40 protein-coding genes, 3 tRNA genes and 1 pseudogene are annotated in these 42,654 nt (G+C 65.0%); 24 read left to right on the plus strand and 20 right to left on the minus strand.

From position 1 onward, the window contains the following. Positions 1 to 655: 655 nt before the first annotated feature. The 6 genes from ACQRCJ_RS06245 to ACQRCJ_RS06270 all read left to right on the plus strand — a co-directional run bounded on the left by ACQRCJ_RS06245 (position 656) and on the right by ACQRCJ_RS06270 (position 5,342). Positions 656 to 1,864 carry a cobalt-precorrin 5A hydrolase gene (locus ACQRCJ_RS06245; RefSeq protein ID WP_427799493.1) on the plus strand — a complete coding sequence of 403 codons (1,209 nt, stop codon included), beginning with the start codon at positions 656 to 658 and terminating at the stop codon, positions 1,862 to 1,864. Next, positions 1,857 to 2,510: a hypothetical protein gene (locus ACQRCJ_RS06250; RefSeq protein ID WP_300646419.1), complete on the plus strand. Its 654-nt coding sequence runs from the start codon at positions 1,857 to 1,859 to the stop codon at positions 2,508 to 2,510. Before ACQRCJ_RS06245 ends, ACQRCJ_RS06250 begins: the two co-directional genes overlap by 8 nt. Before the next feature lie 217 nt (positions 2,511 to 2,727). After that, positions 2,728 to 3,135, plus strand: a complete 408-nt coding sequence (locus ACQRCJ_RS06255) for a cytochrome c3 family protein (protein ID WP_168935871.1) — start codon at positions 2,728 to 2,730, stop codon at positions 3,133 to 3,135. A gap of 140 nt (positions 3,136 to 3,275) precedes the next feature. Then, positions 3,276 to 4,208, plus strand: coding sequence for a hypothetical protein (locus ACQRCJ_RS06260; RefSeq protein WP_427799494.1), 933 nt, complete (start codon positions 3,276 to 3,278; stop codon positions 4,206 to 4,208). Between the two features lie 254 nt (positions 4,209 to 4,462). Then, positions 4,463 to 4,636 carry a hypothetical protein gene (locus ACQRCJ_RS06265; protein ID WP_006008942.1) on the plus strand — a complete coding sequence of 58 codons (174 nt, stop codon included), beginning with the start codon at positions 4,463 to 4,465 and terminating at the stop codon, positions 4,634 to 4,636. Then, positions 4,629 to 5,342 carry a ubiquinone/menaquinone biosynthesis methyltransferase gene (locus ACQRCJ_RS06270; RefSeq protein ID WP_289616745.1) on the plus strand — a complete coding sequence of 238 codons (714 nt, stop codon included), beginning with the start codon at positions 4,629 to 4,631 and terminating at the stop codon, positions 5,340 to 5,342. Before ACQRCJ_RS06265 ends, ACQRCJ_RS06270 begins: the two co-directional genes overlap by 8 nt. A 125-nt stretch (positions 5,343 to 5,467) precedes the next feature. On the opposite strand, the gene ACQRCJ_RS06275 is transcribed toward ACQRCJ_RS06270, so the two are convergent. Then, entirely contained in the window at positions 5,468 to 5,641 is a 174-nt protein-coding gene (locus ACQRCJ_RS06275) for a DUF2065 domain-containing protein (protein ID WP_289616746.1), read from the minus strand. Between the two features lie 72 nt (positions 5,642 to 5,713). On the opposite strand from ACQRCJ_RS06275, the gene ACQRCJ_RS06280 reads away from it, so the two are divergent. From ACQRCJ_RS06280 to ACQRCJ_RS06305, 6 genes are all read left to right on the plus strand, one after another. Beyond that, positions 5,714 to 7,027 carry a nucleotide sugar dehydrogenase gene (locus ACQRCJ_RS06280; protein ID WP_204675026.1) on the plus strand — a complete coding sequence of 438 codons (1,314 nt, stop codon included), beginning with the start codon at positions 5,714 to 5,716 and terminating at the stop codon, positions 7,025 to 7,027. Between the two features lie 5 nt (positions 7,028 to 7,032). After that, positions 7,033 to 7,770, plus strand: coding sequence for a futalosine hydrolase (gene mqnB / locus ACQRCJ_RS06285; protein WP_297159879.1), 738 nt, complete (start codon positions 7,033 to 7,035; stop codon positions 7,768 to 7,770). Between the two features lie 14 nt (positions 7,771 to 7,784). Further along, the gene (locus tag ACQRCJ_RS06290; RefSeq protein WP_427799495.1) at positions 7,785 to 8,750 is read left to right on the plus strand and encodes a polyprenyl synthetase family protein; all 966 of its coding nucleotides are present in this window, start codon (positions 7,785 to 7,787) and stop codon (positions 8,748 to 8,750) included. Positions 8,751 to 8,802: 52 nt separating this feature from the next. Then, complete coding sequence (locus ACQRCJ_RS06295) at positions 8,803 to 11,802, plus strand: phosphoribosylformylglycinamidine synthase subunit PurS (protein ID WP_427799496.1); 3,000 nt, start codon at positions 8,803 to 8,805, stop codon at positions 11,800 to 11,802. A gap of 642 nt (positions 11,803 to 12,444) precedes the next feature. Next, positions 12,445 to 13,047, plus strand: coding sequence for a septal ring lytic transglycosylase RlpA family protein (locus ACQRCJ_RS06300; protein ID WP_297137809.1), 603 nt, complete (start codon positions 12,445 to 12,447; stop codon positions 13,045 to 13,047). A gap of 154 nt (positions 13,048 to 13,201) precedes the next feature. Beyond that, positions 13,202 to 14,098 carry a DMT family transporter gene (locus ACQRCJ_RS06305; protein WP_289616748.1) on the plus strand — a complete coding sequence of 299 codons (897 nt, stop codon included), beginning with the start codon at positions 13,202 to 13,204 and terminating at the stop codon, positions 14,096 to 14,098. 476 nt (positions 14,099 to 14,574) lie between these two features. Here ACQRCJ_RS06305 and leuB read toward each other — a convergent pair whose 3' ends face one another. From leuB to ACQRCJ_RS06345, 8 genes are all read right to left on the minus strand, one after another. Next, positions 14,575 to 15,648 carry a 3-isopropylmalate dehydrogenase gene (leuB, locus tag ACQRCJ_RS06310; RefSeq protein ID WP_006008921.1) on the minus strand — a complete coding sequence of 358 codons (1,074 nt, stop codon included), beginning with the start codon at positions 15,646 to 15,648 and terminating at the stop codon, positions 14,575 to 14,577. Between the two features lie 289 nt (positions 15,649 to 15,937). Beyond that, positions 15,938 to 16,438: a 3-isopropylmalate dehydratase small subunit gene (locus ACQRCJ_RS06315; protein ID WP_006008919.1), complete on the minus strand. Its 501-nt coding sequence runs from the start codon at positions 16,436 to 16,438 to the stop codon at positions 15,938 to 15,940. A gap of 26 nt (positions 16,439 to 16,464) precedes the next feature. Continuing rightward, complete coding sequence (locus ACQRCJ_RS06320; protein WP_168935863.1) at positions 16,465 to 17,727, minus strand: 3-isopropylmalate dehydratase large subunit; 1,263 nt, start codon at positions 17,725 to 17,727, stop codon at positions 16,465 to 16,467. A gap of 408 nt (positions 17,728 to 18,135) precedes the next feature. Beyond that, positions 18,136 to 19,683, minus strand: a complete 1,548-nt coding sequence (locus ACQRCJ_RS06325; RefSeq protein ID WP_006008917.1) for a 2-isopropylmalate synthase — start codon at positions 19,681 to 19,683, stop codon at positions 18,136 to 18,138. A gap of 122 nt (positions 19,684 to 19,805) precedes the next feature. Next, positions 19,806 to 20,597, minus strand: a complete 792-nt coding sequence (gene pssA / locus ACQRCJ_RS06330) for a CDP-diacylglycerol--serine O-phosphatidyltransferase (RefSeq protein WP_168935862.1) — start codon at positions 20,595 to 20,597, stop codon at positions 19,806 to 19,808. Positions 20,598 to 20,615: 18 nt separating this feature from the next. Then, on the minus strand, positions 20,616 to 21,257 hold the full coding sequence (locus tag ACQRCJ_RS06335; protein WP_168935861.1) for a phosphatidylserine decarboxylase family protein: 642 nt from the start codon (positions 21,255 to 21,257) through the stop codon (positions 20,616 to 20,618). A gap of 31 nt (positions 21,258 to 21,288) precedes the next feature. Further along, positions 21,289 to 22,890, minus strand: coding sequence for a diguanylate cyclase (locus ACQRCJ_RS06340; protein WP_427799497.1), 1,602 nt, complete (start codon positions 22,888 to 22,890; stop codon positions 21,289 to 21,291). Between the two features lie 70 nt (positions 22,891 to 22,960). Next, positions 22,961 to 23,701: a substrate-binding periplasmic protein gene (locus ACQRCJ_RS06345; protein WP_168935859.1), complete on the minus strand. Its 741-nt coding sequence runs from the start codon at positions 23,699 to 23,701 to the stop codon at positions 22,961 to 22,963. A gap of 113 nt (positions 23,702 to 23,814) precedes the next feature. On the opposite strand from ACQRCJ_RS06345, the gene ACQRCJ_RS06350 reads away from it, so the two are divergent. Next, a complete protein-coding gene (locus ACQRCJ_RS06350; protein ID WP_168935858.1) occupies positions 23,815 to 24,138 on the plus strand; it encodes a chemotaxis protein in 324 nt (107 codons plus the stop codon). A 9-nt stretch (positions 24,139 to 24,147) separates the two neighbouring features. Then, positions 24,148 to 25,392, plus strand: a complete 1,245-nt coding sequence (locus ACQRCJ_RS06355; RefSeq protein WP_303956115.1) for a metal-dependent hydrolase — start codon at positions 24,148 to 24,150, stop codon at positions 25,390 to 25,392. A 340-nt stretch (positions 25,393 to 25,732) separates the two neighbouring features. Here ACQRCJ_RS06355 and ACQRCJ_RS06360 read toward each other — a convergent pair. Then, positions 25,733 to 25,819, minus strand: a tRNA-Leu gene (locus ACQRCJ_RS06360). 615 nt (positions 25,820 to 26,434) lie between these two features. On the opposite strand from ACQRCJ_RS06360, the gene cbiB reads away from it, so the two are divergent. From cbiB to ACQRCJ_RS06375, 3 genes are read left to right on the plus strand one after another with little or no spacing between them, the layout of a single operon-like run. Beyond that, the gene (gene cbiB, locus ACQRCJ_RS06365; RefSeq protein WP_168935856.1) at positions 26,435 to 27,430 is read left to right on the plus strand and encodes an adenosylcobinamide-phosphate synthase CbiB; all 996 of its coding nucleotides are present in this window, start codon (positions 26,435 to 26,437) and stop codon (positions 27,428 to 27,430) included. 43 nt (positions 27,431 to 27,473) lie between these two features. Continuing rightward, positions 27,474 to 28,214 carry an adenosylcobinamide-GDP ribazoletransferase gene (cobS, locus tag ACQRCJ_RS06370; protein WP_303865906.1) on the plus strand — a complete coding sequence of 247 codons (741 nt, stop codon included), beginning with the start codon at positions 27,474 to 27,476 and terminating at the stop codon, positions 28,212 to 28,214. 35 nt (positions 28,215 to 28,249) lie between these two features. Further along, a complete protein-coding gene (locus tag ACQRCJ_RS06375; protein WP_427799498.1) occupies positions 28,250 to 28,834 on the plus strand; it encodes a bifunctional adenosylcobinamide kinase/adenosylcobinamide-phosphate guanylyltransferase in 585 nt (194 codons plus the stop codon). 287 nt (positions 28,835 to 29,121) lie between these two features. On the opposite strand, the gene ACQRCJ_RS06380 is transcribed toward ACQRCJ_RS06375, so the two are convergent. Continuing rightward, positions 29,122 to 29,208 (minus strand) — tRNA-Leu (locus tag ACQRCJ_RS06380). A 170-nt stretch (positions 29,209 to 29,378) separates the two neighbouring features. On the opposite strand from ACQRCJ_RS06380, the gene moaC reads away from it, so the two are divergent. Genes moaC through infA form a run of 3 tightly spaced genes read left to right on the plus strand, consistent with a single transcriptional unit; the run spans position 29,379 to position 30,981 of the window. Further along, positions 29,379 to 29,867: a cyclic pyranopterin monophosphate synthase MoaC gene (moaC, locus tag ACQRCJ_RS06385; RefSeq protein ID WP_168935853.1), complete on the plus strand. Its 489-nt coding sequence runs from the start codon at positions 29,379 to 29,381 to the stop codon at positions 29,865 to 29,867. Between the two features lie 5 nt (positions 29,868 to 29,872). Next, positions 29,873 to 30,703: a prolipoprotein diacylglyceryl transferase gene (lgt, locus tag ACQRCJ_RS06390; RefSeq protein ID WP_168935852.1), complete on the plus strand. Its 831-nt coding sequence runs from the start codon at positions 29,873 to 29,875 to the stop codon at positions 30,701 to 30,703. A 59-nt stretch (positions 30,704 to 30,762) separates the two neighbouring features. After that, complete coding sequence (gene infA, locus ACQRCJ_RS06395) at positions 30,763 to 30,981, plus strand: translation initiation factor IF-1 (RefSeq protein WP_006008898.1); 219 nt, start codon at positions 30,763 to 30,765, stop codon at positions 30,979 to 30,981. A gap of 433 nt (positions 30,982 to 31,414) precedes the next feature. Here the strand turns inward: infA and ACQRCJ_RS06400 are convergent, their stop codons facing one another. After that, positions 31,415 to 31,891 carry a phosphatidylglycerophosphatase A family protein gene (locus tag ACQRCJ_RS06400; RefSeq protein ID WP_168935851.1) on the minus strand — a complete coding sequence of 159 codons (477 nt, stop codon included), beginning with the start codon at positions 31,889 to 31,891 and terminating at the stop codon, positions 31,415 to 31,417. 512 nt (positions 31,892 to 32,403) lie between these two features. On the opposite strand from ACQRCJ_RS06400, the gene ACQRCJ_RS06405 reads away from it, so the two are divergent. Further along, positions 32,404 to 32,489 (plus strand) — tRNA-Leu (locus ACQRCJ_RS06405). Positions 32,490 to 32,644: 155 nt separating this feature from the next. On the opposite strand, the gene ACQRCJ_RS06410 is transcribed toward ACQRCJ_RS06405, so the two are convergent. Then, the gene (locus tag ACQRCJ_RS06410) at positions 32,645 to 32,908 is read right to left on the minus strand and encodes a hypothetical protein (protein ID WP_427799499.1); all 264 of its coding nucleotides are present in this window, start codon (positions 32,906 to 32,908) and stop codon (positions 32,645 to 32,647) included. A 609-nt stretch (positions 32,909 to 33,517) separates the two neighbouring features. Here ACQRCJ_RS06410 and ACQRCJ_RS06415 point away from each other — a divergent pair. Next, entirely contained in the window at positions 33,518 to 34,075 is a 558-nt protein-coding gene (locus ACQRCJ_RS06415) for a nitroreductase family protein (RefSeq protein WP_168936147.1), read from the plus strand. Positions 34,076 to 34,323: 248 nt separating this feature from the next. Here the strand turns inward: ACQRCJ_RS06415 and ACQRCJ_RS06420 are convergent, their stop codons facing one another. Genes ACQRCJ_RS06420 through ACQRCJ_RS06435 form a run of 4 tightly spaced genes read right to left on the minus strand, consistent with a single transcriptional unit; the run spans position 34,324 to position 38,145 of the window. Further along, entirely contained in the window at positions 34,324 to 36,033 is a 1,710-nt protein-coding gene (locus tag ACQRCJ_RS06420) for a carbon starvation CstA family protein (protein WP_168936146.1), read from the minus strand. Then, positions 36,030 to 37,091 carry a DUF4911 domain-containing protein gene (locus tag ACQRCJ_RS06425; RefSeq protein ID WP_427799500.1) on the minus strand — a complete coding sequence of 354 codons (1,062 nt, stop codon included), beginning with the start codon at positions 37,089 to 37,091 and terminating at the stop codon, positions 36,030 to 36,032. Before ACQRCJ_RS06425 ends, ACQRCJ_RS06420 begins: the two co-directional genes overlap by 4 nt. Next, positions 37,091 to 37,432, minus strand: a complete 342-nt coding sequence (locus tag ACQRCJ_RS06430) for an AzlD domain-containing protein (protein ID WP_168936145.1) — start codon at positions 37,430 to 37,432, stop codon at positions 37,091 to 37,093. The genes ACQRCJ_RS06425 and ACQRCJ_RS06430 overlap by 1 nt, the downstream gene beginning before the upstream one ends. After that, a complete protein-coding gene (locus ACQRCJ_RS06435) occupies positions 37,429 to 38,145 on the minus strand; it encodes an AzlC family ABC transporter permease (RefSeq protein ID WP_427799501.1) in 717 nt (238 codons plus the stop codon). Before ACQRCJ_RS06435 ends, ACQRCJ_RS06430 begins: the two co-directional genes overlap by 4 nt. Before the next feature lie 803 nt (positions 38,146 to 38,948). Between ACQRCJ_RS06435 and ACQRCJ_RS06440 the strand changes: the two genes are divergently transcribed. Then, complete coding sequence (locus ACQRCJ_RS06440; RefSeq protein WP_204626015.1) at positions 38,949 to 39,521, plus strand: flavin reductase family protein; 573 nt, start codon at positions 38,949 to 38,951, stop codon at positions 39,519 to 39,521. Positions 39,522 to 39,587: 66 nt separating this feature from the next. After that, positions 39,588 to 40,700, plus strand: coding sequence for a DUF362 domain-containing protein (locus ACQRCJ_RS06445; RefSeq protein WP_427799502.1), 1,113 nt, complete (start codon positions 39,588 to 39,590; stop codon positions 40,698 to 40,700). Positions 40,701 to 40,819: 119 nt separating this feature from the next. Here ACQRCJ_RS06445 and ACQRCJ_RS06450 read toward each other — a convergent pair whose 3' ends face one another. The 3 genes and pseudogenes from ACQRCJ_RS06450 to ACQRCJ_RS06460 all read right to left on the minus strand — a co-directional run. Then, on the minus strand, positions 40,820 to 41,632 hold the full coding sequence (locus tag ACQRCJ_RS06450) for a MinD/ParA family protein (RefSeq protein ID WP_427799503.1): 813 nt from the start codon (positions 41,630 to 41,632) through the stop codon (positions 40,820 to 40,822). A 339-nt stretch (positions 41,633 to 41,971) separates the two neighbouring features. Further along, a complete protein-coding gene (locus tag ACQRCJ_RS06455; RefSeq protein ID WP_427799504.1) occupies positions 41,972 to 42,370 on the minus strand; it encodes a hypothetical protein in 399 nt (132 codons plus the stop codon). A gap of 30 nt (positions 42,371 to 42,400) precedes the next feature. Then, a pseudogene (locus ACQRCJ_RS06460) lies at positions 42,401 to 42,568 on the minus strand (helix-turn-helix domain-containing protein); the annotation flags it as partial. Positions 42,569 to 42,654: the final 86 nt, after the last annotated feature.

Here is a 42,654-nt window from a genome sequence, read left to right on the forward strand (position 1 = left end):
ACTCAGCGGCAGCTATCACATCAAAATCATTGATAAAACAGCAGTAGGCAGCGTCTGTCTCGTTGCCCCCTCCTATCCTTGGCCATAGCTGCCGTGTCGTAACGGGCACGGCCTGCGGCCGCCTTCGGTCGGTCCCCCTCTCCTTTCCAAAACCTTTTCATCAGGTCCCTGACGGCCTGCCCGACACGCGGGCCTGCTCCCTGATGCCGGTCTCCCGGCTTTTTGGCGGGCTGTTTTTTTACGATGAAGAGGACAGCAGCCGGTACGCAGCGTCTGTCGGGTTGCCGCCTCCGGTCTGTTTCCCCAACGGCTACTTTTGTGTGTCGCTGCATGGCAGACAAAAGCCCTCTTCTGCCAGTCTTCCTTCCATTTTTCTCTTTTGAAGATTCCCCTGAAGCCCCCGCGGTCATCCGTACCCTGTTGCCTGTCGGGCATCTGCCGCACCGGCGGCGCTCTTTCTCCGCCTGCCTCACCCGCTCCTTTCCCAGTCTGGGGAGATGACAGGCCTTGCGTCCGGCGACGGGGACGTGCCATACCGACCTGAGTAAAAGTTTTCGGCGGGGATGGGGGAGCGCGAAGGGGAAGGGGGGCCCTTTTCCAAAAGGGCCCCCCTTCCCCCTCGCCCCTCTTCCACCACCAACCCCACCGAAATCCCATGCATTGTACCTGTCATGTCCTGAGCAGCGCGGCCTTGCCGCTGGCCCGACGCCTGCGGGAAGCCATGGCCGCAGCGCCGTGGCGCGGGCCGTCGGGCGAGACGCTGGCGGAATGCCGCCTGTCCGCGCCGCAACGTTTTGCCCCGGAAGACTGCCTGCCGTTTGCCGGCATCATGGATGCAGCCCGGCAGGCCGCAGAAGTTCCCCAGATCTTTATAGGCGCAACAGGCATCGCCGTGCGGGCTGTGGCGCCCCTGCTGGAACACAAGAGCACGGACGCGCCTGTCCTGGTCATCTCGCCGGACGGCCGTTTCGTCATCAGCCTGCTGGCCGGACACTGGGGCGGCGGCAACAGCCTGTGCCGCCATGTGGCCGCCCTGCTGGATGCCGTGCCTGTCATCACCACGGCCACGGACTGCGGCGAGCGCCCTGCGCTGGACCTTTTCCTCCAGGCAGCGGGCCTGCGCATCCTGGACTGGGACCAGCTGCCTCCGGCCCAGGCCTGCTGGCTGGAAGGGCGGCCCCTGCCCTTGTGGGACCCCTGCGGCGCGGTGACGAACGGAGAAGGGGGAGGATTCCTGCGGCAGGAGCATCTGCCGGAACAGGACGGGCCCGCAGTCTGCGTACACTGGCAACGTCTGCCCGCACGACAAGGCCGCCTGCGGGTGGCCCTGCCCTCGCTGGTACTGGGGCTGGGCTGCCGCAAGGGTATCCCTGCGCCGCTGGTGGCCACAGCCGTGGAAGGTCTGCTGCTGCGCCACGGACTGGAGCCCCAGGCTCTGGCGGCCCTGGCGACCGTGACGGAAAAGGCCCGGGAACCGGCCTTGCAGGAACTGGCCCGGCGTCTGGGCCTGCCCCTGCTGACCTTCGATGCCGCGGAACTGGCCGCCGTCAGCACACCGCACCCGTCCACGGCGGCAGGGGAACGCTTCGCCTGCGCACCCTTCAGTGTCTGTGAGGCGGCCTGCCTGCTGGCGGCCCGGCGGATGGCCGCAACCGGTATGATGAAGGTGGATGGCGGGGGGGCGTCGCCTGTGAGCCGGGCCGAGCTGAAGGACGGCCCGCCGGCGGTAACAGGAAACGGACAGCAAACAGACGGCACGGACGCTCCGGCCGCCCGTCTGCTGGTGGAAAAAACCAAGGTGGCCGGCCAGCTGACCCTGGCCGTGGCCCTGTCGAACAGCATTTTGCGGAGGGATGATGTCTGAGATCGTCATGAACGAAGGGCGGGACGCGGTCCTGCTGGTGGGCGGCGGCAGCCTGTGCGCCGCGGCCGTACCGCTGTTGCAGGCTGCCGGGCTGGTCCCTGCGGGCGTCATCCACGGCCCGCACTGTGACTTCGCGGCAGAGGCGGGCGTGCCCCCGCTGGGCCGGGACGCCGACCTGGCCCGCCTGCGGCCGGACTTCTCCCGGGCCGTGGTCACGGCCCCGCACAAGCAGGCTGCCAAACTGCGCCGTCTGCTGCACGACGCCCTGCGGGAACTGGGCTTCACTCTGGTCAGTGCGGTCCATCCTGATGCCCACAGGGAGCGGGATGTCCTCGTCGGCGCCGGGAACCTCATCTTTGCCGATGCCTCGCTGGCAGCGGGCTGCCGTACCGGCACGGGCTGCGTGCTGCGGGCCGGAGCGCGTCTGGAGGCAGGCTGCCGCCTGGAGGACCATGTCCATCTGGGGGAAGGCGCGCACCTGGGTGAGGGCGTCATCGTGGAAGAAGGGGCCCATCTGGGCCGGGAGGTACGCGTGGATGCGGGCCTGCGGCTGGAAAAAAATATTTTTGTGCCGGACAATGTCCACCTGACGCACCGGACCCTGCCGCTGTTCAGTGCGGGCGGGGAACGGGAAGGCAGCGCGTAATCTTTCGATTTTCAAGAAGAATTTTATAAAATCGCGCTACAACTTCACGGCAGGCGGACGTTTTTCCGGCGTTCCCGCCTGCCCGAAGGCCGTGCGGATTTTCCGCCACCCACGTTGACACATTCTGCAACCCGGCGTATTGATTTATTATCTGTCTGTGACGTCCCGGAGCCGTTCCGCGCGTCCCAAGGTTCGACTAGCCTGTGAGGAGGTTGTCATGAAGTTCGCCCTGTTGTCTGCCGGTGTCCTGGCTCTGGCCCTGTCCGTGCCCGCCATCGCGGCCCAGCCCCCTGTCCCGGCTGACGGTCTCGTCCTGCAAGGTTCCAACCCCAAAAAGCCGGTGACCTTCAACCACTCCACCCACAAAACCGTGGAATGCGTCGTCTGCCACCACCCTGTGGACGGCAAGGAAAGCTATGCCAAGTGCGCCACCGCCGGCTGTCATGACAACCTGAAGGACAAGAAGGGGACCAACAGCCTGTACTATGTGATGCACGCCAAGGAAAAGGCCGATGCCCCCCTGAAGCATCAGAGCTGCCTGTCCTGTCACGTCAAGGTCGTGGCCGAAAAGCCTGACCTGAAGAAGGACCTCACCGGTTGCGCCAAGTCCAAGTGCCATCCGTAGGCCATCATCCATTTTCGCATTGCAAGCCGCGGGAAACCGCGGCTTTTCTTTTTGGCGGTTTGCCTTTTGGAGCATGAGCTGCTATGCAGGGCAAGCCGTTGAGGAACCGGATCACCAACCATCCTGCATGAGAGGCGCCCATGGCCGCATCTGCCGAGCAAAACGAGATCATCGAACTGACGGACCTTATCGAAAAAGGCCCTGACCTGCCGAAAAACAGCCCCAAAACGCCTGAGCCCCTCCCCTTGCCCGACGAGGCCCCGGCTCCTGACGACCTGCTCCTGCTGCCTGTCCAGGATCACGAGCCCGTGCCGTCCCCCGCGCCCGCAGTCGAGGACGTGCCCCCCGCCCGGGACTGGGAGGCCCAGCTGGATGCCTCCGCGGCCGTGATCGGCGATACGGGCCTGCATCTGGCCGCTCTGGCAGCGCAGACCGGCACCGAAAGCCCCCTGCTGCCGGAAAGCCTGGAGCGCATCAGCAGCCTGGAAGAAAGCTGCCGCCAGCTCGACCGTCGCCTGAGCGCCCTGGAAGGCCGGGCCGGGAACGGTCACAGCGACGCCACCCTGCTCATGGAGACCGTGGAGCGTCTCACCCATCTGGAAGAGCAGGTGCAGGCCCTGCCCGCCACGGGAGACACCGCCTCCGGCAGCATGGCCGGAGCGCCCGACAGCGTCCTGCTTATGGAAAGCATGGAGCGCCTTTCCGCGCTGGAGGGCGAACGCCAGGAGATGCTGCAGCGTCTCGACAGTCTGGAGAGCCAGACCGGGGGCAGCCACAGTGACGGCACTCTGCTCATGGAGACCGTGGAACGCCTCACCCATCTGGAAGAACAGGTACAGGCCCTGCAGGACGCTCCGGCCGCTTCCGGAGAGGCCCCGGCCACTGCGGACAGCGAACGCGTGGCCCGTCTTGAGGAAGAGCGGCGGATGCTGGCACAGCGTGTGGAAGCCCTAGAGCACCAGCTTGGCGACCTGATGACGGATTTTGACAAATACGTGGAAAAGGCGGCCGCCGCCGCTGCGGCGCGGATACTGCATGAAGAGATCCGGCGCCTGATGGCGGATCAGGCCTGAGCGGCCTTTTTCCCTGCGCGCACGGCCTTTTCCGCCCCCGCTCCCGCGGGGGCATCGACTTGCCAAGCGCACCGTTAGCGCATATGCTGACGGACGGCCTTTTGCAGGCAGCAGTCCTGTACAGGCCCGAATCAAAAACAAAAGGGGCGGGGGCCGCCGTTTCCGTTCCTTTACCCGTCCGGCGTTTTCCCGTTGTGGGTCAAGGCCATTCCCCAGTGGACGGGTTTTTCATTTTGTATGCCACGAGGCCAGGTATGGACAAAGACAGCAAGGAAGCCCTTCAGGTCGCCAAGGAGCTGACCGCCAAATTCATCGAGACGCGCACGGTTTCGCCGGGCAACTTCGCCGAGGTCTTTCCCGCCGTGTACCGCGTGGTCTGCGAAGCCATCCGCCAGGGCAACGCGCCCAGGGAGGCCGGACGTGACTGATCCCCGCCCCCAGCATGACGCTGCCGTCTCCGGCATGTTCGGCCGCATCGCCGGCTTCTACGACCTGCTCAACCATACGCTGAGCCTGGGCATCGACTATTACTGGCGCCATGTGCTGGCCAAGAACGTGCGCGTGGGCAGCACCAACCGCGTGCTCGACCTGGCCGCAGGTACCCTGGACGTCTCGCTGGCCATCCGCCGCAAATACCCGCATGTGCAGGTGCCCGCCATGGACTTTTGCCCGCCCATGCTCCAGCGCGGCCTGCACAAGCTCAAGGGCGACAACGCCCGGGCCATCATGCCCGTGGCCGCTGACGCCAAAAAGCTGCCCCTGCCCGACGCTTCGGTGGACTGCGTGACCATGGCCTTCGGCATCCGCAACATCAAGCCGCGCTCCGAGGCCTTTGCCGAGATGCTGCGCGTGCTCACCCCCGGCGGCCGCGCCTGCATCCTGGAGTTCGGCTCCGGCAGCGAACGCATCTGGGGCGGTCTGTACAATTTTTATCTGGACAGGATCCTGCCGCGTATCGGCAAGATGGTCTCCCGCGACCCGGGCGCCTATGAGTATCTGGCCGAGACCATCCGCAATTTCCCCACGGCCCCTGCCTTGGAAAAGGAAATGACCGATGCCGGTTTCGCGCGGGCCTGGCATATCAAGCTCACGTCGGGCATCGTCTGCCTGCATGTGGGCGAAAAGGCCCTCTAGCGGGCCAGCGCGCTGCGATAGCGCCGGCTTCCCCGCCGCAGGCGGGACGACCCGGCGCCATCCTCCGGCACAAAAAAACGGCGCCCCAAGGGACGCCGTCATGCATGCGGAAAAAAGCCTCAAGCTCAGGCGCTGCGGGCCAGCCATACAAGAAAGAGGCCCAGAGCCAGCGCCGCCAGCCCGAGGACCCGTATGGAGCTTTTGGGCATCTGCGCGATGAGGATCACTGCCCGTCGCATGGCGTCGGGAGCCAGAGCCCAGACCAGGCCTTCCAGAAGGATGGCCAAACCCAATGCCACAAGAAATGGTTTCCAGTCAAAAGTCATGTCTTTCACATGGCGGAAACAGGCATTTTTGTAAAGGATAAAACGATGGTGGATTTCGCTGCCCTGCAGAATCGTGAACAGACCCTGGCCGTGGTGGGCCTGGGCTATGTGGGCCTGCCCCTGGCCGTGGCTTTTTCCCGCCACATGAACGTGCTCGGTTTCGACATCAACGCCGGACGCATCGAAGAGCTGCGCAAAGGCCATGACCGCACCAACGAAGTGACCGATGAAGCCCTGGCCGCCGCCACGATCGAGTACACCTGCGACCCCGCCGACCTGGCCCGGGCCGCCGTGATCATCGTGGCCGTGCCCACCCCCATCGACGAACACCGCTCCCCCGACCTCACCCCCGTGGTGGGCGCCAGCCACACCGTGGGCCGCCACATGCCCAAGGGCTGCGTGGTGGTCTATGAATCTACGGTCTACCCCGGCCTCACCGAAGAGATCTGCGTGCCCATCCTGGAGCAGGAATCCGGCCTGACCTACGGCACGGATTTCACCGTGGGCTACTCGCCGGAGCGCATCAATCCCGGTGACAAGGTCCACACCCTGGAGACCATCAAAAAGATCGTCTCCGGTTCCGACCAGGCCACGGCCGACCTGCTGGCCCAGGTCTACGGCTCCGTGGTCAAGGCGGGCATCCACCGCGCTTCCAGCATCAAGGTGGCCGAGGCCGCCAAGGTCATCGAGAACACCCAGCGCGACCTGAACATCGCGCTCATGAACGAGCTGGCCATCATCTTCGAGCGCCTGGGCATCGACACCCTCGAAGTGCTGGAAGCCGCCGGTACCAAATGGAATTTCCTGCCCTTCCGTCCCGGTCTGGTGGGCGGCCACTGCATCGGCGTGGACCCCTACTACCTGACCTTCAAGGCCGAGGAGATGGGCTTCCACCCCGAAGTCATCCTGGCCGGTCGCCGCACCAACGACAACATGGGCAAATATGTGGCCGAATGCCTGGTCAAGCGCCTGATCAAGAACGGCAACGTGGTCAGCGGCGCGCGCGTGGGCATCCTGGGCTTCACCTTCAAGGAGAACGTGCCCGACCTGCGCAACACCCGCGTGGTGGACGTGATCCGCGAACTCAAGGAATATAATGTGGTCCCGCTGGTGCATGACGCCGAGGCCGACCCGGCCGAAGCCATGCGCGAATACGGGCAGGAGCTGGTGGATCTGGATCAGCTGCGCGACCTGGATGCCGTGCTGCTGGCCGTGAGCCACAAGGCCTACGCCGCCCTGACGCCCGAAGACATCAAGGCCCGCTGCAAGGACGGCAACAAGGCCGTGCTCATGGACGTGAAGGGCTTCTTCGACCCGCAGGCCATGCGCGCCGCGGGCATCGACTACTGGAGACTGTAAGCGCCGTGCTGCTGGTCTGTGCCGCCACCGCCCGCGAACTGCTGTCCGCCCTGCCGGAACAGGCCCTGGGGCCCGCTCCCGGAGCGGCATGCGGCCCGGCGGCGCAGACCGGCCTGCCGGAGCAGGAATTGCTGCCCCTGCACCTGGGCCTGCCGGCCCTGGCCTGCATCACCGGCGTGGGGCCCGTCAACGCCGCCCTCGGCATGGGGCTGGCATTGGCTGGGGCCCGACAGGCCGGACATGCGGTCTCGCTGGTGCTCAACGTGGGCGTGGCCGGCAGCATGGACCTGCAACGGGCGCCCCTCCGTTCGCTCTGGCGGGTGGAGGAAGAGATCTGGCCGGAATACGGCCTGCACGACGGGACGGCTGTGGACGGCCCGTCGTTCGGTTTTCCCCAGTGGGAAGGGCCGCACGGGCCGGTCTTCGACCGTCTGCCCCTGGCCGCTCCCGCGCAGCTGCCCGCCTGCCTGCACGGGCTGTGCTCCCTGCCCGCGGCCACGTCCCTGAGCGTGGCGGGCGTCAGCGCTTCCCGGCAGCGTGTGGGACAGCTCCGGCAGGCCCATCCCGGGGCCCTGCTGGAAAATATGGAAGGTTTTGCCGTGGCGCTGGCCTGCGCCCGCCAGGGCATCGCCTGTGTGGAGGTACGCAGCGTTTCCAACCGGGTGGGGCCGCGCGCACCGCATGAAACGGATTTTCCGGGAGCCATGCGCCGTCTGGCGGATATCTGGCGCCCCGCACCATAAACCGAGATGTCGCTATGCTGCTTCTGAAAGCCCGTCTGGCACTGGAACTGCCCCCCATCAACAAGGCTCTTTCCCGGGCCGCCGAGGGCCTGCCCCATCCCGTGCGCCCCATCGCCCGCCACATTTTCGAAGCGGGCGGCAAACGCCTGCGCCCCCTGCTGACCATCCTCATGGCCCGCCTGCTGGGCTATGACAAAAAAGACATCTACGATCTGGCCGTCACCATGGAGATGCTCCATGCCGCCACGCTGCTGCATGACGACGTGCTGGACAATGCCGATACCCGTCGCGGCAAACCCGCCGCGCACACCATTTTCAGCGCCACCAGCACCATCCTGGCCGGCGATGCCATGCTGGCCCATGCCAATGCCCTGGTGGCCCAGTGCGGCGACCCGCGCCTGTGCCTCTGCTTCTCCGAGGCCACCAGCCGCACCGCCGCCGGCGAGATCCTGGAGATCGCGGCCCAGCATCAGGTGGAGACCACCGCCGAGGAATACGAGGAGATCATCCGCGGCAAGACGGCCTGGCTGATCCGGGCCTCGTGCCAGCTGGGCGCCCTGCGCGCCGGTGCCGACGATGCCCTGGTGGAAGCCGCCGCCGCGTATGGCAAGAACATCGGCATGGCCTTCCAGATCGTGGACGACGCCCTGGACTTCGCCCCCCAGAGCGTCACGGGCAAACCTTCGGGCGGCGACGTGCGCGAGGGCAAACTGACCCCGCCCCTGCGCATGTACCGCGACAGCCTGGACGATGCCGCCCGCGCGGCCTTCGACCAGGCCTTCAATGACGCTTCCTTCACCGACAGCGACGCCGAGCGCATCGCTGACAGCATCCGTGCGGCCGGTTTCGACCAGGCCACGCGCATGGCTGCCGAAGGCTATCTGGACAAGGCCCGCGCGGCCCTGGCCACCCTGCCCTCGGGACCGGAACAGGACATCCTGCAACAAATGGCCGACTACGTTCGCGACCGCAAAAAATAATCGCCTTATTACGGAGAACCGGCGGGATTCCCGCCGCCAAAGCGAGGACCGTATGCTCTATCGTGTGGAAACCGGGCTTCATGCCAACATTACCGATACTCAGGGCCGCAAGACGGCGCTGCATCTGCTCAAGGCGCTGCAGATCCCCGTTGCCGCCATCCGTCAGATCAAAGTCTACACCGTGGACGGTCTGGATGCCGCCCAGGTGAACCGTCTGGTGGACGAAGGCATCTGGCACGACCCCATCCTGCAGCAGGCCTCGCTGGAGCCGCTGCCCTTCGTGGAACCCGCCCCCCACTGGATCGTGGAAGTGGGCTACCGCCCCGGCGTCACCGACAACGAAGGCCGCACCGCCCGTGACACCGCCGCCATGGTGCTGGGCATCGCCCGTGACAGCCTGCGCGTCTACACCTCGGTGCAGTACCGCATCACCTGCACGCCCGACCGCATGCTCGGCCGTGAAGAGGTGGAGGCCCTGGCCCGCGACCTGCTCTGCAACACCCTGATCCAGCGCTTCCGCGTCAAGAACGCCGAAGAATGGCAGGCCCAGCCCGGCTTCGAAGCCCAGGCCGCCAAGGTCACCGGCGAAGCCAACGACACCGTGGACGTGGTGCCCCTGTCCAGCATGGACGACGAGGCCCTGCAGAAAGCCAGCCGCGACAACACCTGGGCCCTGACCCTGCGCGAGCTGCACTGCATCCGCGACCAGTTCGCCACCCCTGACGAACAGGCCCGCCGCAAGGCCGCCGGTCTGCCCGCCGACCCCACCGACGTGGAAATGGAGGTGCTGGCCCAGACCTGGTCCGAACACTGCAAGCACAAGATCTTCGCCTCCCGCATCCATTACGAGAACAAGGAGACCGGCCAGCGCGAAGAGGTCAACAACCTGTACAAGGCCTGCATCCGTGACGCCACGGCCGCCATCCGCAAGCGCCTGGGCGACGACGACTACTGCAAGTCCGTGTTCAAGGACAACGCCGGCGTCATCGCCTTCATCAACGGCTACGACGCCTGCATCAAGGTGGAGACCCACAACAGCCCCTCCGCCCTGGACCCCTACGGCGGCGCCCTCACCGGTATCGTGGGCGTCAACCGTGACCCCATGGGCACCGGCATGGGCGCGGAACTGGTCTGCAACACCGACGTGTTCTGCTTCGCCTCCCCCTTCTATGACAAGGAACTGCCCCCGCGCCTGCTGCATCCCCGCCGCGTGCTGGAAGGCGTGCGTGAAGGCGTGGAACACGGCGGCAACAAGTCCGGCATCCCCACCGTCAACGGCTCCCTGGTCTTCGATGAACGCTACCTGGGCAAGCCCCTGGTCTACTGCGGCACCGTGGGTGTGATCCCCACCGACGTCAACGGCCGCAAGGGCTGGGAAAAGAAGGCCGAAGTGGGCGACATCATCGTCATGACCGGCGGCCGCATCGGCAAGGACGGCATCCACGGCGCCACCTTCTCCTCCGAGGAACTGCACGAAGGTTCCCCGGCCACGGCCGTGCAGATCGGCGACCCCATCACCCAGCGCAAGATGTACGACTTCATCATGCGCGCCCGTGACCTGGGCCTGTACAACGCCATCACCGACAACGGCGCCGGCGGCCTTTCCTCCTCCGTGGGCGAAATGGCCGAAGACACCGGCGGCTGCGTGCTGGACATCGCCAAGGCCCCCCTCAAGTACGACGGCCTGCGCCCCTGGGAGATCCTGCTCTCCGAGGCCCAGGAACGCATGACCCTGGCCGTGCCGCCCGCCAAGCTGGACGAGTTCATGGAACTGGCCGCCCGCATGGACGTGGAAGCCACCGCCCTGGGCCACTACACCGACAGCGGCTTCTTCGACGTGCGCTACAACGACCGTCCCGTGGCCTCCCTGCCCATGGAATTCATGCATGACGGCGTGCCCCAGCTGGAACTGGAAGCCGTGTGGGAAGCCCCCAAGGTGGAAGACATCCGCGTGGACATGCCCGACAGCGAACAGGGCGCCTTCCTGCGCCGCATGCTGAACCGCCTGAACATCTGCTCCAAGGAATACATCATCCGCCAGTACGACCACGAAGTGCGCGGCGGCAGCGCCATCAAGCCCCTGTGCGGCGTCAAGAACGATGGTCCTTCCGACGCCGGCGTCATCCGTCCGCTGCTGGAATCCGATGCCGGTCTGGTCATCTCCCACGGTATCTGCCCCAAGTTCAGCGACTACGACACCTACTGGATGATGGCCAACGCCATGGACGAAGCCATCCGTAACGCCGTGGCCGTGGGCGGCAACCCCGATGCCCTGGCCGGTGTGGACAACTTCTGCTGGTGCGACCCCGTCCAGAGCGAGAAGACCCCCGACGGCCGCTACAAGCTGGCCCAGCTGGTGCGCGCCTGCAAGGCCCTGCAGCAGTTCTCCCTGGCTTTCGGCGTGCCCTGCATCTCCGGCAAGGACTCCATGAAGAACGACTACACCGGCGGCGGCGAAAAGATCTCCATCCCGCCCACGGTGCTGTTCTCGGTGATGGGCGTCATCAACAACGTCATCGCCACCCAGACCTCGGACTTCAAGGCCGCCGGTCACCACATCTACATGCTGGGCGGTACCTGGCGTGAAATGGCCGGCAGCGAAGCCTGCTCCGAACTGGGCCTCACCGGCGGCCGCGTGCCCAATGTGGACGCCTCCACCGCCATGCCGCGCTACCGCGCCGTGCACGGCCTCATGGGCCAGCGCGCCCTGTCCGCCTGCCATGACTGCTCCGATGGCGGTCTGGCCGTGGCCCTGGCCGAAATGTGCATCGGCGGCCGCCTGGGCGCCAACATCGACCTGGACGCCGTGCCCGCCATGGAAGACATGACCCTGACCGAACTGCTGTACAGCGAATCGGCCAGCCGCCTCATCGTCAGCGTGCGCCCCGACCTGGCCATGATCCTCGACATGCTGGGCAGCTGGCAGATCTGCCGCCGCATCGGTACCGTCACCGACGACAACACCCTGACCATGACCCGTGGCGGCGTCACCGTCCTGCAGGAAAGCGTGGACGACCTGACCACCGCCTTCAAGCGTACCCTGGACTGGTAAGTCCCGGCCCTGCCGCGAACATCAGGGGCGCCCCGCAAGGGGCGCCCTTTTTTGTTGCCCGCACCGCTGCTGCGGTCCTGTCGGCGACCCGTCGGCAACCAGCCTTCCACGGCAGTTTCCCTGACGCCGCTCTGTGGTGGTCATGATATCGAAGGCCCCGAAAAGCCCCTCCCGAAGGCCGGATCCGCTCCGGCCCGGACAGTCCTTCTGTCCTCTCCTCCCACCTCTCGCATGCGTGTTCCCAAAAGCGGAATATGCAATTCAGGCCCCCCTGACAGCCCGTGCAGGGGCCTCTTGCCCCCTTTCACAATATACAGAAGAATTGCAGAAACTTTTAACTTTATATCAACTTTATATCTGCAAAAACTAACTTTATATATCAAAAAATAACAGTCGATATAAAGTTACAGGCTAACTGCATATCAACTGTTAATTACTCATCTTGGACAGGAAATTTTCCAGACTTTCTCTTGCAAAATTTACCTGGTTTGACACAGAGCTTTTTTTCAGGCATCATACCTCAATCTTTTTGTTTGGCGTTTCAGGCAAGCCCCGTTGTGCAGCCTTGACGGGGTGGGTCGTCCGACGACCTGCGCCGCGTGGGCAACCACGCCGCGTACCTGCTTCAACCAAGGAGTTTCTATGACCTCACATTCTTCCATGGGGATGCCGGCGCTGCTGCTGGCCTGTCTGCTGCTGGCCTCCCCCATGTCCGCCGCCTATGCCGGCGATGCAAAGACTGCTTCCTCCAGCCGTGATGTCTGGCTCAAACGTGCCCAGAGCAACGCCGATGCCTTCATGACCGGCATGGCCTCCTGGTACGGGGCCGACTTCCACAACAAGAAGACCGCCAGCGGTGAAGGCTATGACATGTACACCTTCACGGCTGCCCACCGCACCCTGCCCATCGGCACCGTGGTGCGCGTCACCGACAAGAGCAACGGCAAGAGCGTCATGGTCTGCGTGACCGACCGCGGCCCCTATGTGCGTGGCCGCATCATCGACCTTTCCTATGCTGCCGCCCAGCAGATCAACATGAACGACCGCGGCGTGGGCAAGGTCGATCTGGAAGTGGTCAGCGACCCCAGCGGCACCCCCCTGCAGAACGGACAGGCCTATTTCGTGCGTTACAAGGATGACCAGGTGGGCCCCTTCTTCGCCTTTGCCGACGCGGCCGCCATGCATGAAGCGCTGCGCCAGGGCCACCCCGAGGCCGAGGTCGTGCTGGACGATGCCGGCAACTAGCGCTCTGCCGCTCCCTTTTTTCCGGGCGCCCCGAGCGCCCTTTTTTTTGGCCTTCGATCAGCCCCAACCCCTTGTATTCCCGTTTTCTTTGGGGCAATGTCGGAAATCGTGAGTCATTTGGAAAACCGCAAATCCCTCGTCATGGAGAGCTGTCATGGGTTTTGTGCTTGCCCTTATTTCCTCCGCCGCTTTCGGTCTCATCCCGCTGTTCAGTCTGCCCCTGCTGCATAGCGGCCTGTCCGCGGACTGTGTCCTTTTTTACCGCTTCCTCTTCGCCTCCATAAGCCTGGGCCTCATCCTCGTCCTGCGCCAGGAACGTTTTGCCGCGCCCGCGCGCGACCTCGGCCTGCTGGCCCTGTTCAGCGTGCTCTACGCCCTGGCCGCCCTGCTCATGATCTGGGGCCTGCTCTACCTGTCGGGCGGCGTCACGGCCACCCTGCAATTCCTGTATCCGCTGATGGTCATGCTCATCATGACCATCTTCTTCCATGAAAAATTTTCCATCATCACGGCCAGTTCCGTGCTGCTGGCCATCCTTGGCGTGGCCCTGCTGGGCAGCGGCGGCGGTGATGACGGCGGCAGCCTTGACCCGCTGGGCGTAGGCCTGCTGCTGGCGTCGGCCCTGTGCAACGCTCTCTACATCTCGGGCCTGCATGTGGCCCGCATCCACAGCATCTCGGGCCTGAGCATCACCTTCTGGGTGCTGTTCTTCGGTACCGGCGTGTCCCTCGTCAATGCCCTGATCTCCGGGACCTTCGAGATCATCGGTACCTGGGAACAGCTGGCCCTGAGCCTGCTGCTGGCCATCATCACCGCGGTCATCTCCAACCTGACCCTGATCCTGGCCATCCAGCGCATCGGTTCCACCCTGGCCTCCATCCTGGGCGTGGGCGAACCGCTCACCGCCGTCACCGTGGGCATCCTCGTCTTCGACGAGCCCGCCACCTTCGCCGTCTTCAGCGGCGTGGCCGTCATCTGCGCCGCCGTGGTTCTGGTCATGACCGGGCCGCAGATCCAGGCCTGGCTGCAGAAAAGAAAGCATGGGGAGTAGATACGAGGGGGAGAAGGCCATCTCTTTGGACACCTCTCCCCCTCGAACTCCCCTTCTCCCTGCCCAAACGTTTTTTCAGGGTCAGTGGCGGTCCTCATGGCACGCAAGCCCGTCTCCTGCCGACCGTCTCCGACGGCTCTTCCCGTCGGCCTGCACACCCCCGATCTTTCCCCGCAATCCCCATCCCGGGGCATGGCGTGCCGTATGCGCCTAGCTCACGGACGCACGACGCCTACGGCTGCTCCTGGGCCCCTTCTCGTGCCGCTTCCCTTCCTGCCGTGGCCAGAGGCCTGTTTCCTGCCATCGCCCCTTTCCCGTCCCCCTCCCTTCCCGCCATCGGCCACTGTCGTGACCAAAGGCCTGGCCTTCCCTTTTGAGGACCGCAGCAGCAACGCCTTTCCCCTTCCCCCAAAAACAAAAAGCGGAGCCGCCCCGCAGGACAGCTCCGCTCCATTCCGGAAAAACAGAACCAGAGACTACAGGCGTTCGGCCACCAGACGGCCCATCTCGGCGCAGCCCACCAGGGTGCAGCCGTCTTCCATGATGTCGCCGGTACGGAAACCGTCACGCAGGGTCTGGCGCACGGCATTCTCCACGGCGTCGGCTTCTTCGGACAGGCCGAAGGCCAGACGCAGCATCATGCCGGCGGACAGGATGGTGGCCAGAGGATTGGCCTTGTCCTGACCGGCGATGTCGGGCGCGGAACCGTGGATGGGCTCGAACAGGGCCGGGGCCTGGGCGCCCATGGAGGCGGAAGGCAGCATGCCCAGCGAACCGGTGATGACGGAGGCCTCGTCGGAGAGGATGTCACCAAAGATGTTGCCGGTGAGGATGACGTCGAACTGCGAAGGATCGCGCACCAGCTGCATGGCGGCGTTGTCCACGTACATATGGCTCAGTTCCACGTCGGGGTAGTCGGCGTGCACTTCCTGCACCACGGCCTTCCAGAGGCGGGAGGTCTCCAGCACGTTGCTCTTTTCCACGGAGCAGACCTTCTTGCGACGCTGGCGGGCGGTCTCGAAGGCCACCTTGGCGATGCGGCGGATCTCGTTCTCGTCGTAGATCATGGTGTTGTAGCCCACGCGCAGGCCGTTACGTTCTTCGATGGCGCGGGGCTCGCCGAAGTAGATGTCACCGGTCAGCTCGCGCACCACGATGAGGTCCAGACCGCGGGCCGCGATGTCGGAACGCAGCAGGCAGGCGCCGGCCAGTTCGGGCAGCAGCAGGGCGGGACGCAGGTTGGCGAACAGGCCCAGGGCCTTGCGGATGCCCAGCAGGCCCTTTTCAGGACGGCGGGCAGGCTCGATATTGTCCCACTTGGGGCCGCCCACGGCGCCCAGATACACGGCGTCGGCCTTCTGGCAGGCTTCCACCGTGGCGGCGGGCAGGGGCTCGCCGGTGGCGTCGATGGCCGCGCCGCCGATGAGGGCGGGCACGAAGTCGAATTCATGGCCGAACTTTTTGGCCACAGCTTCCAGGACGGCCACGCCCTGGGCCACGATCTCGGGACCGATGCCGTCACCCGGCAACAGACAAATGGTCTTTTTCATCTTGATATCCTCATGCAGCGCCGCAGCACTGCGCTTGTGTGCAAAAACTGTCCTTGCTCACCAGAAAGCCGCGAAGGGCACGCCTTCCGCAGCCTCCGCTCTTGCCCTGCCTCCACGGCACGCTCTCCCCAAACCACCGGGGGACAGATATTCAGGGCACGATCACCGTCCTGCCCTGCCCCGTTATCGACCGGAACAAAAGTTTTCGGGAGGAGAGGGGGAGGTTGAGGGGGAGAGGGGCCCCTTTTCCAAAAGGGGCCCCTCTCCCCCTCAGCCAGCAGCTGTCCGCCTAGCCCTTGGCGGCCAGACGTTCCTTCACATAGTTGACCAGGCCGCCCTTGGCCAGGATGGCGGCCATGGAGGCCGGCAGGGGCGGGCACTGGATCTCGGCGCCGTTGGTCAGGTCGCGGATGACGCCGGTGGCGGCATCCACTTCCAGCTCGTCGCCGTCATTGATCTTGTCCACGTCGTCGCCCACTTCCATGAGCAGCAGGCCCATGTTGAAGGCGTTGCGGTAGAAGATGCGGGCAAAGCTGTGGCCGATGACCACGGGCATGCCCGCGCCCAAGATGGCGATGGGGGCGTGCTCGCGGGAGGAGCCGCAGCCGAAGTTGCGGCCGGCCACCATGATGTCGCCGGGCTTCACGCGCTTGACCCAGTCAGGTTCCAGACCGGCCATGCAGTTGGCGCCCAGTTCCTTGGCGTCAGAGGTCACCAGGAAGCGGGCCGGGATGATGGCGTCGGTATCGATATGTTCGCCCACCTTGTGGGCCGTACCTTTGTAATTCATGACGTGATCCTTTCTGAAAAAACGGCTTAGAGCTGGTCAGGGCCGGCGATGCAGCCCGCCACGGCACTGGCGGCCGCCACCACGGGGCTGGACAGGTAGACTTCGGAATCCAGGCTGCCCATACGGCCGCGGAAGTTGCGGTTGGTGGTGGCCACGGCGCGTTCGCCGTCGCCCAGGATGCCCATGTGGCCGCCCAGGCAGGGACCGCAGGTGCAGGGGCCCACGATGCAGCCGGCATCCATGAAGACTTCCATCAGGCCTTCCTTGAGGCACTGCTTCCACACGGCGGGGGTGGAGGGCAGGATGATGCAGCGCACGCCCTTGGCCACCTTGCGGCCGCGCAGAATCTCGGCGGCATCGCGCATGTCGCTGATGCGGCCGTTGGTGCAGGAGCCCACCACCACCTGCTGCACGGACAGGTCCTTGAGCTCGGAAACGTTCTTCACGTTGGAGGGCAGGTGCGGACAGGCCACCACGGGTTCCTGGCCGGTCACGTCGATGTCCACCACGCGCTCGTACACGGCGCCTTCGTCAGCGGCCAGACTCATGGTCACGCCGGGACGGCCGTGCTCGGCGCAGTACTGGCGGGTGAGCTCGTCCACGGCGAACAGGCCCACCTTGCCGCCGGCTTCGATGGCCATGTTGGCCATGGTCAGACGGCCTTCCACAGGCAGGGCATCGATGACGGAACCACCGAATTCCAGGGCCTTGTACAGGGCACCGTCCACGCCGATGGTCTTGATGAGCAGCAGCATCAGGTCCTTGCCGCGCAGCCACTTGGGCATCTGGCCGTTGATGTTCACGCGGATGGTCGGGGGCACCTTGATCCAGGTCTCGCCCAAGGCCATGCCGGCGGCGATGTCGGTGGAGCCCATGCCCGTGGCGAAGGCGCCGATGCCGCCGTAGGTGCAGGTGTGGCTGTCCGCGCCGATGACCACGTCACCGGGGCCCACCAGGCCGCGTTCGGGCAGCAGGGTGTGTTCCACGCCGCAGTCGCCGCCTTCGTAGTAGTGGGTGATGCCCTGCTCCTGGGCGAACTGGCGGCTGATCATCACCTGGTTGGCCGAGGCGATGTCCTTCTGGGGCGTGAAGTGGTCCATGACCAGGGCGATCTTGTCCTTATCGAACACACGGCTGGCGCCCATGCCCTTGAAGGATTTGATGGCCAGGGGGCCGGTGATGTCATTGGCCAGCACCAGGGACAGGCGGCACTGGACGATCTGTCCGTCGCGCTCGATGACGTCGTCGGTGTGGGCTTGCAGGATCTTTTGCGCAAGCGTCTGAGGCATGATGGTTCTCCTTGATACGGAATGCGATTGCGGGGGGAAGGAACCCCCTTTGACTAGCGCCCCAAGGGGGTTCCTTCCCCCCGGGCCCCCCATCCTCCCCCAAATGCGCTTTATTCAGGAGGATGACAGACGGGGCGATGCGCCAGCTTTTCCCTGCTGAAGGTCTCCCGGCACCACCCCGGAAAGATCCGGGAGGTGGGCAGAGCTCCCACAGGGGCGGTCATAAAATATGCAGGGCTCTCCTGCTGGCTGCCTTTTCCTCTCCCCGGCGGGTCATTCCCGGACAGGGACACAGGGCGTACCCACGGGGCCTTGTGGCCCAAGAGCCACCTAGCCCCAACTAAAGCGCGCTGGGGAGAGGGAGGGGAGTTTGAGGGGAGGGGGCACCCCTCCCCTCAGGAACACTCGCTAGCTGTGCTGGCAGTGCAGACGCTCGCCTTCCTTTTCCTTCTTGGCCAGATGGTTGAGGGCGTTCACATAGGCACGCGCCGTGGCCACCAGGATGTCGGGATGGGCGCCGCGACCCACAGCCGAGAACTCGCCTTCGCGCAGGCGCACGGTCACTTCGCCCAGGGCGTCGGTGCCGCCGGTGACGGCGTTGACCGCATACTGCTCAAGCTGAGGTTCACGGCCCAGCATGTCGTTGATGACATTGAAGATGGCGTCCACGGGGCCCACGCCGAAACCGGCGCCGCTCTTTTCCATGCCGTCCACGTCCATGAGCACGGCCGCCGTGGGCGGCACGCCGCCGGCGTCGGAGCTCTGCACGCTCACATGGCGCAGGCGGTACAGGTCGGGCATGCGGTAGACTTCTTCCTGCACCAGGGCCATGAGGTCATCGTCGTGCAGGGTCTTCTTGCGGTCGGCCAGGGCCTTGACGGCCTCGAAGACGATCTGCAGCTGGTCGTCATCCAGGCTGTAGCCCAGGCTCTCGAACTTGTTGCGCACGGCATTGCGGCCGGAATGCTTGCCGATGACGAGGTTGCTCTCGTTGCGGCCCACGGACTGCGGGGTCATGATCTCGTAGGTCTCGCGGTTCTTGAGCATGCCGTCCTGATGGATGCCGGACTCATGGGCAAAGGCGTTGGCGCCCACGATGGCCTTGTTGTTGGGGATGGGCTGACCGATGGTCATGGAGAGCAGGCGGCAGGAAGGATAGAGCTGCTCGGTGACGATGCCGTGCTCCAGACCGTAGTAGTCCTTGCGCACGCGCAGGGCCATGGCCAGCTCTTCGAGGGCGGCGTTGCCCGCGCGCTCGCCGATGCCGCTGATGGTCACCTCGGCCTGACGGGCACCCACGCTGAGGGCGGCCAGGGTGTTGGCCACGGCCAGGCCCAGGTCGTTGTGGCAGTGCACGCTGAAGATGGCCTTGTCGCTGTTGGGCGTGTTCTCGATGACGTAGCGGATGAGGTCGGCGAATTCCTGCGGCTGGGCATAGCCCACGGTGTCGGGCAGGTTGATGGTGGTGGCGCCGGCCTTGATGGCGGTCTCCACCACGCGGCAGAGGAAGTCACGTTCGGAACGGGAGGCGTCCTCGGCGGAGAACTCCACGTTGTCGGTGTACCCGGCGCAGCGGCGCACCCCGGCTTCGATCATCTGCAGCACCACTTCGGGGTCCTTGCGCAGCTTGTACTTCATGTGCAGGGGCGAAGTGGAAAGGAAGGTATGGATGCGGGGATTCTTGGCGTCCTTCACGGCCTCCCAGCAGCGGTCGATGTCGCTGTCCATGCAGCGGCACAGACCGGCCACCTGGATGGATTTCGCCTGCCGGGCGATACGCTGCACGGACTCGAAATCCCCCTGGCTGGAGGCGGGGAAACCGGCTTCCATAATGTCCACGCCCAGCACTTCGAGCTGGTGGGCAATACGGAGCTTTTCCTGAAGGTTCATGGTCGCGCCCGGCGACTGTTCGCCGTCACGCAGGGTGGTGTCGAAAAAGAACACGCGGTTGGACATGGATCTGACTCCTCTGATCGGACACCCGCGAAGGGTGCTTGTTTGTTATGCTACTGCATAACGGCCGCCCTGCCGGCGGCGATCAGAAGGTTCTCGATCCGCCCCCGCGGGGCGACAAACCGTTACGCAGCTTTCTCCTCGTCCTGCAGATTCAGGGCGCGTAGTAGCTGACGGTTACGACGGGGCAGAATGACAAAAGAGTAGTAGAGGCCGCCACAGATGTAGACGGCGCAGAGCAGGAAGCCGAACAGGCGCGGCTGGGCGTAGACCAGGCCAAAGATGACCATGACGGCCAGCAGATAGCGCACCGGATGGGCACGCAGGAAATCATACTCCTTGAAGGAGAAGTAGCGCACGCGGCTCACCATGAGCACGCCCAGGCCCAGCGCGATGACGATGCTGACATAGGGCAGGGCGGGCAGGAAGAACTCCGGCAGGATACCGGCGAAATACAGGAACGCCACCACCGTACAGCCCGCGGCGGGGATGGGCAGGCCGATGAAGAAGCGCTTGCCGGTCACGGCCGTGCTGATGTTGAAGCGGGCCAGACGCAGGGCACCGCAGGCGGCAAAGAGGAAGGCCACCACCACGCCGAAGCGGCCCAGGCTCTCCAACTGCCACTGCCAGAGCAGGAAGGCCGGAGCAAGACCGAAGGCGATGAGGTCGGCCAGGGAGTCATACTGGACACCGAATTCGCTGGCCGTATGGGTCAGGCGAGCCACCTTGCCGTCCATGCCGTCCAGCAGAGCGGACAGCACGATGGCCAGACCCGCTTCTTCAAAACGGGACTGCACAGCCCAGACCATGGACAAAAAGCCCATGAACATGCTCAACGACGTGATGAGGTTGGGCAGGAGGTAGATGCTCTTGTGTACGGGCAGTTTTTTTTCTTGCGGCTGAGTGTCCACAACCATGCTCCACTTGACTCGAAATCAGTTTCTGGTGGCAAGCGTGCTCTGGCCTGCAAAGACCTGCTCGCCGATGTTCACAGAGGGAACATAGCCTTCGGGCAGGTAAAGGTCAACACGCGAACCGAAGCGGATCATGCCGTAGCGCTGGCCGCGCTCCAGGGCATCGCCTTCGGACACGCGGCAGACGATGCGGCGGGCGATGAGCCCGGCGATCTGCACCATGGTCCAGGCGGCGCCGTCTTCGCCGCGCAGCAGGTAGCCGCAGCGTTCGTTGTCGGTGGCGGCCTTGTCGTAGGCGGCGTTGACGAACTTGCCCGGCCAGTAGCGGATCTGCTCCACCACGCCGGTCACGGGCGAGCGGTTCACATGCACGCTGAACACGTTCATGAAGATGCTGATGCAGGTGCGTTCGTCACCGGTCAGGGGATCGGGCTTGCGCTCGATGCGGATGACGCGGCCATCGGCAGGGCTGACGGCCAGGCCGGGCGCGGTGGGCACCACACGTTCGGGGTCACGGAAAAAGTGGAAGGCGAACCAGCACAGGGCCAGAGCCAGGACAGCGGGGACCGGCCAGCCGAGGCAGGCAAAAACAAGGGCCGTCAGGGCCGTGATGCCGATGGTGGGCCAGCCTTCGGGGGTGATGCCGCAAGAAGCAGGGCGCATGCATTATCTCCTGATGGGATGGAAAACTGAGCTATAGCCTGTCGCCCGCCGCAAGGCAAGCGGACTTTTTCACGAGCTCTCCGGCAAGGTGGACCCTGTTGCGGCCCTGTTCCTTGGCGCTGTACAGGGCGCTGTCGGCGGTCTCCAGGAGCCGGGGCAGGGTCTCGGGCGTCAGCACCTCGACGGCGGCCACGCCCAGACTGATGGTCACATGCCCGGCGGGACTGCCGGGATGGGGGATGCCCAGCTGCTCCACGGTCTGGCGCAGGCGCTCGGCCACATGCAGGGCATGCTCCGGCGACACCTCGTCCAGGACCACGGCGAACTCCTCCCCGCCGTAGCGGAAGATCTCGCGGTCGCCGCCGCGCAGGCCGTCGCGCATGGCCTGGGCCACCCGGTGCAGGCAGGCGTCTCCTTCCTGATGTCCCAGCGTATCGTTGTAGATCTTGAACAGGTCCACATCCAGCATGATGAGGCTGGCCGCCTGCCGCAGCTCCGCCAGATCCGCCAGCCGCATGTCCAGGGCGCGCCGGTTGGGGATGCCCGTCAGGCTGTCCATGAGGCTCATGCGGGAGTAGGCGTCCTTCTCCTCTTCCAGACGGCAGCTGCGTTCCCTGAGGGAGCCCAGGTAGCCGCTGATGTCGGGCACGATGTCCACGACCTCCTGCAATTCGGTGATGCGGACAGCGGGGATGGGCTCCGGCTGCATGCCGTCACGCAGGCGGGAGAGGTTCCCGGCGATGCGCACCAGCGGCCGCAGCAGGTCGCGCCGCAGCAGCAGGAGCAGGACAAGCAAAAAGGCCAGCAGCCCCAGCGTGAAGAGGAAGATGCTCCAGACGATGTAGTCCGTGGCTTCGGAAAGGGACTCCGCCTCTTCCAGGGATCGCTGCAATTCGCGCGAGGAGACCTCATTGACTAGACGCAGCAGCTCGTCTTCCAAAGACTGCCAGAGGGCGCGGGCCTGGGCGTCGATAGCGAGTTTTTCCCGCCAGGTCTCGCCCAGAGCGCGCTTGTGCTTCCCGAACTGGTCGCAGATGTCCCGGAACTCTTCCGATCCTGCGCACATCTGCTCTACCGGAGCCAGCAGGCGCTGCATCTTTTCAAAAGCCATCCGGCCATGACGCACGCCGTCCCGGCCGGTATGGGAAAAGATCACCTCCCCGGCCATCTTGCGCCCCGTGGCCTGTTCCAGACTGTTGAGGGCGAGCATCATCTCCATCTCGTGGCGATGGAGCCGGGAAAGGCCCTTGTCCGCCTCCATGCAGATCATATAGAGCTGCCGGATGCGCGGCCCCAGCGCCAGGACTTCAGTAGCCACGGGCGAGGGATCATGGGCCATGCCGGCCAGCAGGGCCTGGGCATGCAGACGGGCCCGCCGCCGTTCCAGAGGGGCCTCGGCCAGATAGATGATGACCAGCTGCTTGAGCAGCATGTTCAGGTTGGGCCGGGTGCGCTGGGCTTCCAGGATCCCGGGCAGATGGACGTCCTGCAAGGTCTTCACAGTGGTGCGGAAGCCGGCAAGATAGGGCCAGAGCACAGCCACCGTCAGCAGGAGCATCAGGCACCAGGGCAGCACCAGCAGAATCAGGTAGCGGTGGGCCGGCAAAGGTTTGTTGCGGATAAAGCCGATCATGGCAAAACTTTGGAAAATTCCCCTCCGGGAAAGATATCATGGAGATCCGGCAGCGTACCGCCGCCCGGTGTCAGTAGATGATATACTGGAAATAACTGCGGCTGCGGTTGTGGAACTCCCCGCTGTAAAGCAGGGCCTTCAGCGCCCTGTTCACGGCATCCAGCAGTTCGGGGCGCCCGGCCCTGACCGCCACGCAGCTCCCCGTGGCTCTGGTTTCGGCATCGAAAGGGACATCCAGGCGGTCGAATTCCAGCCCTTCGTCCGTCAGCAAAAAGGCATAACCGGCCAGATCATTGATGAACAGCACATCGATGCTGCCCTGCCGCAGGCGCCTGATGAGCTCCTGCACACTGCCGGTGACGATGTCGGCCTCCGGCCAGAAGCCCCGGGCCCGCTGCACCAGCACGGAGCCCTGATAGACACCGATGCGGGCCCCCGCCTCTTCCGGCCCGCGCCCGCCGGGACGCCCGATGCACATGGCCCGGGAGTGGTAGTACGGGGTACTGTAGAGCAGCCCTTCCTGCTTCGGCTCCAGGCGCTGGGCGAAGATCAGGTCAAAACTGCCGTTCCTGAGGCCCTGCACCAGGTCCGCCTGCGTGGTGAACGTCCAGACGCAGGTGCGCCCCAGACGTCGGCACAGGGAATCCGCCAGCTCGTATTCGAATCCCCGCCGCTGCCCGTCCTCGTCGGTATACGACAGCGGCGGATACTCATCGCTGAGACCGACGCGCAGGGCACTGCCTGACGCAGCGGCAGACGTGGCGGCAAGGCACAGGCATAAACACAGGGCAGAGATAAGAAATTGTTGCATACGCAATTACCAATAATAATTTTTTGCACTTTACACTATTTTACGGTAAAAGCCAGCCCCCTGTGCGGTTGCCAGCCACGCCGCCAGTCCGTATAGTCGGGCCGAGGTGGAATATGAGACATTCGCCCCTTTTCCTGTTGGTCATCTGCGTCCTGGCGGTCCTGCTGGCCGCCTGCGGCCCCAAGGATATCGGCACCGGGACCTCGGAGCCCGACACCGTGCCGGCCGGCGTCAGCGGTGCGGACAGCATGCGCCAGCCCATGACCGGCAACAACAGCACCCAGACCATGCTGTATTATTTCAACCGGCCGGACGTCATGCAGTCCATGCAGCGCAGCCAGTTCAACATGTACATGCGCCACATGGGCCGGGACATCTCGCCCGAAGATCCCGCCTACCGGGCCGTCCCCCGGCAGCGCAGCCCCTTCCGTCAGTAGAGGAACATCATGGATCCTGTCACCCATGCCGCCAGCGGCGCCCTTGCCATGCTGGCCATGCCGCAGCGCCCCGCCACCCGCTGGGCCCTGCCCCTGGCAGCCTTCGCGGCTGCCTCGCCCGATCTGGACATCCTGGCCGCCAGCGGCCCCCTGCAGACCCTGCTGCTGCACCGCGGCATCACCCACGCCCTGGCAGCGGCACCGCTCATGGGCCTGCTGCTGGCCATCCTGGCCCGGCCCCTCTGGCGCTACGATACCCGCAACGCCTGGTCGTTCGGCGGGGTCTGGGCCTTCATGATGCTCATGGTCCTGCTGCATATCTGGCTCGATGCCCTGACCACCTACGGCACGCTGGTCTGGCTGCCCTTCTCCGGGGAGCGCCTGCGCCTCAATGCCGTCTATATCATCGACCTACTCATGACCCTGCCCCTGCTCTGGGGCATCTGGCACGGCCTGCGGCAGGAGAAGAAGCGTGCCCAGGCCCAGGGGGCCATCCCCTTCCCCTTCCAGGATACGGCCTCGCTCACCGTCTCGGACGGCAAGCCCGGCGTCCGGCTGGCCCTGTTCTGGAGCATCCTCCTCTACCCGGCCCTGGCCCTGGGGTGCCAGATCTGGCACACGCAGCAGATGCAGGCCTCCCTGGCCGCCCAGGGACGTGACATCCGCCAGATGGTAGTGCTGCCCGATGCCTTCGCCCCCCTGTTCTGGCGGGCGCTCTATCTGGAAAAGCTGCCCGCCCGCCCCGCTGACGCCCCGGCCTGGCAGACGCAGCTCGATCCCCTGCTGCCCCCGGCGGACAGGCAGGAAGAGCTGGTGGTCCGCATCCGGGGGCTGGATGCCCTGGGCCGTCCCCATGGTCAGGAAGAGACCCGCGTGGCCGCGCCCTCCGGCCTGATGACCGCCCTGGCCCGTCAGTCCGTGGCCTGCCGGACTTTCGACCAGTTCCTGCTGCTGCCCGTCATCACGCCGCTGCCCGAAGACCAGCGCACCACGGACATGCCCGGCGCCAGCCAGTGGCTGCTGCATGACGAGCGTTTCGGCTCGCAGCTGGAACTGGTGCAGAAGATCATGGCCATGCGCCCCAATGCCGGCATCCCCTTCCAGCTCATGGTGCAGATGGAGCCCGGCAACATGGGCCCGCGCCTGTTGCAGGAACGCCTCTATTTCTCCGACAGCCGCCGCGATTCCGGCTGGCAGGCCCCCCGCCGTCCGTCCCAGCCCGCCTTCCTGCCCTGGCTGGCCGGATTGCGTTAGGAGGGCGGATACGCCCTGATGACAAAGGAGCCTGCGGCCCCGGGGCCTGTTCCCATCGCGCTGCGACGAACGGACACGGCCCTGAGATACACCCGGCAGCCCCGTCCTGGCTTTGCACAGTGAACAAAAACGCGCCTCTTCCTTTTGGAATGAGGCGCGTTCCTTTTTTGTCCTGCAACGATTCGGATACGGGATACCAGCGCCATCGGACGGCCCGGCATACGAAAAAAGCCGAGGCAAGGCTGCTGCCTGCCACCGGCCGTCATCCCTGACCGGCACAAAAACTGCCCGGCCCCAGAAACAGGAAAAGGCTGGTATTTCTACCAGCCGTGCTTTCCATTGGTGCCGAAGGGGAGAGTCGAACTCCCACTCCGTTGCCAGAACTAGACCCTGAACCTAGCGTGTCTACCAATTCCACCACTTCGGCGCGAAAATCTGTCTACAGGATTCGCCCCCCGCTGGCAAGCTTTTTTTTCGATTTTTCCCATTTTTTTATTTTAACAAACAAAATCAGGATGATAAACTGCAGCACTCACAGGTTTTCAAGAACTGTTACCCCTCCTGCAGGCAGAGGAAACGCAAAACTCGCCGCCCTGCGGACAGCGGACGAGATGGCTGCCGTCCGCAGAACAGCCCCGCAAGCAGGCACAGGGGGCGTCCGGCCATGTACCATGACGGGATCTGCGCCATCCGGCTGGTGCCGCCTTTTCGGGAGATACGCTGGAAGCGCGGGATGAAGGCGGACAAGAACGGATGGCACCTGCCCTCCCCTTGCGCAGGCAGCCGATTTTTCGCAGACTGGCGGCCCGGCCAAGGCCGGAAAAACGCAAGGAACCCACATGCGCAGCACTGCCCCCCAGCCTTCCCGGCCCACGTTTTATCCTGTCCCTGCCCTCCGGCACGGGGAAAACGGCATCTCTTTCCGCCCCCAGCCCCGGAAGCAGCCGCTGTCCGGCTGTAGCCCTTCCCGCGCCGCTGCTGCGCTGGCGACGCTCTCCCTTATCTCGCCGGCAGCGGCCACGGGGACATCAGGAGCATGGCGATGAGCGCACTGGCCGCCTTCCTTCTCCTGCCCGCCGCCCTGCTGCTGGACCGACTGCTGGGGGAACCCCCGGCCCGTGTCCATCCCGTCTGCGGCATGGGGGCCCTGGCCGCCATCATGGAACGAGTCTTCCGCCGCGGTCCCAACGGGCCACGCATGACACTGGCCGGTCTGGCGGCCTGTCTGGCCGTGGTCCTGCCGGTGGGCCTGCTGGCGGCACTGCCTGTCCGGCTTGCCGGAGAGATGCTCGGCGGCGCGACCGCCTGGATCGTCTGTGTGGTCGTGGTCTCCCTCTGTCTGGCGCCCCGCTGCCTGGACGAACACGCCCGCCGTGTGGCCCTGCCGCTGGAACAGGGCGATCTGGAGGCGGCCCGCCGGGCCGTGTCCATGCTGGTGGGACGCGACCCGCAACAGCTGGATGCCCACGGCGTGGCCCGGGCCTGTGTGGAGAGCGTGGGCGAGAACCTGACCGACGGCATCCTTTCCACTCTGTTCTGGGCGGCGGCGGGCCTGCTGCTGGCCGGACTGCCCGGGGCCGCTGCCCTGGCCGCCTGCCACCGTGCCGCCAACGTGCTGGATGCCATGTGGGGCAAGCTCAACGAGACCTATCGCTGTTTCGGCACAGCCTCCGCCCGCCTGGACGACGTGCTCAACTGGTGCCCGGCGCGGCTGGCCCTGCCCTGCATCGTGCTGGCCGCGGCCCTGCTGCCCGGACTCGATGCCCGTGCCTGCCGCCGGGTGGGCTGGCGCGACCGCCATGCCCACGAGAGTCCCAATTCCGCCTGGAGCGAAGCCGCCTTTGCCGGGGCCCTGGGCCTGCGGCTTGGCGGCCCGGCCTGGTACGGCCCCCTGTACCGCGATCATCCCTGGCTGGGCGACGGCACCCCGCTGGCCACGGCCCGGCATATCCGGCAGGCCGTGCGCCTTATGTGGGGCTCCCTGCTGGTCTTCGCAACGCTGGCTTCCCTGCTGCCGGCGGCAGTGGCCTGCATCTGAGGACGACGACTTTTTCCTCCAACCTCCAGCAAGACAATACCGCATGTCCATCATCACTTCATTCCGTGCCGGTCTGGCCTTCTTCACCCGTATCCCCGTAGGCTCCGCCCCTTTGCCCCCCACGCTCTCCGGTGTGGTGGCCTGGCTGCCCGCCGTGGGCCTGCTGGTGGGCGCTCTGGGCGCTCTGGCCCTGCTGCTGGCTGCCCGGCTGGGCCTGCCCGCCGCGCTCTGCGGCATCGGGGCCGCCCTTGTCTGGACCGTCATCACCGGCGGGCTGCATCTGGACGGGGTCGCCGACTGCGGCGACGGCCTGCTGGTGGAGACCTCGCCCGAACGCCGTCTGACCATCATGAAGGATTCCCGCCTGGGCAGCTTCGGCGCCCTGGCCCTGTTCTTCGTCCTTTCCACCAAGGTCGCGGCGCTGGCGGCACTGGCCGGGACGGCGCCCCTGCATGCGCTGGGGGCCTGCTGCCTGGCCGGTCTGCTGGGCCGCTGCCAGGTCTTCGTGGGCATGCGTCTGCCCTCGGCCCGGCCCGGCGGTCTGGGCTCCATGATGCACGACGGCATGAAGCCCCGCTACGCCTATACGGCCCTCGGGCTCTGCCTTGCGGCCTGTCTCGTGATGGGACGGCATGGCCTCTACGGCCTGCTGGCGGCCGGACTGGTGGCCTTCTGGCTGTTGTCCGCGGCCCGCAAGCGCATCGGCGGCGTCACGGGCGACGTCTTCGGGGCCCTCATCGAGACCACGGAGTGCGCCGTGCTGGCGGTCTGCTGCCTGCCGTAAGGATATGACGACCACCCCCTGAAGGAGGAAGCCCTATGGAAGATATTGACCTGACCCTGTTCCTGGGCGGGACCCGCAGCGGCAAGAGCGCGCTGGCCGAGGCCCTGGTCTCGGCAAAGGCCCGGGGGCCTGTCTGGTATCTGGCCACGGCCCGGCCCCTGGGAGACGATCCTGCCATGGCCGAACGCATCCGGCGCCACCGCAGCCGCCGCCCCGCCCACTGGCACACGCTGGAATGCCCCCGGCATCCGGGCCGGGAGCTGGCGCCCCTGCTGGCCGCACAGGCCGCGGATGCCCCCGTGCCCACCATCTTGCTGGACTGCGTGACCCTCTGGATGAGCAACATCCTGTTCGCGCTGGACGATCCGCAGGATGCGGCGGCCTTCGAGACCAGCCTCACGGTAGAAGTGGACGAATTGCTGCACACCATGCGGGCCTTCCCCTGCCGCTGGGTGCTGGTCTCCGGCGAGACCGGCCTCGGCGGCATACGGGCGGAACGTCTGGCCCGTGTTTTCGATGATGGCCTGGGTCTGGCCAACCAGATGCTTGCCGCACAGGCACGGGAGGCTTTCCTTGTGGTGGCCGGACGCTGCCTGCGGCTGGAAAAGCTGGAATTTTGAGCCCCGCCCTTCCGGGAGCCTGCAGCCGTCGTGCACAGTGCCGCTCCCGCTCCGTACGCCAAAACAGAAGACGCGCCCTTCCCTCCACGGGAAGGGCGCGTCTTTTTGTTTCCATGCTGCCGGCAACAGGCAAGCACGCCGTCTTCTGTTTCCAAGGAACACAGGGGGCATAAAAAAAGCCGGGGCAAGGCTGCTGCCTGCCACCGGCTGTCATCCCTGACCGGCAAAAAACTGCCCGGCCCCAGAAACAGGAAAAGGCTGGTATTTCTACCAGCCTTACTTTCCATTGGTGCCGAAGGGGAGAGTCGAACTCCCACTCCGTTGCCAGAACTAGACCCTGAACCTAGCGTGTCTACCAATTCCACCACTTCGGCGCGGAAATGTATGTAGCGGATTTACCCCTGCCTGGCAAGTATTTTTTGCAAAAAAATTTCCGGCCCGCCATTTTCCGCTCCCGGCCTGCCCGGCAGGCCCCGGCCGCCTTGCCTTGCGCCTGTCCATGCGCTACACAGCAAGGCACACTCTTAATGCAAGGATACGCCTCATGCAGGACAATTTTTCCCATCTGGACAAGGACGGCAACATCACCATGGTGGACGTGGGCGCCAAGCCCGACACCCAGCGTGTGGCCATTGCCGAAGCCATCGTGGAGCTTTCGCCCAATACCCTGAAACTGCTCAAGGAATGCGCCCTGCCCAAGGGCGACGTGCTGACCTGCGCCAAGGTGGGCGGCATCATGGCCGCCAAGCGCACCTCGGAACTGATCCCGCTCTGCCATCCCCTGAACCTGAACCTCGTGGACGTGCGCTTTGAGGTGCGCGACACCCCGCCCAGCGTGCGCATCGAGGCCGAGACCCGCACCACCGGCCCCACGGGCGTGGAGATGGAAGCCATCATCGCCGCCCAGACCGCCGCTGCCGTCATCTATGACATGTGCAAGGCCGTGCAGCGCGATATCGTCATCAGCCGCGTCCGTCTGCTGTTCAAGGACGGCGGCCGCAGCGGCGCCTTCCACGCCAAGCCCCTGGACTAAGACGGATGCAGTTCCCTGCCATCGATCCCGTGGCCTTCAGCATCGGCTCCCTGCAGCTGCGCTGGTACGGCCTCATGTATTTGCTGGCCTTTTTCGTGGGCTGGGGCCTGGCCCGCTGGCGGGCCTCCCGTCCCGGTTCCGGCTGGAAGACCGTGGATGTGGACGACCTGCTGACCTTCGTCATGCTGGGCGTCATCCTGGGCGCGCGCCTGGGCTATGTGCTCTTCTACGATCTGCCCGCCTACATCGACGACCCCGGCGAGATCCTGCGCATCTGGAACGGCGGCATGTCCTTCCACGGCGGCCTGCTGGGCGTGCTCTGCGCCTTCTGGTATTTCGCGCGCACCCGCAAGAAGTCCTTCCTCGAGGTCTCGGACTTCATCGCGCCGCTGGTGCCGCAGGGCCTGTTCTGGGGCCGCATGGGCAACTTCATCAACGGCGAGCTCTGGGGCAAGGTCAGCGACGTGCCCTGGGCCATGGTCTTCCCCACCGGCGGGCCCTGGCCGCGCCACCCCTCGCAGCTCTATGAAGGCCTGCTGGAAGGGCTGGTGCTGTTCGTGGTGCTCTGGATCTTCTCCGCCCGGCCGCGCAAGGCGGGCGCCGTCTCCGGTCTTTTCGCCCTGCTCTACGCCGTGTTCCGCTTCGGCGTGGAATTCGTGCGCGTGCCCGATGCCCAGCTGGGCTACCTGGCTTTCGGCTGGCTGACCATGGGCCAGCTGCTCTGCCTGCCGCTCATGGCCGCGGGCCTGTGGCTGCTGTGCCGCACGCCGCGGGAACGGGCCGCCGTGGAGCCCGCGACGGCTCCCCGCAAGGGCAAGAGCGCACGAAAGCGTTGACAGATCTTGTCTCTTCTGTGTAGATATTCGCCGCTTATCTGAATTTTTTTGGAGGAAATATGGCTAAAGAAGGTTCCATTGAAGTTGACGGCGTGGTGCAGGAAGCCCTGCCCAATGCCATGTTCCGTGTGGAGCTGGAAAACGGCCACGAAGTGCTGGCGCACATTTCCGGCAAGATGCGCAAGTTCTACATCCGCATCCTGCCCGGCGACCGCGTGAAGGTGGAGCTCTCTCCCTACGACCTGACCCGCGGCCGCATCACCTACCGCATGAAGTAGCCCGCACCCGCCCCGCCTTTTCAGCGCACCCCTGACTGTACTGACAGAGGTGCGCTTTTGTTGCGTCCTGTGGATGGCGGAGAAGTATCACCGTCCCTCCCGCAGCCGCACAGCTCCGCCCAGGCGGACATGGGAACTCAGAAGAAATCTTCTTCTCCTTTCCCTGCAACAGATACGAAAAAAGGACGCCGCAGCGTCCTTTTTTTGTTTCCTCCAAGAGTACAGCCTCCCCCTATCCGGCCTGAGACGGGCCTGCCTTTTTCCTCTCACCCTCCCGCATCAACCGCGCGGAGTGACAGGAGGGCACAAAGGGAAGGGGCTTTTTTTCGCGCTGCCCGGCCGCTGAAAGCAGTTTCTCCGGACCGATACCCGTCGCGCCGAAGACAGCCGCGGGCATCGGCGGCAGCGTGCGAGGATGTTCTCTCCCCTCTTGCTAGACCCAGCCCAGGGCCCGCAGCACCAGCATGCAGCACATGGCCATAAGACCGGCCAGGATATCGTCCAGCATGATGCCCCAGCCTGCGGGCAGCCAGTTTTCCGAGGCGTGCACGGGCCAGGGCTTCCAGATGTCGAACAGGCGGAACAGGGCAAAGGCCCAGACCAGACCGGGCCACGACCACTGGCCCGCGCCCAGGGGCAGCAGGGCGATCCAGACGCCCACGAGCTCGTCGATGACCACTTCTCCGGGGTCGGTGCGCCCCAGCAGGATCTCGGCACGGGTGGCGGCCAGACCGCCGGTCACGACGATCACGGCCAGAAAAAGCAGACGGCCCCAGAGCGGCAGGGGCAGAAAAAGCAACGGCGCCAGCAGGGCGGCCAGAGCCGAACCGGCCGTGCCCGGAGCCTTGGGCGAAAGCCCGGCGATGCCCAGACGGCAATAGGCCAGGATGCAGGTATTCCAGAATGACATATCGTTCCTCCACGGCTCCGCGATACAGGGGACACAGGGGCACAAAGGCATCCATCCTCAAAGCCGTCCACGGCACGGCGAATGCCTCACAGATGCCGACGTCCACGGCCACGCCCCCGAACACGGGCGGCCACGGCCATGGACGATAGCGGACTGAGCCCAAACGAACTCCCGAGCGGATGCCTTGCCTCGGCACCGGCACGGCGGTCTGTCGCGAACGGGATACCGCGCGGGCGACGCGCCCCAAAGCATCCTTGCGCGGCTGTTCCTTCACAGCTGCCTGACAGTCCGTGACGGCCTCGGCACGTGTCCCGATGAGCTTTCCCTGCCTTCCGCCCCGACAGGAGCGGGCGTGCGGCACGACCCGGACAAAGCACTGTCGTACGAAAACGTGCCCCCCTGCCGGGCCTCACCTGTGACGGCGGAGCCTCGGGCAGTGTAGCGGCTCGGCCCCCGTCTGGCAACGCCCGCCCCTTGACGCCGCAGGAGCTGCCAGCTAAAAAGGAGCCCACGCCCGGATGGTGGAATTGGTAGACACAAGGGACTTAAAATCCCTCGGCCACCGGCTGTGCCGGTTCAAGCCCGGCTCCGGGTACCAGAACAAAAAAAGCCGTCGCAGACCTGTCTGCGGCGGCTTTTCCTTTTTCTCAAGCCCCCATCCACCGGCGGGACAAGCCCGCAGCCGGGAGGGGAAGCCGGGCAGGCCCGGTCGTCTCTTCCGGGAGATCGTCCAGGCCGGAGCGGGGCCCGGCATCAATACGAGATGGCCTCGAAAACGCCCTCCACCCGGCAGGTGCCGCCATGCAGATGCAAGATGCCGGAAAGGCTGTCCTGCATCTCCAGTACGGCCTCGTCCCGCAGGGCCAGCGTGGAGCAACGTGACGCGAAGAGCAGCGTCTCGGAGCCCGCCAGGCTGTAGATGCCCTCCCCTTCACGGGTGACGGTGACCTTATGGGTCCCCCACCGCAGACGCTTGCGGACATAGACCGTGTCCACGCTGCAACGCGTGCCGTCCATGAACACCAGTTCGCCAAAGAGGTCCGAGCGCAGCAGGGCTTTTTCCTGAAACGCCCGGACGGAACAGAACTTCGTCTTGATGAGGATGTCCCGGTCGAACGCGGTGTAGAAATCGTCGCACGAAGGAAAAATGCATCAGAAGCATGGCGGGGCCGCCCCACAGGCAGCGCCTTTCCTGCGCTGAGTACGGGAAGCGCGGCGCAATGTCCAGCGCCCGGCGCAGGCCCTGCCCACTGCCTGCCGGAGAGCCCGCCCCATATCCAATCAGGCATCCCGGTACCCTCCCGCATCACTGCCGGTCACAGGAAGGGCGGCCGTCGCCATCCGGCTTTCCGCAAGCCCGTCCTCTTGCCGCAGCCTCCTCGCATCCCGGGACGGGGACGCCGCCCCCAGATGCAAAAGCCTGCCGCCCTTCTCTTCCGGCTTTGCTGAGAGCATCCTCCTGCGCCGCGCCTGCCGCACCAGAGCGGCCTGCCTCCGGGGATGACCGCCACACACCGCCTGCGGACGCTCCTCCGGCTCGACCTTTGCGAGCCCCCGCGCTATACTGGCAGGGTGTCCGCGCAGTCTGCGGACGTTCCCTTCCTTTTCCGACCCGGGAGGTCTTTCATGGACGCCCTGCAATGCATCCTCACCCGCCGTTCCTGCCGCTCCTATGAGGACCGGCCCATCCCCAAAAAAGAGATCCTGGAGCTGCTGACCGTCGGCACCAAGGCCGCCACCGGCTCCGGCATGCAGCCCTGGGGTTTCGTGACCCTGGAGGGACGGGAAAAGATCGCCGCCCTTTCCGACGAGATCAAAGCCTGGCTCAAAGAGAACTTTGCGGACTTTCCCTGGCTGGCCCAGTACAGGGAATGGCTGGACAACCCCAATTACAACATCTTCTATGACGCCAACAACGTCATCTGCGTCTACGGGGACACGACCTCACACTGGTACGTGTATGACGGCACCCTGTGCACGGCCAACATCATGCTGGCCGCCCACGCCAAGGGCATCGGCTCCTGCTGGATCGGCTTTGCCCAGGACTTCATGGACCGTCCGGAGATCAAGGCCCGCTATAAGGTGCCGGAGCAGTGCCGCTTCGTCAGCGCCCTGAGCCTGGGGTACGCCAAGGGGCACCTGCCCGAAGCCCAGCGCAAGGAGCCGGTCATCTTCAACGGCTAGATCCCCGGGACGGGCAGCCGCCGGAGCAGACCGTCTGCAGGATGGCCTCCGCGCCGTGACGGCGGCAACGCCGAAGCATCACCATGCCACGAGTCACCATCCTGCCGGGCGGCCCCGGCACGACCGGCAGACATCAGAACGTGAAAAGGCGGATCCACGGATCCGCCTTTTTTATCGTGTACCGGGGCAGGAGCGCAGCTCTTCAAAGGCAGCTCCGCCCCCGCCAGCCTATTGAGAGAAAGACCGGTCTAGGCCTTTTCCGCCGCAGGGCGCCCCTTGCGGCGCAGGGCCTGCCAACCTTCGTGCACCAGCACCAGCGACAACGCCAGCAGCAGCACGGCGATGACCAGTTGCAGGGCCGCCACGGCCCCGCCCGTCCCGGCCAGCAGGGCACGGCCCTGGGCCACGATGCCCAGCACCAGGGCGGAGAGCGTCACCAGCAGCATGAAGAGCATGGGCAGCAGGAACATGCCGTTGCGGCGGGCAAGGTTCTGGAGCCAGCAGGCCACGGCCAGCAGGGCCAGCGCGGCCAGCAGCTGGTTGGCCGCACCGAACAGGGGCCAGATCTTGGCATAACCGCCAAAGCCCAGGCTCATGCCCAGGCCCACGGTCACCAGCGTGGCCACATATTTGTTGACCAGCACGGCCCGCCAGCCGCGCACGTCCTTCACGCTCTGGCCCGGGGCCAGCCACAGTTCCTGGAACATGTAGCGCCCCAGACGGGTGGCCGTATCCAGCGAGGTGAGGCAGAAGGTGGACACGGCCAGGATGATGAGGCCGTAAGTGACGCCGCGGGCGCTCTCGCTGCCCAGGCCCACACAGGCCAGCATCTGCGACAGGCCGTCGGCCAGCACCTGGGTGGGCGTCTGGCTGGTGAAGGCATGGCCGTTCTGGGTGAAGATATAGCCCACGGCGATGAGCGAGGCGATGCCCAGCGCGCTTTCGATGAGCATGGAGCCAAAGCCCACCAGGCGGGCGTCACGCTCGCTGCTCAACTGTTTGGACGTGGTACCCGAAGCCACCAGCGAATGGAAGCCCGAGATGGCCCCGCAGGCCACGGTCACGAACAGGGCCGGGAAGAGATACTGGCCGTTGACCTCGAAGGAGGTGAAGGCGGGCAGCTCGATGACCGGATGCGCGGCCACGATGCCCACCACGGCGGCCAGCATCATGGCATAGAGCAGGAAGGAGCTGAGGTAATCGCGGGGCTGGAGCAGGATCCAGACGGGCGTCACCGAGGCCACGAGGATGTACAGGCCCAGCAGCCACATCCAGGTGTCGTAGCCCACATAGACGGGAAAATGCAGCCCCAGGGCAATGACGCCCACGATGCCCGCCACGCCCAGCAGGGTGGCCCTGCGCAAGGGCATCTCGAAACGGTAGACCAGCAGGCCGAAGATCACGGCCAGCACAATGAACAGCAGGGAGATGGTGGCCGTGGAGCCGTTGACGTGGTTGTGAACCAGCGCGCCCGAGGCATCGGTCATGAAGCCGTTGAAGGTGCCCGCCACGATGGAGGCGAAGGCCCCCACCACCAGCACCAGGGTCAGGAAGGAAAAGATGACGAACAGGCGCTTGGCCCGCAGGCCGATGCTGCCGGCGATGACCTCGCCGATGGAGCGGCCCTTGTTGCGCAGGGAGGCGAACAGGGAGCCGAAGTCATGCACGCCGCCGAAGAAGATGCCGCCGACGACCACCCAGATGAAACAGGGCAGCCAGCCGAAGACGGCGGCCTGGATGGGGCCGTTGATGGGCCCGGCCCCGGCGATGGACGAAAAATGATGGCCCAGCACCACCGGAGCCTTGGACGGCATGTAGTCCACGCCGTCGCGGAACTGGTGGGCCGGTGTGGGCCGGGAGGGATCGACGCCCCAGACCTTTTCCAGCCAGGCGCCGTAAACGAAATAGCCCAGTCCCAACAGGGCCAGGCCGCCAAGGAGCAGATACAGGGAATTCATGATACACGCTCTTGAGGAAAAAGGGACGGGAACGCCCTGCGCGCCAGAGGCAGCAGGGTGGCCCGGGCTGCCTTGTTGCAGACGCAGGCGGCATCGGGGGGGACGGTGTCGCGCCACGGCGCGGAAGGCAGGATAAGGGCCAGCGCGCGCAGACGCATCCAGCCGCGCAGGCCCAGCCAGAAACTCTTGCAGACACGGCAGCGCTCCACAGCGGCCGCCGCATCCTGTTGCCATGACCGGCAAAGGATGATGACGCTCACATACGAGGCCATGTGCTCGTCGTGGGGCCGGATGCGCTCCTGCCCCCAGGCCAGGGCCCCGTCACGGATGCGCTCCCAGGCGTCCATGTCCAGCCGGGGCAGACAGTGGACCTGCACGTATTCGTGCGTCTCCGCCGCCCAGAGCGTAGCCTTGCGGTGCAGCACATAGGCCTCGTCACGACGGTGGAAGGCACAGGTGGCGCGCAGGCTGCCGGGCACCTCCTGCCGCTCCACATCGAAGCTGGCGGCGGCCAGGGTCGCCAGCAGGGCATCCAGCTGCCCGTCCGGGGTGCTGTCCTCCCCGGCGGTGCAGAACTGGTCCGTGCGGGCTTCCGCTCCTGAAGGATCGTCCTTTTCCATGACAAACACTCCCGTCTCCCGGCCAACCGCCCTGTGCCGGACAGGCAAAGTACCGGGGACGCCGGGGATGGCCGCCCTGCCGGGCACTTCCCCGCCAACAGTATCAGGCCCTGTCAGGGGCCAGGGTTCCACTGAAAATTCCAGACTCTCGGCCATCTCGCCCAGGGCCCGGCGCAGGGCATCTTCCCGGTGGGGCGAAAAGACCAGCTTGAGCAGGGCCGTACGCGGCTCCAGCACGGTGAAATAGGCCGTGTTGTCATAGCCTTCCAGCAAAAAGCGGAACAGAGCCGTATCCTCCGCGGCCAGCCGCACCAGCAGCCGGGCGCTGCGGGCCGGGGGCGGCAGGGGCGGCGCGGGCTTGCGCGGTTTGCGCAGGGCCGGGGGCAGATGGACCTCCCGCAGGTGGAAGGGACAGTGCGTCCGGGACTCGTGTTCCATCAGTACCACCCCAGGTAGCGCATCAGGGCCACAAAGCCCATGGAAAAGGCGATGGTGCCGAAAAAGCTCTTGCTCCACCAGGCCACCAGCAGGGCCGGGATGCCCGTCATCAGGAAGAGGTTGTGATGCGTGGGCATGAACTCCCCCTGATAGATGAAGACGTCCGGGCCCAGCAGGGCCGCCATGACCGCCACGGGCACGAAGGAGAGCCAGTGGCGCAGCAGGTCGGGCAGGCTCTCGGCATGCAGATACATGACCGGCCCCACACGGGGGATGACCGTCACCAGCATGCAACCCACCAGGCAAAAAAGCAGTTCCGCGTGCTGCTGTATCCAGATCATGCCGCGTCCTCCTCTTTCTTTTCCGGCAGGGCGCTCTTGTTGCGGTGCAACAGGATCACGCCCAGCGTGGCGCCCAGCACCGTGGCCACCACCACGTTCCACTGGCCCATGCCGGCCAGCTTCAGGCTCAGGGAAAGGATGGCCGTCACGATGGCCACCAGCACATGCAGGCGGCTGACGCACTGCGGTACCAGCAGGGCCAGGAACATGGCCGTGAGGGCATAGTCCAGGCCCAGGGGCTTCACGTCATGGACGAGGCCGCCGCAAAACACGCCGATGACCGTCCCCAGCACCCACGAGGCGTGGGCCGTGAGGTTGCAGGTGAAGAGCGTGGCCGTGCACAGCTTCCAGCCGCGCTGGAAGGCCGTGATATGCACGCCGAAGGTCTCGTCCGTCATCTCGCAGCCGAACAGAAAGCGTTGCCAGCGCTTGAGCGGCGCCAGCGGCTCGGCCATGGCGGCGGACATGAGCAGATGGCGCAGGTTGACCACGAAGACCGCCACGATGACGGACATGGCCCCCACACCGGCCCCCCACAACCCCGCGCAGACGAACTGCCCGGAACCGGCGAAATGGAACACCGACATGGCCACCACCAGAGCGGGCGGGATGTTGCTCTTGACGGCCAGCACACCAAAGGCGAACGCCACCGGCACATAGCCCAGCACGATGGGCAGGGCCCGGCGCAAGCCATCCATATAGGGAGATGCCACAGCAACCTCCTCTCCTGAAAATGTTTCAATCCACAGTCGCCCCGTCCGCCGACTGAGCTTTAACCGTTGCGACGCAGGAAGCTACGGATAAAGACAGCGATGTGGTACACGGCAAGACAGCCCATGAAAGCACTGTCGCTGCTTCAGCCGTTGCGACGAAGGAAGCTACGGATGAAGACAGCAATATGTTACGCGGCAAAACAGCCTGCGAAAACGCTGTCGCCATTCGTAAGGCTCACATGTTCGCCAACGACTGGCGCATCCGTAAGCCCGCTGGTGCGGGCAACGGCTACCGCCTCCGCGACCGACGGATGGGGGTCGCGCGGATCGCCCCTCCCTGAAGGAAGGAATTGCGGAAAAGGCTTCCATCGGCTTCGCCGTCTTGTCAAGCCGCTCTGTTCTCCCTGAAGGGGAAGGTCTCAAACCACAAAGAAATTTTTGATGAAAAGCGATTTGTTATCCCTTTTCCTCCCCCTTTGGCAAGGGTCCCCGGCATGAAAGAATACCCCGCCCGGCCAGTGCGCCGGCACACGGACCGGCCGGAGACCCGGGCAACGCGTCCCCCGGCCCGTCACCGCCGCTCTCCTTTTTGCGGACGGATCCCGTCATGCCATCCTGCACCCCCTGGAGGACAGCTAGGCCCGCGGCCCTCCCGGCGATGCATGTCGAGAGGAAAAGACAATGACACCTTTGCAGCAAACATGTTACTCCCCCATGTTGCTACAGGCCGCAGGCGATGCTATACAGCCATCCTTCACAAGCGGTTGCGCGGAACACATCATGCATGACAAGGAGGTCACACCATGAAAAAAGCTCTTGGTCCCGTCACCCTGGCCTACCCCATGCCGGCCTTTCTGGTGGCCGCCTATGATGAAGAAGGCAAAGCCAATATCATGACCGCCGCCTGGGGCGGCATCTGCTGCTCCAACCCGCCCTGCATCGCCGTCTCCGTGCGGCCCGAACGCTGGACGCACAAGGCCATCGTGGCGCGCAAGGCGTTCACGGTCTGCGTGCCCTCGGCGGCCCAGGCCGCCATGGTGGACTTTGCGGGCATGGTCTCCGGTGCCAGGGAGGACAAATTCTCCGCCACCGGCCTGACCGCCGTGCGCAGCAAGGTGGTGGATGCCCCCTATGTGGACGAATGCCCGCTGGTACTGGAATGCGAACTGCAGGCCACGCTGGAACTGGGCAGCCATACCCAGTTCGTGGGCCGCATCCTCAACGTGGGCATCGAGAGCGACTGCCTCAACGAAAGCGGCCAGCCCGACATGTACCGCATCGATCCCCTGCTCTACGACGGCGGTCAGAAACAGTACTGCCGCGTGGGCGAGCCGCTGGGCAAGGCTTTTTCCCTGGGCCGCCAGTACGGCCTGTAACATCCGAACGTCCGCGCCGTCCTCCGGGACGGCGCTCAACACCTCTACGCTGGAGAACAGACGACAATGAGCGCTTCCAAAGTCTATTTCACCGACATGCGCTGCCCCGTGGGCACCGGCCTGCTGGACAAGCTGAAAAAACTGATCGAAAAGGCCGGCATCGACAGCATCGACATGGACAGCAAGTTCGTGGCCATCAAGATCCATTTCGGTGAGCCGGGCAACCTGTCCTTCCTGCGTCCCAACTTTGCCAAGGTGGTGGCCGACAAGGTGACCTCCCTGGGCGGGCGCCCTTTCCTGACCGACTGCAACACCCTGTATGTGGGCCGCCGCAAGCACGCCCTGGAACACCTGGCCGCCGCGCAGGAAAACGGCTTCTCGCCCCTGAGCACCGGCTGCCAGATGATCATCGCCGACGGCCTCAAGGGCACCGACGAGATGGAAGTGCCCCTGGAAGGCTGTGACCACTTCCAGAGCGCCTTCATCGGCCGCGCCATCATGGACGCCGACATCTTCATCAGCCTGACCCACTTCAAGGGCCACGAGCTGACCGGCTTCGGCGGCGCCATCAAGAACATCGGCATGGGCTGCGGCAGTCGTGCGGGCAAGATGGCCATGCACAGCATCGGCAAGCCCAGCATCGACGCCGAAAAGTGCCGCGGCTGCAAGACCTGTACGCACTACTGCGCCCAGTCGGCCATCAGCATCGGCGAGGACCACAAGGCCCGCATCGACCATGACCTGTGCGCCGGCTGCGGCCGCTGCATCGGCGTGTGCAACTTCGACGCCATCAGCAACGCCTTCGACGCCGAGAGCACCATCCTCAACGAGCGCATGGCCGAATACACCAAGGCCGTCATCCAGAACCGCCCGCACTTCCATGTGAGCATCGTCAACCAGGTCTCGCCCTACTGCGACTGCCACGCCGAGAACGACGCCGCCGTGGTGCCCGACATCGGCATGTTCGCCAGCTTCGACCCCGTGGCCCTGGACCACGCCTGTATCGACGCGGTCAACGCCGCGCCCGCCATCAGCACCAGCGTGCTGGGCCAGTGCGCCCACGAGCACAACGACCACTTCACCGACATCCATCCCAAGACCAACTGGCGCAGCCAGATCGAGCATGCCCGGAAGATCGGCATCGGCAACGTGGATTACGAGCTGGTGACCGTGAAGTAGGGACGGTCCTCTGCCCCGCAGCCCGGGGACAGTTCATGCACGACAAAAAACGGCGTCTTTCGACGCCGTTTTTTTTATGGCCTTCCGTCCGGCCGCCGTCCGTCCCCGCAAGGGACGTCTCAGCGGTAGAGCAGTTTTTTCCAGAAGAATTTGATGTTGCCGTCGGCACTGGGAGCGGGCTCCCAGCGCAGGATGGTGTCCGCCATCTTTTCCAGCCCCCGGCAGACCGGGCTTTCCGGCAGGCAGCGGCAGAAGGGCTGCTGGCGCACCACGGCCTCGTGCACGGCGGGGTCGCGGGGCAGCACACCGGCCAGATCCAGCGAGACCCCGCCCAGGAAGTGGTCGCAGACGTCCGTGAGCCGCACGAACATCTCGCGGGCGCTCTTCATGTCCTGCGCCATGTTCACGCAGACCTGGAAGCGGTCCACGCCGTGCTGCGTCTTCAGCACCTTGATCAGGGCATAGGCGTCCGTCAGGGAGGTGGGTTCCGGGGTCAGGACGAGGAGACGTTCCTGCGCCGCCACATTGAAATAGAGCACGCTGTCGTTGATGCCCGCGCCCGTGTCCACGATGAGGAAATCCAGATCGTCCTCCAGCTCGTCCATGGCATCCAGCAGCTCCAGCTTCTGCCCCGAATTGAGCGCCAGCATCTCGCTGACACCCGACGAGGCGGGCAGGATGGAGAAGCCGTATTCCGTGGGCAGCAGGATGTCCCGCAGGGACGCCCCCTCATGGAACAGGTGGAAGATGTTCTTTTCGGGATGCAGGCCCAGCAGCACGTCCACATTGGCCAGCCCCAGGTCCGCGTCCAGAAGCAGCACGCGCTTGCCGCGCGCCGCCAGGGTCAGGGCCAGATTGACCGAGATATTGGTCTTGCCCACGCCCCCCTTGCCCGAGGTGACGGAAAATACCAGAGGATAACTGCTGTTCATGCGCGCTCCAGATGTCAGGTCTTGCCCTGACAGAGTACGATATCTGCCTGTCCCGTCAAGAGCATGGGGCAGGCCCTGTCCGTGAGCAGGCCTGCAGGAAAGCGGGCATGCCCCCAGACCCGGTACCGGAAAAGATCCGCACTACCGGCAAAGGACATCAGGGAAGTCACGGATCGCCGCAGACCAGGAACACGCTTATCCGCCCTCCGGATGCCCCGGATCCCGGGACATCCCGCATACGACTCTGTAACGGACAGAAAAGATACCGGAAGAAAAGCGATATGGATGCCGTCCCTGTCATCCCTGCAGCAACGGCCGCATGACAGAAGGATCTCCTGCCTAGGTCCTGTCCGTCTTGCAGCTTTCCTGCAGACGGTTGCAGCACACTCCGTGGCGGGAAACAGTCAGGGCTGCCGTCGTGTCTTCTCCCGATGCACGGTCGTTCACGCGGGCCATCTCCTGTGACTGTTCCAGGCGGGCAAGCCGTTCGCCAAGATCGGCATTTTTTTGCCATAACAGCCTGTTTTCCCTGTTCAGATCCCGGCGCTCCGCTTCCAGCTGGTCCAGGCGCTCCTGCAACCAGAGGCAATGAGCCCGCAAGGCGTTGTTCTCTGCCTTGCAATCCTGGCCGGGCGCCATCTGGCAGGACAATTCTCCGGCCGTCTGGTTTCCGTCTTCCAGGGGGGCAGGTCTGTTTTCCGGCCGCTCATCCTCATCAATGTTGTCCGGGGCATGCATGGCCCCGGCTCCCGACATCAGCCAGGAGACATTGATTTTACATTTATTACAAATAGTTAAGATAACATCAGCATTGGGACAATTTTCCCCACGTTCATAACCGCCAAGAGCGCCCTTGCTGATGCCCAACAGGCCGGCAAAAGCCTCCTGGGACATTCTGCCCCGTACATGACGAATGCGTTCTCCAAGTTTCTGCATATATTTTCATCCTTGACCCACCTCCAAAAAGGACAATAAATCAGTAATTAACAAAAAAATAGATAAAATGTAAACTTTTTTGTTTA

Origin of the sequence: Desulfovibrio sp. SGI.102 (assembly GCF_050314315.1) — a bacterium.
GTDB lineage: Bacteria > Desulfobacterota > Desulfovibrionia > Desulfovibrionales > Desulfovibrionaceae > Desulfovibrio.

Bases quoted from the DNA above. Each gene is read 5' to 3' on its own strand.
- ACQRCJ_RS06245 (WP_427799493.1), top strand. From the start codon at position 656: ATGCATTGTACCTGTCATGTCCTGAGCAGCGCGGCCTTGCCGCTGGCC.
- ACQRCJ_RS06250 (WP_300646419.1), top strand. From the start codon at position 1,857: ATGTCTGAGATCGTCATGAACGAAGGGCGGGACGCGGTCCTGCTGGTG.
- ACQRCJ_RS06255 (WP_168935871.1), top strand. From the start codon at position 2,728: ATGAAGTTCGCCCTGTTGTCTGCCGGTGTCCTGGCTCTGGCCCTGTCC.
- ACQRCJ_RS06260 (WP_427799494.1), top strand. From the start codon at position 3,276: ATGGCCGCATCTGCCGAGCAAAACGAGATCATCGAACTGACGGACCTT.
- ACQRCJ_RS06265 (WP_006008942.1), top strand. From the start codon at position 4,463: ATGGACAAAGACAGCAAGGAAGCCCTTCAGGTCGCCAAGGAGCTGACC.
- ACQRCJ_RS06280 (WP_204675026.1), top strand. From the start codon at position 5,714: ATGGTGGATTTCGCTGCCCTGCAGAATCGTGAACAGACCCTGGCCGTG.
- ACQRCJ_RS06290 (WP_427799495.1), top strand. From the start codon at position 7,785: ATGCTGCTTCTGAAAGCCCGTCTGGCACTGGAACTGCCCCCCATCAAC.
- ACQRCJ_RS06295 (WP_427799496.1), top strand. From the start codon at position 8,803: ATGCTCTATCGTGTGGAAACCGGGCTTCATGCCAACATTACCGATACT.
- ACQRCJ_RS06300 (WP_297137809.1), top strand. From the start codon at position 12,445: ATGACCTCACATTCTTCCATGGGGATGCCGGCGCTGCTGCTGGCCTGT.
- ACQRCJ_RS06305 (WP_289616748.1), top strand. From the start codon at position 13,202: ATGGGTTTTGTGCTTGCCCTTATTTCCTCCGCCGCTTTCGGTCTCATC.
- leuB (WP_006008921.1), bottom strand. From the start codon at position 15,648: ATGAAAAAGACCATTTGTCTGTTGCCGGGTGACGGCATCGGTCCCGAG.
- ACQRCJ_RS06315 (WP_006008919.1), bottom strand. From the start codon at position 16,438: ATGAATTACAAAGGTACGGCCCACAAGGTGGGCGAACATATCGATACC.
- ACQRCJ_RS06320 (WP_168935863.1), bottom strand. From the start codon at position 17,727: ATGCCTCAGACGCTTGCGCAAAAGATCCTGCAAGCCCACACCGACGAC.
- ACQRCJ_RS06325 (WP_006008917.1), bottom strand. From the start codon at position 19,683: ATGTCCAACCGCGTGTTCTTTTTCGACACCACCCTGCGTGACGGCGAA.
- pssA (WP_168935862.1), bottom strand. From the start codon at position 20,597: ATGGTTGTGGACACTCAGCCGCAAGAAAAAAAACTGCCCGTACACAAG.
- ACQRCJ_RS06335 (WP_168935861.1), bottom strand. From the start codon at position 21,257: ATGCGCCCTGCTTCTTGCGGCATCACCCCCGAAGGCTGGCCCACCATC.
- ACQRCJ_RS06340 (WP_427799497.1), bottom strand. From the start codon at position 22,890: ATGATCGGCTTTATCCGCAACAAACCTTTGCCGGCCCACCGCTACCTG.
- ACQRCJ_RS06345 (WP_168935859.1), bottom strand. From the start codon at position 23,701: ATGCAACAATTTCTTATCTCTGCCCTGTGTTTATGCCTGTGCCTTGCC.
- ACQRCJ_RS06350 (WP_168935858.1), top strand. From the start codon at position 23,815: ATGAGACATTCGCCCCTTTTCCTGTTGGTCATCTGCGTCCTGGCGGTC.
- ACQRCJ_RS06355 (WP_303956115.1), top strand. From the start codon at position 24,148: ATGGATCCTGTCACCCATGCCGCCAGCGGCGCCCTTGCCATGCTGGCC.
- cbiB (WP_168935856.1), top strand. From the start codon at position 26,435: ATGAGCGCACTGGCCGCCTTCCTTCTCCTGCCCGCCGCCCTGCTGCTG.
- cobS (WP_303865906.1), top strand. From the start codon at position 27,474: ATGTCCATCATCACTTCATTCCGTGCCGGTCTGGCCTTCTTCACCCGT.
- ACQRCJ_RS06375 (WP_427799498.1), top strand. From the start codon at position 28,250: ATGGAAGATATTGACCTGACCCTGTTCCTGGGCGGGACCCGCAGCGGC.
- moaC (WP_168935853.1), top strand. From the start codon at position 29,379: ATGCAGGACAATTTTTCCCATCTGGACAAGGACGGCAACATCACCATG.
- lgt (WP_168935852.1), top strand. From the start codon at position 29,873: ATGCAGTTCCCTGCCATCGATCCCGTGGCCTTCAGCATCGGCTCCCTG.
- infA (WP_006008898.1), top strand. From the start codon at position 30,763: ATGGCTAAAGAAGGTTCCATTGAAGTTGACGGCGTGGTGCAGGAAGCC.
- ACQRCJ_RS06400 (WP_168935851.1), bottom strand. From the start codon at position 31,891: ATGTCATTCTGGAATACCTGCATCCTGGCCTATTGCCGTCTGGGCATC.
- ACQRCJ_RS06410 (WP_427799499.1), bottom strand. From the start codon at position 32,908: ATGGACGGCACGCGTTGCAGCGTGGACACGGTCTATGTCCGCAAGCGT.
- ACQRCJ_RS06415 (WP_168936147.1), top strand. From the start codon at position 33,518: ATGGACGCCCTGCAATGCATCCTCACCCGCCGTTCCTGCCGCTCCTAT.
- ACQRCJ_RS06420 (WP_168936146.1), bottom strand. From the start codon at position 36,033: ATGAATTCCCTGTATCTGCTCCTTGGCGGCCTGGCCCTGTTGGGACTG.
- ACQRCJ_RS06425 (WP_427799500.1), bottom strand. From the start codon at position 37,091: ATGGAACACGAGTCCCGGACGCACTGTCCCTTCCACCTGCGGGAGGTC.
- ACQRCJ_RS06430 (WP_168936145.1), bottom strand. From the start codon at position 37,432: ATGATCTGGATACAGCAGCACGCGGAACTGCTTTTTTGCCTGGTGGGT.
- ACQRCJ_RS06440 (WP_204626015.1), top strand. From the start codon at position 38,949: ATGAAAAAAGCTCTTGGTCCCGTCACCCTGGCCTACCCCATGCCGGCC.
- ACQRCJ_RS06445 (WP_427799502.1), top strand. From the start codon at position 39,588: ATGAGCGCTTCCAAAGTCTATTTCACCGACATGCGCTGCCCCGTGGGC.
- ACQRCJ_RS06450 (WP_427799503.1), bottom strand. From the start codon at position 41,632: ATGAACAGCAGTTATCCTCTGGTATTTTCCGTCACCTCGGGCAAGGGG.
- ACQRCJ_RS06455 (WP_427799504.1), bottom strand. From the start codon at position 42,370: ATGCATGCCCCGGACAACATTGATGAGGATGAGCGGCCGGAAAACAGA.